The organism is Chitinimonas sp. BJB300, assembly GCF_002735695.1.
Lineage (GTDB): Bacteria > Pseudomonadota > Gammaproteobacteria > Burkholderiales > Chitinimonadaceae > Chitinimonas.
The window spans coordinates 1-57,671 of record NZ_PDZH01000003.1; the positions used below are offsets into that span (position 1 = coordinate 1).

Here is a 57,671-nt window from a genome sequence, read left to right on the forward strand (position 1 = left end):
TGAATGCCTGAGCATCAAGACGCAGAAGAACCCATTCGCACTTTGCCGCAAGTTACTGATCAACGCCTCCCGCGCGGCTTATGATCAGTTACAGCTGCTTCTCGCAGCTACTGCGTAACATCAGTTAAGAAGCCGGGTTTACCCGGCCGTTGTGTTTGTTGTCACGATGCGATACGGGGCTTAGAACCTATTTGCGATCTGTCCCGAGCAACTGTCAGCAAGGTGAAGCGCAGCACAGAAACCGGAATGTACTTTGGTACATGAGGCTGCGAACTTCTTGTTGCGTAGCACCCTAGCAGTTCGGCGTCCCCCTTGCGGGGGCTATTGAGCAGCACATGAGCCCTGATCACAGTTGCGCAGAAAGATCTGTAAACAGGTTCTTAGCGCGTACGGTTTGCGTTGTTGATGGCATCGCTGGTGGCTGTGGTGGCGGCTCTGAGGCTGGCATCAGCGAACTCGGCGACTTGGCGACTGGCTTTGTTGAGGCTGTCAAACGCAGCTTGGCCGGCTGCGACGCTGGATTTGAGAACAGAGCTGATGATGTCCGAACTGGCGGGGCTGACTTTCTCGAACTGGTCGAAACTGCTCAGGAAGGATTGCTGATACTGGCTAACGTGGGTTTCGGTTTGTTTTGCGAATTCTGTCTGGGTTTGCGAAGCCAATTCGTAGAGATTGCGCGATAAACTCATGAAGGCCTCGGTAGTTTGCTCGGCCAATTCAGCGCGTAAGGCTAAGGCGCTTTGCATGTCATCTATGCTTGAGAGGCGGGCCGCGTTTTTTGCAGTATTCTCCAAGGCTTGTTTGGCGGCATCCAATTGCAGGCGTACGGCTTTTTCTGTGCTGTCGAGACTGATGCGTGCCAAGCGTAAGTTGTTTTCCAGCTGCTGTTGAGTCATTGCCACGTGGGGAGCTTGGGCCATGCTGTTCTCCTAGTTCTGGGTGGGTGAGTGCTCGGTGCGGTGCCTTGGAGTATAGTTATGCTGCTACGCACAACAAGGCCATTCTAAGAAGCCGGTTTTATAGCGTCAAGCGAATAATGTTGCGATGCACAATGGGTGTGCGGTTGCTGTGATTTATAGCTAAGTAATTGATTAAAAATAGAATACGGAGACAAACTTGGCCAATACCGAAAAGCGTGTCATTAAGAAGTACCCTAATCGTCGCTTGTATGACACCGCGACCAGTTGTTACATCACGCTGGAAGACGTCAAGCAACTGGTGCTCGAGAATGTCGAAATAACGATTGAAGATGCGAAGACGCATGAGGATCTGACCCGCAGCGTATTGTTACAGATCATTCTCGAAGAAGAGAGTGGCGGCGCACCCATGTTCAGTTATGACGTACTTACCCAGATCATCCGCTTTTATGGTCACGCCATGCAGGGCTTGATGGGGAATTATCTGGAAAAGAATATGCAGCTCTTTCAGCAGATGCAGGAAAGACTACAAGAGCAGGCCAAGACGGTCGGCGACAACCCCATGGGCACCAATGCCAACATGTGGGGCGAGTTTATGAAGTTCCAGGCCCCGGCCATGCAGAATATGATGACCAGCTATTTGGAACAGAGCACTAATATGTATGTGGAAATGCAGCAGCAACTGCAGGACCGTGCCAAAAATCTCTGGACGGGTTTTGGTTTTCCACCAGCGGGCAGTGACAAGAAGTGACGCATTGTCGAGGTTGAACTAAAATCCAGACGAGGGCGTGTCGCAAGACGCGCCCGTTTTGTTTCAGCGGCCGGATTGCCGGCCGCTGCCCTTTCTTCGCGTTGAGGCTTATGTGACCCTGACCGAACTCAAATACATTGTCGCCATCGCGCGTGAACGTCACTTTGGCCGGGCGGCGACGGCTTGCTTTGTCAGTCAGCCAACCTTGTCGGTTGCAGTCAAGAAACTTGAGGATGAATTGGGTGTGACCCTGTTCGAGCGATCGTCCGGTGATGTGACGGTTACCCCGATTGGTGAACGCATCGTGTCTGAATCGCAGCGGGTGCTGGAGCAGGTGCAGACTATCAAAGCCTTGGCTGAACAGGGGAAGGACCCGCTCTCCGGTACGTTGCGCCTTGGCGCCATCTATACCATCAGCCCCTATGTACTACCGTACCTGATACCGCGTTTGCGTGTGGCGGCACCGCAGATGCAGCTGCTGCTTGAAGAGAACTACACGGCGCGGTTGGCAGAGATGCTTAAGCAAGGGGATATCGATGTAGCGCTGCTGTCCGAGCCTTTCCGTGAAAACGGCATCGCAACCCAGGCGGTTTACGACGAGCCTTTTGTTGTCGCGACGCCGAAGGGGCATGCCTGGGAAAAGCTCAAGGCGGTCGATGCAGCCCAGTTGGAAGATGAAAATGTCCTGCTGCTTTCCCCCGGCAACTGTTTTCGCGACCAGGTGTTGCAGACCTGTCCGGAGTTGAATCGTGAGTCGCTACCTATCGGCAGCTTGCAGCGTACCCTGCAAGGATCGTCGCTGACGACGATTCGGCATATGGTGGCGGGTGGCATCGGCGTAACCGTGCTGCCGGCCACGTCGGTTACCTTGGCGGATCAACAACTACTCGCCATCCGGCCCTTCCGTGGCGAAGCGCCTACGCGGCGTATTGTGCTGGCGTGGCGGCGTAATTTTCCACGCCGTGAAGCTATTGAAGCGATTAGGCAGGCGATTCTGGGCAGCAGCTTGCCCGAAGTGACTATGTTGCCGGCGGCCTCAATAGAGTAAGTTTGTCATGCCCCAGAACTTGTTCACTGTCTGAATTAACAGTCTTTCTTCGTGAGCAGGTTCCAATATCCAGGCGGCCGACTAGGCCGCATTTTTACGTCGCAACAGGAAACGACCGCTTATGACTGCCCCGATCACCATTCTCGGCACCGGTTTGGCCGGTTACAACCTTGCGCGTGAGCTACGTAAGCAAGACCCCGATGCGCCATTGCGTATTATCAGCGCCGATAGTGGGGATTTCTACTCCAAGCCCATGCTATCGACAGGTTTTGCCAGTAAGAAGACGGCAAACCAGTTGGTGATGAAACCCGCCGAAAAAATGGCGGAGGAGCTGAAGGCAGAATTGCTGACGGCAACCCGTGTGTTGACGATTGATGTAAGCCAGCGCTGCCTTTACACCGATAAGGGAGAGTTTGCCTACGACAAGCTGGTATTGGCTTTGGGGGCGGATACCTTCAAACCCATGTTGGCGGGGGATGCGGCTGATACGGTGCTGAGCGTCAATGATATTGCCGACTATGCGCAGTTTCGCCATCAGGTGGAAGGCCGGCAGCGTATCGTATTGCTTGGTGCGGGTTTGATAGGCTGTGAGTTTGCCCACGATCTGGTTGTCAGCGGCAGGCAGGTTACGGTGATTGATCTGGCCGGGTGGCCTTTGTCGCGTCTGTTGCCCGAGCAGGCAGGGCGTTATCTTCAGGAAAAGCTTGCCGGATTAGGGGTGCAATTCCAGTTGGGCGCGATGGCAACAGCGTTGGACCGGCATGGCGAAGGGTTGCTGTTGACATTGGCGGATGGTGCCCAACTAGCGGCGGATTTGGTGATGTCGGCGATTGGACTTCAGCCGCGTATAGCCTTAGCCAAGCAGGCAGGGCTGGCCGTGGGGCGAGGGATCCTGGTGGACCGCTATTTGCAAAGCAGCGCCCCCCATATCTACGCGTTGGGGGATTGTGCGGAGGTCGATGGTCAACTGCTGCCGTATGTGCTCCCCATCATGCAGGCGGCACGGGCGTTGGCGGCCAGCTTGACGGGTAAGCAAACCGCAGTGGTTTATCCGGCAATGCCCGTTGTGGTGAAGACCCCGATTTGTCCAACGGTCATCTCCCCTCCCGCGCACGGTGCGCTGGGAGATTGGCAGTTCGAGAGGCGCGACAATGGGTTGCGTGCCTTATTCACGACGCCGGATGATCGCCTGCTGGGCTTTGCATTGTTAGGGGACGCTACTGCAGAGCGGCAGGCGTTGGTGACGCATCTGCCAGCGGTGTTGGTCTAAGAGTCTGTCTAAAGTCTGCTGTGCGTTGGCAATATGGCGTTGAAAACTTCCTCGGAATGCGCATTTACCCTGCGTAAACGCCGTTTCCTCAATTGTTTCTGCCTTGTTTTCTGCTAATGCGCAAGATTGTGAACAGGTTATTAAGCGAATGACGACTAGCAACAAAATGCAGCTTTGCTTTCATACCAGTTTGGCAGAAGTCGATGCTGCCGCTTGGAATGCCTTGGCGGGTGGGCAACCCTTTGTCCAGCATGCATTCCTGCGGGCATTGGAGGAATGTGGTTGCGTGGGGGGTGATACCGGTTGGCAGCCTATGCATGCTGCCCTGATGCGTAATGGTGACTTACTCGCTGCCATGCCGCTATACCTCAAACAGCACTCCTGGGGCGAGTATGTGTTTGATTGGGCTTGGGCGGACGCGAGCGAGCGGGCGGGCTGGGCGTATTTCCCCAAGCTCTTGAACGCGATTCCCTTTACCCCGGTGCCGGGGAACCGTTTGTTGGCGATAGACGATTCGGCACGGGAGGTGTTGTTGGCGGGCGTATTGGGTTGGGCCAGCCAGCAGTCACTATCTGGTCTGCACTGTCTTTTCCCTACTGCGCAGGAGCAAGAGATCTTGGCGCAGGCCGGACTATTGCAACGGCGTGGGGTGCAGTTTCACTGGATAAATCGCGGCTATCGCGATTACGCCGGTTTTTTGGCCAGCCTGAACCATGATAAGCGCAAGAAACTCAAGCAAGAGCGCAAGCGTGTGGCGCAGGCGGGTTTACGCATTATTCGTAAGCATGGCGATCAAATCGATGCTGTGGACTGGGCGTTTTTTTATCGCTGTTATGCGCATACCTACCGGGCTCATCGATCCAGTCCCTACCTCAACTTGGCGTTCTTTCAGCGTTTGGGTGAATTGCTGGGGCAGCATTGCATGCTGGTGATTGCGCTGCGTGAGGGAGAGCCTGTCGCAGCAGCGTTGAATCTTTTCGACAGCGAGCGTTTATACGGCCGCTATTGGGGCGCGCTCGACTACATTCCCAATCTGCATTTCGAACTGTGTTACCACCAGGGAATCGAGTTCGCCATTGAACAAAGCCTGCAGATATTTGAAGGCGGCGCACAGGGTGAACATAAACTGGCACGGGGTTTCGAGGCGGTAGAGACGGCTTCCTGGCACTGGTTGGCGCAACCACAACTCGCGCAAGCGGTGTCCCACTTTCTGCAAGCAGAAGGGCAGGGTATGGCGCACTATCTCTGCGAATTGGATGAGCGCGCGCCATTTCGGCAAGGTTGAATGAGGCCGAGGGGCTAGGGTAGCCTGTTTCGGTGAGGGGCTGTGGTTCGAAATCCAACCAAATACGACAGTCGTACTGTGTACTACCGCATGGATGCTTGAGCCAGCCAGCCTTGCCACGTAGCATGGAAGCAATCAAACGCTTGTTTTACCTGCCATGACCCTCCTGCCATCGGGCGAGATTTTACAAAGTTCGCTTTTCCTCCCTATTAATGCGAACGATACCTTGCATCTGCGACGTATCTGCCTGGCAGAACCAGGCCTGCCGGTTTTGATGGTGCATGGCGCAGTCGCCAATGCGCGGACCTTTTATAGCGAACGAGGCCGTGGCTTGGCGCCATGGCTGGCAGCCAGGGGCTTCGATGTTTACGTGCTGGACCTACGTGGACGGGGTCTTTCTACGCCGCCAATTGATGGCAATAGCCAGCATGGGCAAACCGACAGCATTTGTACTGATATCCCGGCTGCCCTGACGGAAATCACCCGGCTGCGTGGCGAAGCTGTACCTATCCGACTAGTGGCGCATTCGTGGGGTGGAGTGCTGTTATCCGCAGAGCTGGCTCGGCAGCCAGGGTGGGCCAGTCGTATTGCAGCCAGCGTCTATCTGGGGAGTAAACGCAGTATCCGCGTATGGAACTTCGCCCGGATTTATGAGATCGAACTTTTCTGGCAGAGAGCGAGTAGCCTGTGGTTATGGCGGTATGGTTATCTGCCGGCAGCACGGATAGGCTTGGGGGCAGATAGCGAAACCCGCCAAAGCTTGCTGCAAAGCCGCCGCTGGATACGTGAGCGCGCTTGGCGCGACAGCCAGGACGGTTTCGATTATCAATCGGCATTGGCGGGAGGTGGCATACCACCCACACTATACTTGGTGGGTGGCAATGACCCGGTACGCGGGCATGAGCGGGATGTACGGCGTTTTGTACAGGAGTCCGGGCCGCACCCGCATGAGATAAGGTTAATGGCACGCCAATCCGGTTTCAGCCGGGATTATGGGCATCTTGATATGCTGACGCATGTCCAGTCCGAGTCGGAGGTGTATCCATTGGTGCTTGCGTGGCTGATACAACAGCGTAGTTGAATGGGTTATCCACAGATGGATTTCAGTTGTGTTGAGGTGTCGCCTATTGCAATTATTTTCGGAAAACCTATTTATATCAGCGATGTAGTCGGCACTTTTGAAGTCATTTTTCTAGAGCTTGATGCGTGGTCCGCTGAAAAGTTAACATAGGATTATATTCCGTTGCGATAACAAGCTTTCCTGGCGCGTTTACAATGGCATGCTTCAAGATGGTCAAATCTGGCAAAGCAACACTGCTTTACAGTTTCTAAAGTAAAAACATCGCTGGTTAGCGTAAATTGAGCGCTCCAGCTGAAAGTATTGCCGATGAGTGCAGCTGAAACCCAATTTGCCCAGAACAACCTGCCCCAGACTTCCGGGCAGGTGGCCGACACTACGCGCCAGAGTGCGATGAAAACTCAACACGAATCACTCGCCATGTTGTCCTCATGCCGCGACCTTGCGGCTGATCTGTTGTCCAAATCGTTGTCGACCATTCTTGATCGGATTGAAGAGTCCCTGTTCGAACTGGCGGATAAATCGCTGGATAGGGACAGCTACAACCTCTATATGCAGGCGCGTGGCGAAGCACAGGACAAGCGGCTGGAGATAGAGCGGGAATTTCGCCGACGCTTTGTCGAGGGTTTTGACCTGACTGTCCGGGCGGATAAGGCAAATCGGGCCGAGGCCTTCGGTGATTTCGATGCGGACTCTCTTTCCTTGGTTGGGCATCACGACTACGAAGAGGATATGGCTGTCACGAGTATTGCCAGCAAACTGAAGAACAAGCTGGGTGATGACCTGACGGCGCTGAATTTCCGCATCGGCCATCTGATGGCGTTGCCGGAAGGCGACCGCGATGATAATCCGATGAGTCCGCAAGCCATTGTGGAAGCCTTCCGTAGCGCCTGCCAAAAAATCGAAAGTGATATGAATGTACGACTGCTGGTGCTCAAGCAGTTCGAACAGCTGGCCTCGGAGAATGTGCCGAATGTTTACCAGAACCTCAACCGCTTCCTGATCGACCGGGATATTGTTCCTGTATTGCCTAAGGCTGGGTTCCGTCGGTCTCCCTCTCAGCCACGCCGCGGCGCGTCGGCAGGGGGTGCAGATGGCGATATGCCGGCGGGTGGTTATGCTGCCCAGATGGGGTTTGGCGCAGGTGGCTTTGCTCAAGCCAGCGGCGGTATGCCTGCTTATACCGTTGGCAATGAAAGTGAACTGATTGGTTCGCTGCAACAGCTTTTGGCGTTTAATCAAGCCATGCAGGCCGGTATCAGTGGGCCGCAGGCAGGTAACGCCCCGGCGCCGGCGACCATGGCCTTGCCGCCGATGATGACGACCAGCGTGGGCCAGAGTTTTCTTGATGCCCTTAATCTGCTCCAGATTGGCAAGACAGAAGGTGCATTGGCCGACAAAGGAGAGCTGGATGAGGAAGCGTTGATTGCCGGTACCGCGAATGTATTACATCAGCTCAAGACCACCAGCCTTGCCAATTCACTGGGCCATGTTGATGCAATGACGATTGATATCGTGGCCATGCTGTTTGACAATCTGTTTGATGATCGAAATATCCCCCCACCGCTGAAGTCCCTGATTGGCCGTTTGCAGATTCCGGTACTGAAAGTGGCGATGCTGGACACCAAGTTCTTTGCCAGCAAACAGCACCCTACCCGGCTCTTTCTGGATGCATTGGCCCATGCGGCATTGGGCTGGGATGAATCCGATGGTACAGAAGACAAGCTGTATCGAAAGATTGCTGAGTTGGTGGAGCGCATTGTGTTGGAGTTCGACGAAAATATTTCTCTTTTCGACACCTCGCTGACCGACCTGGAAGCCTTCCTGGCGAGCGAAGAGCAAATCGCCCAAGCGGAGGCTGAAGCTGCCGCTGCCGAGTTGATGGCAGCCGAGCAAGCTGACTTGGCAGGACGCCGTACAGAGCAAGTGCTTAGCCAACGATTGGCTAATGCGGGTGACCTGCCCCCGTTGATTCATGAATTTTTAGATACGCAATGGCGTCAGGTGCTGCAGCATGCGGCCTTACAACGAGAAGTTAAACCCGATGCCTGGATGGATGCTGCCCAGGCAATGGAAGACCTGATTTGGAGCGTGACGCCCAAGATTGGTGTTGAAGAACGTATACGCTTGGTGAATCTACTACCCAACCTGTTGCAGCGCTTGGAACGGCATGCGGAAGAGGCGGGCGTAGACAGGGCTTTGCGCCAAGCCTTCTTTGCCGAATTGGTGAACTGCCATGCGGGTGCGATCAAGAGTGGCTTGAAGCAGGCATCGGACATGGCAGCCGCTGCGGCAGCTGCTGCAGCGGCAAGCGAAATGCCGATAACTGCACCGCCGCCCCCTGTGGCATCGCAACCCGTACAGGTAAGCGAAGCGGATCTGACAGATCTGCCTTCACGGGATATCGGCCCGCAGGTAACGGGCTTTGAAGTCGAGGATGCATCTTGGGATACCGGGTTGGATAAGTATGGTGATTACGATGACGTTGTTGCCAATCAGTTACGTCGAGGGGCATGGGTGGAGTTTCGTCAGGAGGATGGGACGCTTAATCGGGCCAAGCTGGCCTGGGTAAGTCCAATGAAAAGCCGCTATCTCTTTACCAATCGGCAAGGCCAGAACAGTGTTGAGTTCACTTTGTTGGAATTGGTAGACCTATTCAAGCGTGGTGACGCCAGCATCATTGAAAGTGTACCGTCGGTTGAACGCGCGGTGAGCGACATGATAGGCATGCTGCAAACACAAGCGGTATGAGTGTACTTGATTGGCCTGCCCATAATCTGTGGCGACCAATATGAAGCGCAATATCAAGACAGATATATATAGATAGTTTGAGGTTGCGCGCTGCTTGCGAAAGCCCTGGAATGCGCATAAGTTTGGATACAGAATGCGCAGTAAGGCAGTGAGCAGGTCCTCCGTGTTCTGCGCCCGCCGTCAACGCGGGCGCTTTCATCTCTACCCGAGAAAACCATGTCGACTTCTTACGTCCCAACGTTACCCGCCCGGCATGAGATGGTCACGATTCGTGGTATTGATACGCACATTTGTCGTTGGGGCCGTCCTGGCGGCCGGCCGGTTCTATTGCTGCATGGGTGGATGGATTGTGCGGCGACGTTTCAGTTCATGATTGATGCGGCACCTGCCGGATTACTTGATTTCGAACTGATTGCTCTGGATTGGCGAGGGTTTGGGGAGAGTGCCTGGGCCGTAGAGAGCTATTACTTTCCAGACTATCTGGCGGATCTGGATGCGCTAGCCGACTGGCTGGCGCCGCAACAACCGGTGATTTTAGTGGGTCATAGCATGGGCGGCATCGTGGCGAGTCTCTACGCTGGTATTCGGCCCGAGCGGGTCAGCCATCTTGTTTCATTGGAAGGTTTTGGCTTACCTGCGACAAGACCAGAACAAGCCCCCGAACGCTATCGACGATGGCTGAACGAAGTGGGGTCTGAAGCGGTTTCAACGTCTTTTGTAGATTTTGCATCCGTGGCAGCGCGTTCGATCAAGTTCAACGCCAAACTGACGCCAGACAAAGCGGCTTGGTTTGCTACGATGCTGGCTGAGTCGGTAGAAGGAGGGGTGCGTTATCGGGCCGACCCACGGCATAAATGGGTCAATCCTGTGCTGTATCGCTTGGACGAGGCGCAAGCTTGTTGGCGTCAGGTGAAGGCACGTACGCTATGGCTTGCCGGCAATGAAACCAAACTGCTGGCATGGCTGGGGGAAAGCAAACATGGCTTGCAGGCACGCCAGCGGTGTTTCACCGACTTCAGCTATATCGAGCTGGCAGATTGCGGTCACAACCTGCATCATGATGCCCCGGCAGAGGTGGCGCGTCAGCTGACCGACTTTTTACTTGCGGGGTAAATCTCTGGTGAGTCTACAGATACTGGGCCGGCAGGTAGACGGGGGCACCTTGCTGGACCATATGATTGCTGGGTAAACATACGCCATCAGCGCGATGGCGTTTGATTGAGCGGCTTTTAGCAAGGTTGTTGGAAGCGCGTTTGGAAAGCAGACTTTCCAATCTGCGCATCAGTGTCATCGTTAGTGTGGAAATAGTCTGCATGGCAACGCTCCTTTACGGTCCTACATCTTCAATAGCTATTTGCATTGTGAGATGTAGTTTTGTGCGTTGCAACAACAAAAAATCAAATACTTACAGAAGAATAAGTACTCTATTGCCTTGCTTGGGCAAGGCCATCACCAAAAGCCTTGTTAATACTGAACGGCGCGGTGTTCTTTAAATATTGCGCTGCATCAGTAGTAGCCTGCTTTGAGTAATTGCTCCCTAGTCAAAGTAAGCCAGCACGCCATCCAAACCGGTCGTATCCAATGTGTAAGCTGCTTCTGCCCGGACTTTGGGCTTTGCATGGCAGGCAATGCCGTAGCCTGCGGCAGCCAGCATTTTGAGGTCGTTTGCCCCGTCGCCTAATGCAATCACCTGCTCGGTGCGTAATCCTAGTTCAGCTTGATACTTTCGTAGTTCATCTGCTTTGGTTTGTGCATCGACGATGTTGCCGACAATTCGGCCCGTCAGCTTTTCATCTATGACTTCCAGCACATTGGCAATGGCTCGACTGAGCCCAAGCCGGGCTTGCAGTCGTTCGGTAAAGAAAGTGAAGCCACCTGAAATCAGCAGGGTCTTGATACCGTTTGCCTGGGCTGTCTTGAGTAAGGTTTCCGCCCCCGGCATCAGCTGCAGGCGTTCGGTATAAACCTGTTCCAGTGCGTGCTCGGGCAATCCAGCCAGTAGCGCGACACGCTCTGTCAGGCTCTGGCTGAAATCCAACTCACCACGCATTGAACGCTCGGTAATGGCGGCCACTTGCGCTTTGATGCCTAGCATATCGGCAATCTCGTCTATGCATTCGATGGTGATCAGCGTCGAATCCATGTCCATGACGATAAGGCCGATATCTGCCAGTTTTGCCGTTGTTGGCACAAAGGCGTAGTCGTAACCCGCCTGGCTACAGAATGCGGCAATGGTTGGCTGGCTTGTGTGTTCCGCTGGGCTGAGTTTGAAGGCTTGGTGGGCGAGTTGCCCAGCACGCACCGCGGTTATCTGGTTTGCTCCGGCCAATTGCGCCAGGCGCTTCAGGTTTTGGGTGGCAATCTCCGGCGCTTGAATGATGAGCTTGTACATGAAGGGTACTCGGGAGTAGAGGAATTACTCAGCCAGCCGGCCGTCGGTGAGGGTCAGTACACGGCCGGTGCGGGCTGCCAGTTCTGGATCGTGTGTGACGATAATCAGCGCGGTGCCCAGGTTGTTGTTCAGCTCCAGCATCAGGTCAAAAACAGTATGGGCGGTATGTCGGTCGAGATTGCCGGTGGGCTCGTCAGCCAATAGACAGGCAGGATTGGTGACCAGCGCGCGGGCAACCGCTGCCCGTTGGCGTTCGCCACCCGATAGCTCGCTTGGTTTATGTTTGAGCCTATGCGCCAACCCCACCTTTTCCAACATGGCTTCAGCGCGTGCATGCGCCTCGTTGCGCGCCAGGCGGCGGATCAGCAATGGCATTGCCACGTTTTCCAGGGCGCTGAATTCAGGCAGCAGATGATGAAATTGGTAAACGAACCCCAGCAACTGATTGCGCAACTGCCCGCGTGCCGCTTCTTTAAGCAAGAACGGGTCTTGCCCATTAATGCGAAGACTCCCCTGTGAGGGCGTATCCAAAGCGCCGAGCAGATGCAGCAGCGTACTTTTCCCTGATCCGGAACTACCAATGATGGCCAGTTTTTCGGCCTTGTTCACCTGTAAATCGACCCCGTCAAGTACCGGTACGTCGAGGTCTGGATAGCGCTTGCTCAGGCCCTGGGCCAGGAGAATAGGATCACTCATAGCGTAGCGCCTCCGCAGGGTTGGTCTTGGCGGCACGCCAGCTGGGGTAGAGCGTCGCTAGGAAGGCCAGTACCAGTGCGATGAGGCCAATCGCCGCTACATCGGTGGGCAAAACTTCACTTGGTAGCGACGAAATCAGGTAAACCTGGGGAGACAGCACCTGTGTTCCCAGCAGGCCTTCAAAGAAACTCACTACCGTGCCGACATTGATCGCCAATACCACGCCACCTATTACGCCGGCGACGGTGCCGACTATGCCAACCGTTGCCCCCTGAATGACAAAGATTTTGAGAATGCTGGATGGTGCGGCCCCCAGTGTGCGCAGAATGGCGATATCGGCTTGCTTGTCCGTCACCGCCATGACTAAGCCGGAGACCAGATTGAAGGTTGCCACGGCAATAATCAGGGTCAGAATCAAGAACATCATGCGTTTTTCGATTTGAACAGCACGGAAGTACTGGGAGTTTTCCATGGTCCAGTCGCTGAACCATAGGGGGCGTTGATTGTTTTGCGCCAAACGTTGTGCGACTTGCGGCGCATCCAGCGGATCGCTGATCTTCAGGCGAACGCCGCTGACATCATCACCCATCCGAAATAGCTTTTGCGCATCCGCCAAAGCGACCAACGCCAAACCGGCATCGTATTGATACATATCAATACGAAATAGCCCGACGACGGTAAACGTCTTGAATCGTGGCACCAAGCCTGCCGGTGTCATGTTGCCTTGGGGGGTGATCATATTGACCTTTTCACCCACTGCTACGCCCAGCGCCCGCGCCAGATCCTGGCCCAATATGATGCCGAACTCTCCCGGTTTGAGGGCATCGAGCCGGCCCGCAACCATATGCCGGCCTAGTCCAGCGACCTGGTCTTCTTGGTCTGGCAACACACCCCGCAGCATGGCGCCTTGTACATTACCGTCGAAGGAGATGAGTCCCTGCGCCTGTACGTAGGGTGCACTGGCTAGCACGACTGGGTCGCGACGACTTAGCTCGCTGGCCACAGCCTGCCAATCGGCCAGTCGGTTTCCAGGGCCGCTAGCCTGCACATGGGAAGCCACTTCCAAGATGCGGCCACGAATTTCGCGCTGGAACCCGTTCATGACGGAGAGCACGACAATCAGAGCTGCGACCCCGAGGGCGATGCCTATCATGGATGCGGCTGAAATAAAGGAGATAAAGCCGTTTCGGCGTTTGGCACGGGTATAGCGCAGGCCAATCAACCATTCGAAGGAATTCATATATAGAAAGATAAATAGGTAGACAGAACAGGATCATCTGCTTCGAAACGCATCGGAGAAGCAGGTTTCTACCTGGAGAGAAAAAAAGAATGAAACCGGAGTGTGCCACATCATGACCGTGAATCAGAAAGTTATGCCAATGGCGATGGACGGAAGGCGTGGAAATATGATAATTGCATGATATAGAATGTTTACTCTGTTTACATTGGCGATCAAAAATATGCTGAATTACTTAAAACAAATGTTGGGTATTCATCGAGAATCGCGGTTGGAGAAAGCCGTAGCAACTTTGGAAAGTGCAGCAACATTGCCGCCTATACAGGCAATACAGTCCTTGACCGATTGGCTGAGCCACGAGCAGCGTCGTGCAACCGAGCATCGTGATGGTCTAGTAGTTTTGCGTGGTGTGGATGCCATGCTGCGCAAAATTGCAGAAGAGGGTTTGGCGGGCATGCTTGATTCGCAGGCCAACCACACCCGGATGACATTGCTTTCACAAAACCTGGTGCCTTTTTGCAGCGCAATTTTGGCGCTATACACTGCCGCTTTACGGCGCGAAATGGTAGAACAGTCCCGTAAACCGTCCAATACCTCGTTGATACAAACTGTCGTGGGCAACTGGATGTACTGGATAGGCCGTGACCACGTGGTGCGGTTTATACGTGAGCCCAAAACCGATCGGCTGCCTTGGCACGAGATCCGCCCTGCCGCTGAATTTGCACTGGATTTGAGCGGCAAATTAGGCACGCGCATTACTCAAAAGAACGAAGGTGAAGGTGGCAGGTTGCAGAAGGAGTTGGCCCATCTGGTTTTATTGTCGCGGACGCTCACACCAGATCTGCAAGGACGACAGCTGTTGATAGCCGACCGGTTGGCCAAGGTGCTTGCAGGATTTATCAGTGTCAGCAACGAGCATTCATCAGCCACGCCATTTGGTCAGGCAGACAATACAGACAGCGCTCCTACGGTGCTTACCCGGGTGCCCACTCAAATCAAGCGTGAAGGCAAGGGACTGTACTGTGGTCTGGAGCGGACTTTGATGGAATTGGTGGCAATGGAGCAGCTTATTGCCGGCCTGGGCAAGGTTCCGCAGAAGATCAACCCGGACGGTAAGCTCGAGGTGGGTGAAACACTGGGTGTCATCAAGCATCTGAAAAACCGTTGGAGCGGGCAGGACGTGAAGCGTATGGCCGAGCGTAAGCCGGCTAGTGGTTCGCTGACGATCAGCCACGATTATGTCGCCGTTCGCCGCTTGATTGCCGCTGCCCAGCAGCAGAAGACCAATGTCAAAACAAATGAGCCAACGGTAGAGCGTGCGCTAGTTCAGGATGTAAGTGCGACAGGGCTGGGCCTCAAGCTGGTGCAGCATACCGGTTGGTTGAAGATGGGTATGATCCTTGGGATCAAAACCGACAAGGATGTTAATTGGCGTGTCGGTATTGTTCGCCGGGCGCTTACCCGTGCTCAAGGTGAGATGACCGCTGGCGTGCAACTGCTTGGCGGTAATCCGGAGTCGATTCGCCTGACGCGCCGCGCGCAGGTGTCGCAATGGGAAAAGGTGACAGAGCATCAGTCATGGGACAATATCCTGGGCCTGTATCTACGACCTGACTCATTGAATGCCGATCAGCATGTGCTGGTCCTTGCCAAACCGGAACTGGAAGTGGGAAAAACCTATGCTGCACCTTCGACACGTGATGGTGACCTCACTTTCCGGATATTGTCTCAACATGAAATCGGTGCGGATTGCGTTTTCTATCACGCTGAATGCACCGTCGTGGCGCCTGTACACGCCGCGCCATCTGAAAGTGGCAGCATAGCTATTCACTCTGAATGATCACCTTATTGATTCCATCACTTCGCTTGGCAAACCAGACGGACCAGCCGCTTTTTGACCCGACTGCCGAGTTGGCATTACCAGGACTGACAAGCCTGCTTGGGCGGGGTCATCACAGCAAGAATGAGCAGATCGGGGCTGAACAGTGGCTGCGGCAACAGTTTCAGGCTGTTGGCGTCAGTGCTGCTGCATTGACGTTGATGTTGGATTTCCCTACTGCGCAGGAAGGGTATTGGCTGCGGGCTGATCCGGTGCACCTTCGGGCAGATCGTGATCGGGCGCTTTTGTTTGATGCCAGTGCATTGGCGCTACAGCAGCAAGAAGCCGACCAGTTGGTGGCCAGTCTGAATCATCTTTATGCGGACGATGGTTTCAGGTTCATGGCGGCTACCCCCAGTCGTTGGTATGTACGTCTGCCCAGGGCGATGGATTGCATGACGACGCCCTTGGCTGAGGTGCTTGGGCGTGATATCCGCCCCTGTTTGCCCAGTGGCCCGATGGCGCTGAACTGGCACCGTTTCCTCAACGAAGTGCAGATGCTGCTCTACAACCAAGCGGTAAATGATGAGCGCGAAGCGCGAGGTAGCTTAGCTGCCAATTCGGTCTGGCTATGGGGTGAAGGGCGCGCACCGGAAGGGTTGGTCAAGCCCACGCATCAGTTGTACGCGAATGACGCACTGGCACGTGGCATGGCGTTGGCATCGGGCGTGGCGCACGCCGATCTGCCGCAACAATATAGTGTGGATTTGGTATCGGATAGCTTTATCGTACTGGATAGTCTGGTGGCCGCCGCTGTCCAGGGTGATATCTATACTTGGCGTGACAAGCTGATGCAGCTGGAGATACAGTGGTTTCAGCCTATCTTGCAGGCATGGCGTCAAGGCCAGCTGGGCTCAATCAGGTTGGTTCTATTTGGTGATCAAGGCACCATAACGGTCGTGTTGAATCCCGCGGACCGTTGGAAATTTTGGCGTACGCCTTTGGCGCTGGCACAAGTCTAGCTATGGCTGGATAGGGGCAGGCCTAACCGCTGAGCCGCAGTTCAATACCGCCTAGGCTGTAAAACCGGCACAATAGCGTCCCAACGCTTATTATTTTCGGCCAGCTTGTTGCTGGCCGTTGCTATTTCCCCCATGCATATACTGACCCGTCCCGTCCCCTCTACTGCAGAACAGACACTGCTGGCTGCCGGTATACACCCCATCGAAGCGCGTATCTTTGCTGCGCGTGGTATCGAAAATCCGCAGGAGTTGGAAGCGGAATTCAAGCATCTGCTACCGGTTGATGCCCTCAAGGGTGCCCCGGAAGCCGCCAAGCGCCTTGCTGATGCCATTGCCCGGCAAGAACATATCCTCATCGTGGCTGATTACGATGCCGATGGCGCCACAGCCTGTGCGGTTGGCCTACGTGGTTTGAGTTTGTTTGGCGCCCGGGTTGAGTTTCTGGTGCCAAACCGTTTTGAATATGGCTATGGCCTGACGCCGGAGATCGTCGACCTGGCTGCGCATAAGCAACCCCAGCTGATTGTGACGGTAGACAACGGTATCGCCAGTGTGGCGGGTGTGGCGCGGGCGCATGAGCTGGGCATAGAGGTACTGGTTACTGACCACCATTTGCCCGGCGATAGCCTGCCTGATGCCTTGATCGTGAACCCGAATCAACCGGGCTGCCCCTTTCCCAGCAAAAACCTGGCGGGCGTGGGTGTGATGTTTTATGTGCTGTTGGCGCTGCGGGCCGAATTACGGACACGTCAGGCTTTTGCCGATAAGCCTGAGCCCAACCTGGCGGATCTGCTCGACCTGGTGGCGCTGGGCACGGTGGCGGACGTTGTACGGCTCGATAACAATAACCGTATTCTGGTGGAGCAGGGCCTTAAGCGCATGCGTGCTGGGCGGGCCTGTGCCGGGATACTGGCGATTTTCCAGGCCGCTGGGCGCGAAATACGGCGTGCTAGCGCTTTCGACCTCGGTTTTATGGTTGGGCCGCGACTGAATGCAGCTGGCAGGCTGGATGACATGAGCCTTGGCATTGCATGCCTAGTGGCTGACAGCAGCGATGCCGCTTTGGCGATGGCGCGTGAACTGGATCAGCTGAACCGGGAGCGCCGTGGCATCGAAGCCGAAATGCAGAATGTGGCGGAAGCCAAGCTCGATGCCATTGCGGTAGATGATCGATACAGCCTCACGGTGTTCGACCCTGACTTTCACCAGGGCGTGGTGGGCCTTGTAGCCAGTCGGCTAAAGGACAGGCACCACCGCCCTACGATTGTTTTTGCAGCGGGTATGGCGGGCGAGATCAAGGGGTCGGGCCGGTCAATTCCCGGTTTGCATCTGCGCGACGCACTGGATTTGGTGGCCAAGCGGGAAAGTGGTTTGATCGCAAAGTTTGGTGGCCATGCCATGGCTGCGGGCCTGACCCTGGCAGACCCCGATGGCATTGAACGCTTTCGCGCCAGCTTTGAAGCCGCCTGCCGTCTGTTGCTCAGTGAAACCGAACTCACTCGCACGGTTGAAGTTGATGGCGAACTTGGCCAGGGTACGTTATGCCTGGACTTGGCTGAACGGCTTGACCGACGTGTTTGGGGGCAGGGCTTCCCCGCACCGCGTTTTATTGGCCGCTTTCGGGTATGCAGCCAACGGGTGGTTGGGGAAAAGCATTTGAAACTTCAGCTGGAAGGGCCGGATGGCGAACGTTTTGAAGCCATGCGCTTCCAGCACGCCGAACCGCTGCCGGAGAAGATCGAAGCGGTCTATCAATTGTCCGTCAATGAATGGCAAGGGCGACGCAGCCTGCAACTACTGGTCGAGCAGACCTTCGGTCAATCGACCACATAATTCAATACCAATCAGGAATCACCATGTCCAATACCCGCGTCTTGCACGGCTTTCATGCCGTTACCGCCCGGCTTACTCGTTTACCCGACAGCGTGTTGGAACTGTATGTCACGCGTGAGCGGAATGACCCACGCATGGCGGAGTTGCTCAAGCTGGCCCAGCAGACCGGCACGCGGTTGATCCCCGCTGATGCATCGCGCCTGGATGGCTTAACCGGCCACCGGCGTCACCAGGGTGTCGCGGCGGTTATCGATGCTAACAAGACGTTTGTGGCGCTGGAAGACGTGCTGGAAGATATTACCGAACCGCCACTGATCTTGATTCTGGATGGCATCACCGACCCGCATAATCTGGGTGCCTGTCTGCGTGTGGCTGATGCCATGGGAGTGCATGCCGTGGTTGCGCCCAAGGATAAGTCGGTGGGCATCAATGCGACGGTGTCCAAGGTCGCGTGTGGGGCCGCCGAGATAGTGCCTTATATCGTGGTGACGAATCTGGCGCGGACATTGCGCGAGATCAAGGATGCAGGCATCTGGGTGGCCGGCACCGACATGGATACCCAAACCGATCTGTACCACTTTGACCAGACTGGCCCGCTGGCATGGGTGATGGGTGCGGAGGGCGAGGGGATGCGGCGGCTGACGCGCGAACACTGTGATGTATTGGTCAGCATCCCGATGTTTGGTACCGTTGAGAGCTTGAATGTATCGGTGGCCAGTGGCATGTGCTTGTCTGAAAGCCGCCGCCAGCGTGTCGTGAAGGGCGAAGCCAAGCGCTAGAAAACTCAATGCAACCGAACCGGCGCTGATTCGGGATAGGCAGGAAAGCTTCCTGCCTTAATGCTGTACCAGCGCGGTCGAGGTTGGCTGGCCGACGAAACTGGCTTGCGCCTGATTGATATAGGGTGCTGCCAGTTGCCAGGTGCGTTCGGTTGCACCACCAAAGCGAGCCAGCAGCCCGCTTACCTTGGACTGGCGGTTTTGCTGCGGGTTTTGGTCGATTGAAGCCTGCCAGCTGCACGCCAGATCGTCCGCCTGGGTATGCAGGGTGATATCTCCGGCCTCACTCAGGACCTTGAAAACCGGGTAGCTGGGATAAGTCGCATCCCAATTGGGCAGGGCCGTTACTTCCAGGCCGGCGGAAAGAGGCTCGAGCAGATTGTGGTCCTTCCCGATGTGGCTACAGGCACCAAACCGGAATGCATCGCGCAATTCGCCAATGGTGTCGAGCACGAGGCAATCAGCATGGCTGTCTTTGCCGCTTGCCAACATTTCGGTGCGTAACTGGTACCCCAGACCATGTTGTGCGCATTGTTGGGCAATATGGTGCATAACGACAGGATTTTCGGGATGGCGTGGGGCGAGCAGCAGCCGTACGGCAGGCGCCTGCCGGTGGATTTTTGCAAAGGCGGCAAATATCAGTGCCTGTTCGTCAGCATCAGTGACGGAGCCGGCGACAATGGTTGGGCGTTTGGTTTGCTGTAGCCAGCTTGCAAGACGGCGTTGGTCGGTTGTGCCGTTATCGGGTGCGATGGCGAGTGCGTCGAATTTCATATTGCCGCAGACATGGACTGAGAGCGGCTGGGCCCCGTGTTCCAGCGCAAATATCGACCCGGCGTCGTCCTGCATGCAGATCAAATCAAACGCGCGTAGCCAGGCTTTGCCTAACAATCTGCGTTCGAGTGCATCCGCGCGGCAGCTTGGCTGATAGCGATAGGGCCAACCATTGACCAGCAGTCGTGGTGCGCCAGCCTGCTGGGCAGCATGGACCCAGGCATAGGGCAGGCGACAAGGCGCATCGGAAGGCTGTAGGGGAATCTCCGATACCAGAAACAACAGGGGCGGGTAGGAAGCCGCCAGTTGATAGGCTTCGCGCGGATCGTCGGATATTTCCGCTACCAGGGCGGTTGGGTAGCGCTTGAGATAGGGTTCGCGGTATATCTTGCGATCAGTCAGGATAACCCAGTGTTGTGGTGGAATAACCAGCGCCAGCCGGGCCAGAAAACCGGCAATAGCATTCATTTCGCCAATGGTGGAGAGAAACAGCCAGAGTGACGGCTTGGGAGAGGTAGTGCCCAACAACTGTCGGGTCGGTTTTCCCAGCCGGGTTAATCCATCGAGTGCACTGAAAATATGCCAGCGGAGGGAGTGTCTGAATCCATCTTGCATAATTGATTCATTTCCTTTTGGACGACAGCAAAACCAATAGATAGACTAATAACGGGTGTGCCTATAACCCCCCGGGTAGCGGGCCGGTTTATTTCGATACTATGGACTACTGAGACGGTATGTAAGGCTGTCGGTATATCTTTTTCATGATATGAAGCATCGCAATGGTGCTCGCTAGGACGAGCGGTGAAGAAATTTGGCAGGCTGCATTAACTGATCTTCTTTATTTGCAAATAAATTGAATTTAATAATATTCAAATTAATAGGATTTTGGTGATTAATGAGTCGGTCGATCATTCACTCTGTATATTTAGTCGCTAGGATAGTCGACAATGCTGGCGACGCGATAGACTGTATCTAAGGGATTTAAGTCTGGAGAAATGGTGTGAAGAGGTTTTGTGGCCGGTTGCTGCTGGGTATCAGCCTATTGCTGGGTAATAGCCTTGTCCAGGCGGACGAGATCGAATGCGGTTCCTTGTCCAATGGTTTTGGTCCGTATGATTTTCGTCACCAGTTTGGCGAGCCCAAGCGCCTTGTTGAAAGTGCGCACTTCCCACCGTATGTGGAATCTTTGCTACGTGGCCGGACTGCAGATGCGGTGGGGGGAGATATCGACTACACCTTGCGCGCCTTTCCCAACCATCATCGTGCGCTCTTGTCGATGATGAATCTGGCAACGCGGGAACACACCCGCAAGCCGCCTGGTTCGCGGTTTACGATTGAGTGCTGGCTTGACCGAGCCGAGCGCTTTGCACCCGATGACGGCATGGTCAAGGTGCTGTGGGCAACCTGGATGATCAAGCAGGGGAATAAAAAGGAGGCGGAAGAAAAACTAAAGGCGGGTGTAGCGCTGGCACCGGAATCGAATGCGAATTTCGACTATAGCGTCGGTTTGGCTTATTTTGACTTGCGGCGTTATGACTTGTCATTGGCAGCAGCTCATCGCGCCTATCAGGCGGGTTTTCCACTGCCGGGTTTGAAGCAGAAGTTAAAGAAGGCTGGGCAATGGCGGGATGCACCACCGCTGCCGCCCCCCTCCCCGGAACCTGATGCGGCAAGCGGTAGTTCGGCAGCGGTAACTACGCCGGAGCGGCTGGCTCAATAAGGTGACATGAAGAATGGAGAGGAATCTCAGAGGAGGAAATAATTCCCCTCCTCTGAATCATCGGCGGCTAGCTATTTATTGCTAGCCATGTTGAAAATGACGGTGGTTTTTTAATCCCTTCACGCAATAGATGGCTGTTGTCCTGCTGGTCGCGTGGCTGATAGAAGTAGAAGCTATCCTCCCCACTTTCCAAGTTCTTATGCATCATCTGGATGCCAATGCCGCTCATTAGAATGCTGGATTCTAAGAGCACTTTGCGTGCGTCATCAATATTGTCGCATTTGAAGAATGTATCCACGCGTTTACTGATTTCCAGAAGTGTATTGGCAAAGTCACGATTTTCACCATATTGCCGGAAGTCAGATGTTGACGCATGAATCTCCTTGTTGTTGGCCAGGGCCAATTCTATAAGTGGGTTGCGAATATCCCATAAAATCCCGTCATATCCGGTGAACCCGTTTCCTTCAACCAGCTGCTTCAGTTGCTGAATATTGTTTGCTTGGTATTCGGCATTAGGCTTAAGTGAAAAGTCGGCGTTGACATTCTCCTTACCGAACAGATCAGACGTTTTTATACCGGGTGCGATTCTTATATCGTTCAACCCGCGTTCTTCCGCGGCGTCTTTCAGACTAATCAGTGCTTGATGGTGGAAAGAACAAAACACGATGTTATTGAGGCAGACACCTGAGTTTTGGGAAAATGTTTCAGAAAGTAGGTCGATAGTTTCCGCGATAGCAGAGGCATCTTTTAGCTCAATATTGAGGACTACCTGGGTTTTATTATTTTTGGCTAGAACTTCATTGGCATTGCCCACCATTTCCAGCACTTCGGAGAGTGTGGGCATCGTTTCACCATTGGGGCCAATAGAAATATTTTTCAGTTCATCGACCGTTCTTTTACCCACCAAATAGGAATTTTTTGTTTCACCAGCGGGTAGATTCCCACCTTTTTTATCTGCACCAAACTCATTTCGCCATATTTCGTCGTCATGAGTGACGACAATTATTCCGTCTGCAGACTTGAATATATCAATTTCAATTGCGTCCGCACCTTGGAGAATGGCATGTTTTATTGATTGCAAACTGTTTTCGGGTAGATAATCTTTGGGAAATGTTTGCCCAAAAACACTAGTGGGCCCCATGCCACGGTGTGCTGTAAGCAAGAGATGATGACCTGTGCGTTCCTTTAGCAATTCGCTGTGATATTTCCCTATCATCATTTGGTCAATATCATTTTCGCTAAAATGCGTAAGGTCGCCTGTGTTGTCCTTTTTTGGACTTTGGCTACTTTCAATATTTTGGTTACGACTAATATTGTTTGTGGCGAAATTAATGCTGTCCAGGCCCATTTGCTCACCTCTTTACGTAAGAAAAATTAATTTCGAAGTGAAATCATCTTCCGCTGGAGGTGCTGCAATTGATTTCATTTTTAGGCAAAAATTTATGTTTTTCGACAAGCACTTAAATAAGCATAGTATTATGATTAAATATATATGTTATTGGTATAATATAATTATCTTTGTTGTAAGCCTCTAAGTTAGGACGGCGAAGTTAAAATTCTTTTTCCAGGCGGTATATCAGGCGAGTTGCTTGATCGTGGTATAGCAAGCTAGCGGCCTTGCATTCGGTCATAGGGGGCGCTTCTGCAGCATCAATCGTGCTGGTAAACCCTTGTATCTGGCTTTTTCGACCCCATTTGTGCCGGGTTGGTCCGATTTGTGGACGGGCCATATGGGTATGTATAAAAAATCCAAGCGGTTGCCATCGCGCTACCGCCCTGTAGATGGATTCTCATGGTTTCACTAAAAGACAGTGTCGGCATACCACTCAAGGATTTGCCGGCAGGTTCGGAGTTTTTTACTTTCGATGGTTTTGGCGATGATGAACATATCGCCGTTGCGTTTGCGCCATGGCGGCAGCAGGACGTACCGTTGGTGCGCGTCCATTCGGAATGTTTGACCGGTGAGGTATTTGGCTCAGAGTTGTGCGACTGCGGCCCGCAGTTACACGAAGCGCTCAAGATGTTCAGCCGCGAAGGTGGCATCTTGTTGTATCTGCGCCAGGAAGGCCGAGGTATTGGCTTGTATGCCAAGTTGGCGGCTTATCGCCTTCAGCAGCAAGGCATGGATACCTTTGAAGCAAACCGTTGCCTGAATCTACCGGAAGACGGCCGTAGTTTCGAACCGGCGGCTCAGATGCTCAAAGCGATGGGCGTCGGTAAAGTGCGCCTATTGAGCAACAACCCGGATAAGTCGGCACAGCTGCAAAGCTATGGCATCGAGGTCGTGGAAACGCTCTCTACAGGGGTGTTTGGCACCAAGAGCAACCGTAACTATCTGGCGGCCAAAGTGCGAAAGCGCCAGCACAAAATCAAGCTGGACGACCTCTGACCCTGGCATGGTCATAGCGAGACTGGCAGTAATAAAAACCGGGTTGATGCCCGGTTTTTGTTATATCGCTTGCACTTAGTTCAGCTTGTATTGCGGTGCTTTGGCGCGTAGCCATTGTTCCAACATCATCAGAATCCACACCATTTCGCCGTAATAGCCGGGGTGCTCGGCCAGTTTTTCATCGAGCAGGCTGGCGATGAAGTCAGGGCGGACGACGCCGCGACTCGCCAAGCTTTGTAGCGATTCGGTAGCCAGGGTGCGCAAACCGGCATGCTGGGTGGCCCATACCCCAAAGGGTAAGCCGAACCCCTGTTTCTTCTTGGTGATGATTTCATCGGGCAGGAACCCACGCAGTGCTTCCTTGAAGAACCAACGTAGTTTGAGCCCTTTGAGCTTGTATTCCGCTGGCAGCTTGAGCGAAAACGCCAGCAAACGCTCGTCCAGCATGGGAAAGCCCACGGCGATGCCTGCCAGCTGGGTAGTGCCGCATACCTTGGGTAGGTCGTTTTCCGCCAATGTGTAACGCCAGTCGAAGGCCAGCACCTGGTCGATAGGGATATCACTTCTGGTTTGCGCCCAAATTTCACGTTGTTGCTGGGCTGGCCCCGTGATATCGACCTGGGCGATAAAGCCCGGGGTCAGCACTTTATCGATGCCCAGGCGCAGGAGCAGGTTGTACATCTGCAAACGATCGGGCATGGGTACCTTGGCTTGCTCCACATAGCTGGCTGCCTTGCGCAGAAAGGGGACCCTCCCCAATGACTCCAGTTCCAGGAAGGGTTCCATCACGCCAGTACGCAGCTGAGGCGGCAAGTGCTGATACCAGCCAAAAACTCGCTGCTTGGCGTAACGGCTGTTGCCGCCGAACAGCTCGTCGCCACCATCGCCCGCCAGCATCTTTTCGCGCCCATCGGCCTTCGCCATCTTGGCGCAGTAATACGCGGGCAAGGCGGAGGAATTACCAAACGGTTGGTCATAGTGGGCCGCGACTTCGGCAATACTGCGAACCAAATCGTCCGGCGTGACGTAGTACTCGTGGTGTTTGGTCTTGAAATGCTTGGCGGCAATACGGGCGAAGGCCATTTCATCGTAGCCGGCAGCATCAAAGCCGATGGAGTAGCTGTTGGCGGGCTGGTTACCCACTGCGCTCAGCATGCCAGCTACGGTGGAGCTGTCCGTACCGCCACTGAGGAAGCAACCGACTTTGTCCGGCTCAATTTGCCCCACCTGCGTGGTGACCGAATCTTTCAAAATCTGCCGGAAGTCATTACGCAGTGAATCGAAAGAAGTGTGATGGTCTTCGTCAAAGGTGGCCAGCCAATAGGGGGCGACTTTCAATTCGCCCCCTTCAAATAACGCATAGTGAGCGGGCGGCAGACGCATCACGCCTTTGAAAATAGTGCGTGGCGACGGAATAACGTGGAAGAACAGATAATCGAAAATCGCCTGTGGGTCGATTTGCGCTTCACGTGTGCTATCAGCGTTGACCAGCTCGTCGGCACGATGGGCGAAGAGCAGGCGGTTACCTTCCTGCCGGTAGCACAAGGTACGGGTGGCGAAGCGGTCTACTGCGAGAAAAACCCGATATTGGGCATCACGGATCGCCACGGCAAACTCACCGCTTACCCCCGCTGCGCACTGTACACCATCCCGCTGGAAAGCCGCCAGCCAGGCGGCTGCCACGCCTTCGGTCTTGGCCAGCTTGTCAAAATTCGCATCGGAAAAACGAGGGTTGCCTTTGCATAACACGCTGCTGCTGGCCTGGCTGCTGGTAGGGTTCGATGCGCTGAGTATCATGGTCAAATCATCCGCCGTATTTTTGGTTCAAAGGCTTTATCAATGCAGGCTGGTAGGGGATCGCTAAGCGCCAGCCTTCGGGTTGATGCGGTGTTCGTGTCTATGTCCAGGGTTTGAGGGTCTTCGAGACATGCTCGAGAGTGTTGGCCCAACGCTGCGCAGCAATTCGCAGGCCTATGGCGGAGAAATGACAGCCGCCCGAACGCATCTCACCTTGAAGGTCATCTGTATCTGGCCCTGGCAGGAAGCCGGCCTGGTGCTGGGTAAGATCGGCAAGGGCGGCCCGTACTTGGCTGCCATCGGCGCCGGGGCAGTAGGTGGATTGCGCCGCCACAATCGGTGCGCTGACCTTGGCGGCCTGTAGTGCAGCCTGTAGTTTCAATAGTGCTTGCCGGTAATCTGCCTGGCTGGTTTTTGCCTTGGCGTCGGCCTCACCTTGTTGCCATAGCACCAGGGATGGCGTGAGTCCGGTGGCGGCGAGCTGGCCCAACTGTTGTTGCCAATGTTGTTGCAGCGGGCCATTGCCCACCCAGTCGGCGATAGGTGTGCTTTCAATGGCGATGAGGGCATACACCAGTGGGCGTCCACCCAGCTGATGGCCAAGGTACTGGCTGACATGGGGCCAGAGGCTGGCGCCACGCCCTGTACCGCCGGGTAGCGGTGCCGTCGAGCTGTAGCAGCGACCGTCTTTGACGATGTTGAGCGGGATATAGCTGGCATCGCCCAGCTCGGCATGATTGGCAGCGTTCGATTGCCCAAGCACCAGCAGCACGACAGGTTGCTGCTTGGCCAGGTCGGCGCAGACGAGTTCGGACTTTGCCGGCGCGGGTTGGATTTGCGTCAGTTTTTGCGCCAGTGAATCTGCCGCTTCAACCGGTTGCCGCGGCAACAGCCACAACAGCCCGGCCAGCAGGAGGCAAATGCCAATGATGGGGTAGGCGCGCGTTGGCATCAGGCCTCCCGCGACACGGCAACCGGCGCACGTGTCTGTTGATAGCGCTTATAGCGTTCGCGCAGGAAATGCATGGCAGGTTTTTCCACGAGTCGGCTCAGCAAGTGGGCCAATGTCAAAGCAATGATCAAGGCGATCAGGATGGTGAGGTTGGCGTTCAGGCCAGCCTGCTGCAAATGCAACATCACCGCCCAGCCAATATTCTCGTGCAACAGATAAAGCGTATAAGAGATGGCACCCAACCAGACCAGCCACGGGTGGGTCAATAATGGCAAACGGCCCGTGGCGACTGCGAATAACACCCCACTTAATGCACAGGCCAGCAGGGCAAGCATGGGCGATTCGACAACCCCCAGCAAAACGATAGCCGTCAATAGCATGGCAATATCGGGCTTCGGTGGGCCGCGCCGGCTTGTAAGGCGGTAAATCATGATACCGGCCCCAAACCAGGGGATGAACTTGAGAATCAGCAAGCGGAAGGCAAGCCAAGGGAGGTCGATCTGGAATAGCTTCTCAAAACCGAAATAACCCAGACGCAGGGCAAACAATACCCCCAGCAGCATATGGATGCGGCCCAGCCAACCTAGGCGGAAGGCCAGCAACGCCCAGGCATAGAAGAGCAGCTCGACTTCCAGGGTCCAATACACGCCATCGACATGCGGCACCTTGAAGAGGTTATGGAACATGCTGAGGTTCCAGGCAGCGCTTTCCAGCCCTACCGTCTTGCCCGGCAGGCCCAACCAGCTGGTGATGATAAAAGTCAGCGGTACCGCCACCCAATAGGCTGGGTAGAGGCGACTAAAGCGCGAAACGACGAAGTCCAGTGATTGCCGGGTCTTGTCCAGTGTCATGAAGATGACAAAGCCACTGATCATGAAGAACAGATTGACGCCGTAGTGCCCCCAGGGCAGCGAGAACAACGGCACTGTAGTGTGACCGTAGAGCTCCTGATAGCGCGTCGTATAGTGAAATAGCACCACCAGCACGGCTGCAATGCCGCGCAGGGAGTCGATTTCAGTCATACGGCGTGTGGTGGGCTGCGACATAGGGCGGCTTTACACCAGCACTTCAGCCGGTGCTTCATGGCCCAGGAAAGCTTGTGGGCTGGCGGATAAACCATAAGCGCCTGATTGGAAGATCACGACCAGGTCGCCTACGTCGGCTTTGGCGAGCGCCATTTTGTCGGCCAGTAAATCAAGCGGTGTGCAGAGCGGGCCCACTACCGATATCCCGGGTTCCACTGCACCGTCCATTCGGTTGCCGATGGTGGCGGGGTAGTTTTTGCGGATCACCTGCCCGAAGTTACCCGAAGCTGCCAGATGGTGGTGCAAGCCCCCGTTGGTGACAAGGTAGACCTGCCCGCGCGATACCTTGCGATCAATCACTTCTGCGACATACACGCCGGCTTCGCCCACCAGATAGCGTCCCAGTTCGATGACGAGTTCCGCTGCGGGGAAGTCCTGCCTGGCACGCTTTGACAAGTCCGCCAGGTTGGCACCAATGCTGGGCAGATCCAGCCGCTGCTCGCCTGGAAAATAAGGAATGCCGAAGCCGCCGCCCAGATTGAGAAAGCGCACGGGCGATGGGGCATATTCAGCCAAGCGCAGGGCCAGGGTATAGCTTTGGCTTTGCGCGTCGACAATGGCTTCGGGCTTGAGGCTTTGTGAGCCGGAGAAAAGATGAAAGCCTTCAAACGCCAAGCCAGCCTTGCCGATTTGGGCGAGTAATTCCGGCACCTGTTCGGCATCGACGCCAAATTGCTTGGGGCCGCCGCCCATCTTCATGCCTGAGTGCTTCAGTTCGAAGTCCGGATTCACCCGCACTGCCACACGTGCCGTATAGCCGCTGGTTTGGCTGATCTCCGCCAGGATAGCCACTTCACGAAAGGATTCGATATTGATCAAAATGCTGGCTGCGACGGCTTGCGCCAGTTCGGCGCGACTTTTACCTGGCCCGGCAAAGCTGATATCAGCTGGATTCGCCCCGCTATCCAGCGCCACACGCAACTCGCCACCCGAGGCCACGTCGATGCCATCCACCAAGCCGGCCATATGGCACACCACTGCCGGCATGGGGTTGGCCTTCATGGCGTAGTGCAGCTTGATGGAATTGGGTAAGGCTGCCCGTAACTGCGCTACCCGCTGGCTGAGCAGGCTGCGGTCATAAGCATAGAAAGGGGTACGCCCGACCCTGGCGGCCAAGCGGCTCAGCGGCATACCGCCAATCAGCAGCTCGCCATTGGCGATGCGGAACTGATCCATGGTGGCATGGAGGGGGGGCTGGCGTTCAGCAGCTTGCATGGCTGGGGTCCTGATGGTTCATGATGTGGTGCTTTGCTGTTCGAGCCATTCGGTCGAGAGTGTCTTGCGGTCGATCTTGCCGTTAGGGTTGCGTGGCAGTGGGCCTTCACGCACCACTACGCCGGCCGGCACCATGTAGGCTGGCATGCGGCTGCGGCATTCGGCCAGCAATGTGGTGGTGTCGAGGCTATGGTCTGCGTTGGGGGTGGCGATCACTTGAATCGCCTGTCCGAGGCTGGGGTGGTCGACACCAAATGCCACGCATTCCCCCACGAGCTTGGTGGCGTATAGGATTTCCTCGACCTCCGTGGGGCTGACTCGATAGCCCGATGTCTTGATCATTTCATCGCGCCGACCAATGAAATACAGAAAGCCGTCTTCATCCTGGCGTACGGTATCGCCTGAAAACACGGCGAGTTCTTGCAGTACTAAGCCCGCTTCACGGCCGGGAAGCGGCTTATAACGTTCGGCGGTCTTGTCCGGGTCGTTCCAATATCCCATGCCGACCAATGCACCACGGTGTACCAACTCACCGGGTTCGTGGGCGGCGCATGGTGTGCCGTCCTCACGCAAGACCAGGATTTCAGCATTGGGAATTGCTTTGCCGATGGAGTCTGGCCGCCGGTCCACCTCCTCGGGGGGGAGATAGGTCGAGCGAAAAGCCTCGGTAAGGCCATACATCAGATAAGGCTTGCTGCGGGGCAGGCGGCTGCGCAGGGCATCCAGGGTTTCGCGTGGCATGCGGCCACCGGTGTTGGCGAAGTAACGCAAGTGCTGGCCAATGGCGGCAGGCCATTCAAGCTGCGTCAACTGGATATATAGCGGCGGTACGGCGGTCAAGCCGGTGACTTTTTCCTGCTCCAGCGCCTTGAGTACATCCTTGGGCAGCAAGTAGTTGAGCAGCACGACACGCGCGCCGGTATGGAAGGCGGTGGTCAACTGGCTGAAGCCGGCGTCAAACGACAAAGGCAACGCAGCCAGCAGGGTGTCGTCCGGCTTGTTTTCCAGATAGCTAGCCACACTCTTGGCGCCAGCCACCATATTTCGGTGCGATAGAACCACCCCCTTGGGTTTGCCGGTGCTGCCTGAGGTGTAGAGGATGGCAGCCATATCGACATCGATCAGCCTATGCCCGGCATGAGGTGGGGCCGCCAATAGGTCGCCCCATTGTTGTGTATTGAGTGTGCCGGGTGCGGGGCAAGCCTCGTTGCCCAGTACGACCAAATGGCGCAGGTCGTGGCAGTCAGGTAATACTCCGGTTAATAAGGGCAGGCGTTCCGGCGAGGTGATCAACAAACGCACATTGCAGTCGCGCAGGATGTAACCGACCTGATCGGACTTCAGCAAGGGGTTGAGCGGTACGAACACACAGCCCGCGGCGGTTGCGCCAAAACTTGCGATCACGGTTTCAAAGCGCTTTTCCAGATAAATCGCTACCCGCTCGCCCCGCTGCATGCCCAGTTGGCGCAAACCATGGGCGAAGCGCTGGACGCTATCCGCCAGCTCGGCATAGGTGAGGCTGGCGTTTTGGTAGGTCAGCGCCTTGGCGTCGGGCGCGGTGGCGGCCGAGGCGAAGATCAATTCGTGCAGAAGAATGGTATGGGTCATCGCTTGGTTTTCTTGGCTTTGCTCTAAAGGGGCGCAGCGTCAGCGCTAGCTGGTCTGGGCGCCCCGGGCGCGAAAACGCGCCATCAGCTGGACAATTTCGTCATACACCGGGTGCTTCAGCAGCTTGATGGCAGCCAGCCAGCAGATGGCACCAACGGGAACGACCAGCAGCAAATTAACGAGAGGGGGCAAATCAAAGTGCTGGCAAACATGCAGGGTGGCAAATTGGCCGAGCACCGAGACAACCGCCACCATTGCACTGCGCAGGCTGGGCGCAAACAGCAGGTGGGCCGGCTTATTGAGTACAACCGCCAAGTGGCGGCCATACATGAGCAGCATGACCATGTTGCTGAGCCCCCAAATGGCGGCTACTGCCTGGAGGCTGACAAACGAGGCCGCCAGGATGCCGACCAGATGCACCGGGCTATACCACAGTGAAATCTGCAATCGCCGCTTCACGTTGCCCGTTGCTGCCAGCAGGTTGGGGGCGAGTACAACCAGGTAAGCCGGTATCAGCGAGATGGCCAGCACACTGGCGATGGGGGCCGCAGCATCCCACTGATGGCCAAACAGCACCTGGATGACATCGCCCGACATCAACGAAATAAAGCCCAGGAAAGGAAAACCGATGCTGGTGAAAATGGCGGTGCCGCGTGAAAACGTGCCATCAAGCGGAATACCGGCGCGGTGATCTGTCGCAAAGCTAGGGCTGGCGACGCGTAGGATGGCTGAGGTGATATTGGTAAAAAATAATTCAATCAAGCCGAAAGCTCGGCTGAATATCCCGACCGACCCGAAATCAAATTGCTTGGCGATGATGAATTCATGCGCATTGCGGGTGGTGGATTCAATCATTCGCGAGGTGACGAACATCAGACCATAATTCAACACCGCCTTGGCGGAACCCAAATTAGGCATCAATAGGGATTCCTTGGGCCTTAAACACGTCACCAGGATGGTCTGTACCACAATGCTGGCGATGGGGGCCCAGGCCAGGCTCATATAACCATGTCCATAATAGGCCAGGGTGACAGCCGTACTGGCATGGACAAGGCTGCATATCGTCTGGATGACGAATATCTTCTTGAAAGCCATTTCCCGGTTAAGCAAGGCAAAAGCAGGTGAGGCAAAGGGCAGGATAATGAAATTCAGGCTCATCACTGCCAATACCTGGGCAACTCCGGCTTCGGCATAGAACTCGGCCATGGCGTGGCGAAACAGCAGGATGAACACGGCGATGGACCAGGCGGTGAGGATAGCCATGCCGAAGGCAGCCTGGAGTTTGTCCTTGGTTAAATCTTTTTCCTGAATCAAATATTCGCTAATGCCAAAGTCACGCAGAATGCTGGCCAATATGGTGAAAGCGGCGCATAGCGAAAACACGCCGACTTGGGCGGGCGTTAAAAGACGAGCCAGCAGCATGGTGCTGACCAGCGTGATGACCAGGCTGGCATAACGTTCGGCAAATGACCAAACCAATGCCTTGCGCACCGAGAGCGATTTGGTGGTGGGTTCGCTCAAGTGAAGGTGCCCTGGCTGGATTGAATAAGCATGTTTCCCCATTTTATTTTCTAATTATCCAAACACGATGTGATTCGATTACTCGGTGACCACCTCGGGTTTTTCTTCTTTTACCTTTGCCGCTTCTCTCTCCTGACGCATACGATTGATGCGGTTGTGCAGGGCCATCAGAAAAGACCAGCGATAGGCCGTGGCGTGGTAGATGACCCGCTTGGCTTCTGCCCAGCGGGTGTGCCATTCCATGACTTTTCCGTAGAACTCAATACGCTTGAATTGGCCTTCCGTGAACAGGGCTTGGAATTGATCCTGCCGCATCAAGGTGGAAGGCGAGATGGACTTGTAACTCTCGTCGTAAGCGGTTTTTAGAATGACGACGGTTTTGCCATTGTCGATGCACAAATCCATGGAAACGACTTTATCGTCAAAGCGGTAACGGTAAATACGCCCCCGGCCTAACGCGCAAAAGTTTTCCAACATCTGGCGATAAAACCGGCCCTGGGCATTATCGGGGTGCACGGCGGTGCCATTGGCGGCTTTCCAGCCTGCACTTTCCAGCGTGCCATAGTCACGCATTGCATCGGCCACGCCTTGTGGGTCGCGAATGCAGTCCATTTGCACATGAATGCCGTCGGTTTGCAGCTTGTTGCGTTGTTTGCGCGCATTCTGTTTCAGATTCTTGCCACGCGCTTCCCAATAGGTATCGAAGTCACTTTCAATATCAATCCACGCCGTGTCGATATAGTCTTGCGTGCGAATAAGTTGGCTTGCCTCTGGGCGTTGTTGCAGCAAAGGGTCCAGTTGGGACAAGCCGATACCGAGGCTGAGGCCGGGCAGGGCAGGGATCAGTGAACTGGTTGTGTCGCCCAGCGTCTGGCTTGCTTTGACAACCCACGCGCCAAGCGGCAGCTGCGAAGGTTGAAAGGTTTCCCACAAGCCCAGCTTGCCGGGTTGAAGAATAGCGGCTGCCTGGGCTTGCCCGTTTTCTCGACCTACCGCGACAACTTCCAGGTGATTGCCAAATTCCTTGAGCAAAGGCAGCAAAAAAGCGCTTTCCAGAAAGGGGATATCCGCGCTGGCGTGTAAAAGCGCATCCCATTCACCAGCCAGTGTTTGAAATTGTTCTACGGGATAAATTTGCCAAATCATGACTCGCCCTTGGGTAGATGGCTGCACATTGACCGTTACGATGGATGCTGCGGTTGTAATGCATCGAGTAAACCCGCCAGTTGGCGTGTCCGTTCATCACGCGCGGCAAGCCTTATGCAGTTGGCGTCGGCGATGGGGGCGGTATTCGATTGAATGGCCTGGACGAATGGCAGAAAGGTACGGGCAATGGCATCTGCGTCATCCAGGTCGGCAATATGGGGTAGGCCAGCCTGATGCATCACGCTTGCGGTGTCCCCGGCGGGGTCTGTGAAGGCGATGATGGGTTTGCCGGCGCGCAGATATTCGTAAAACTTGGCAGGGATTTGGTCGTTGCATTCTGCTGATTGCAGTAAAAACAAGCCGTCGGCCGCCAGCATTTCGCCAATTGCCGCCGCGTAGTCCAGGGCGGGAAGCACTTCAACAACCGTTCCCAATTGGTGCTCGTCGACCAACTTGGCCAGAAACGCATCGTGGACCGGTGCCCGAAAGCGAAGGCGGAATTGGTTGGGGTTCAACTGCCCCTGTTTGATCAGCATAGCCACCGCAGAAAGCAAAGCAGCCGGGTTGCGCCATGCCGGGTAGACAATGCCGCTATGCAATAACGTGATTTTCCCCGGGTTTAATGTGGGGGAGGAATGGTTTGGCTGGGTACTGGGAAATGCGGTTTCGTCGTAACCATTTTCCACCACCTTGATGCGCGCTGCGGCAAAGGGATAGCGCTCTTTATAAAGGCGTGCTGCGCCCTCGGTGGCGAATACAGCCAAGCTGGCGCGCGCAAATACCCGCTGCTCGGTTTTCAGGTAGCTCTGCCATGTTTTGGCGTTTTCTGGGTAGCCTGCATGCGCCATGGGGTCACGAAAGTCTGCTACCCAGGGAATACCGGTGATGCGCGCCAGCCAATAGCCGATCAGATGCGCGCTGGGGATAGGGTAGGTGCTCCAGAGCAAATCCGGCTTGCGTGCGCGGATCATGCGCAGGCCTGCCGGAATCGCCCCGACAAGCCAGGAGGTCCAACGGTCTGGCCGTGCCAACCAGCCCGGGTAGCGACGAAAAAATGCGAGGTGGCGGCTGGCATCGAGTGCGAACGCGCGCTGGACCTGCAACCCTGCCGGTACCTTGTCGAGCAGATCATTGCTGGTGGCTTCGTAAGCGCGGATGTCAGCGCTGAGCACAGAAGGGGTCCAACCAAAATTTGGCAAGGCGCGGGCAAAATGCAAGGTACGCAAAATGCCGCTGCTGCCTTGCAGGGGCGGGAAGTGGTAGGCAATCATCAGGATGTGCCTTTGGGGGGGGGTGGTGTGCCGCTGTGTGACATCAGCCGGGGCATCAATGATAGGCACGGCGAATCTCTCGCACCAGGATGCCCATATCTTCGGGGCTTAAATCCTGGTGACAAGGCAGTTGCAATATGTGGTGCGACCATAGGCCGCCTTGGTCGCCCGCGATGATAGGCACATTGGGCCAGGGGCGGTCCCAGCGGGAGAGGGGAATGCCCATTTCACGTAGGGCGAGGTAGCCTGGGTCGGGATCAGCCACCCACAGTGGGAAGACATAAGGCGCACAGTTTTCCGGCAAGGATTTCACTAGTGGCCGGACGTTCGGGTGGTCGGCAAACGCCTTGAGAAACAACGCAAAGTGCTTGCGCCGTTGCTCGACAATACGGGCGCGCGGCGAGTGTTTAGCCAACCATCTACAGGGGAGGGTAAGCGCTTGGTGCGAGAGCGGCACATCGATTGAAAACCCCTCCAGGTTATCTACACCAGCCGATGTGGTTTCGTTGGTGCTGCGGATATTGCGCAGCTTTTTCCGGGGGGTGTTGACCAGGCTGAATGTGCCGGCAAGGGCAGTATTCAAGCCATAAAAGCGTTTGAATATGGTGCCCAGATGAACGATATCGATAGCAGCCTTTATTTGTCGCAATACACCGGTACGGGTTTGGGCCGGCATATTGGTGCTGGGGATATTGATGGTGAGACACCCCCCTTCGGTGACGGGGAGGAACTTTGAGAGGCTGGCGATCGCCAAGTCACCCCAACTTCCAATCGGCCGCCCTTCGGTACTGCCAAATAATGCGTGGGCGCAGTCCTCGATCAGGATGATTTGATGAGTGTCGCACCAATGGCGCAAATCCCCCATGGGTTGTGGCAGCCCAAAAAAATGCGCCGCCAGAATGACCCGTATATTTAATAAGTCTTGCTGAGCCAACCAATCAAAATCAATACCACCTACCGCATTGATGGGGTAGAACACGGGCTTTGCACCTAAGGCCACAATCGGGGCGACCATCGTGGGGCAATGGTAGGTAGGCACCAGTACCTTGTCCCCAGCCTTGATACCCAGCATTTCCAACGCGAGCAGAATCGAGGCCCGGCCACTGGTGGTGAACTTAATTGCAGCGTGTTCCAGTATGCACGGGATAGTCGAATGCCGGGCACCCTCCAGCGTGTTCCATCCGAGCACCGGAAGGCGCGGAATAGGAGGGCGGACCTTTTGATTTTCAATTGAAGCCGACATGGCGGGCATTGGTGCTCTGCATGACTGAATTAAGGGGCAGCGTATTCACGGTTGATTAGGTGGAAGTCAGCTCATGCCGTGAAAATCAGTATCGAATCCGCCGGGTTTCTGTTGGAAGAGGGGGAGGGATTCATCATCGCCATGATGATTGCCTCTCGGATGATTTATTTCGCATCGCTAATCACTTTGCCTGAGTAAGGCGCAAAATCGGTGGCTGTGGGTTGTACGGCCGGCAAGGGATTGGTTATTTCATCTATTGCTACGGCAGGGTTGGCTGTGCTGTGGCGGGCTGAAGGGAATTTCTCATCCAGCCAGTCGGCAGTGATGTTTTCTACTTCGGCACGCCATAAGGCGGATGAAAAGGTATGGTCTGCGGCGGGAATATCGCGGCGGGTGATGTTGGGGCGCGTCAGTAAACCTTGCCAATCCAAGGCACTGTTGGCGTGTTCGAGAAATTCCTTGGCGGTAAGGTCCTGGCCGCTGAGCGTCAACAATATTTCACCCTTAAAGCTGTCCCATCCCATCCTCATTCTTTGCTGAAAGCTAACTGGGCCAGCAACCCCATGACCTGACGCAAACAGCTGAGTCAGCTTTTGCAGGAATTCGCGCACACTGGGCATGATGGCGACCCCACCACGACTGAGCTTCAGCCAGAACGCCCGTTGCAGCAATCGCTGCAGGTAGTAATGCTTTACTTGGGCACGCGCCAGCGTTTCGGTTGACCGTACCCAAGGGTTCAGCAGGCATAGGCCAGCGATACGAGCGTCTTTTGTGCGCTGCCAATACAGCAGTGCGGCCGAAGCAGCATCGCAAAGCCCCCACAGCACAAATTGGCGGACAACAGGGTTACCGGCTTGGAATGCTGCAAGGGCTGCGGCGATATCGTCGTCTACCTCTTCGAAGGACCGTATGCTGCCGCTGCTATCTCCCATGCCACGGTAATCAAAGCGAAGCGTGGGGTAACCGCGATTGGCGAGTTGCCTTGCCAGCAGGGTGAATTGGCGATGGCTACCTGCCCGGTATTGCGGGCCGCCAACCAGAATCAGCACACCTATTTCCGTACTGGCGGTGGAAGGGCTGGCAAGTACGCCGACCAATTGTTCATCGTGGCAGGCAAAGGTCAGCGCAGATTCGATAGGGCTCATTGCATGCCCCCGGCTTGCTGGAGTGTGGTGGTACAAGCTGTCAGCAAGGCTGGGCAGTCGCTGATCTCGGTGGTTTGCCAAAATGCGGGCCCACCTACTGATGCGGCTTGAACCACATGCCCTTCGTTGCGCCAGTGTTCGATGCTTGATTGGGCGTTAGGAGGAAGCGGCGAATCCGCCTTGCTGGCGACCTGCAGCCAGACAAGCTCGCCTTTATATATGGGTGGCATCAACTCAGCTTGTTCCAAGCCATTTACCAGCGCCGGGGACAACTGATAGCCCGCGATTTCCACCGCATTACCCGCAGCGACTTGTTCCCTTAGGCGTGCCGCGCTGCCCTTTTCTTCCTTCCCAAGCATTTCACCGGCCGTTTGTAAGCGGAAGAACTGTTGCAAGAACTGCTTGCCGGATAAAACAGGTTGCCAGAACAACAGCTTGACGGGTTCGTCGATGTGGCGCGCCGCCTCGCAGATCAGCAAGCAGCCGGTGCGCAACCCCCAAAGCCAGACATTGCTGGTCTGGTGCGCCTTTAACCATCGAACTGCCATCAGTACATCTTCCACCCAGGAAGCCCAGCTCGCGTCCCCAAAGTCACCGCTGCTATCACCACAACCATGCAAATCCATTTGCAATACCAGGTATCCGGCTGCGGCGAGGTCTCTTGCCTGCAGGGCAACCATCCGGCGCGATTTATTCATTTCTTCTGCAAATGCATGAACAAACAACACCGTCCCCCGGCAAGCCTGCGATGGTGCTGGCCGGGCCAATGTGCAGAATCGAGGACCTGCATCAGTAGGAAGATAAAATGCTTCGAGCGGCATGGTGGGTAATGAGGTCAATGAGCCAGCTTGCTTTGAACAAAACCTACGAGGTTGCCTACTGTTGCAAAGATGCTGCCGTCGATTTCATCATCAGCTACGGCTAATCCAAGGTTTTCTTCAAGCATTGTCAATAACGCTACAACCGCCATGGAATCGAGTTCAGGCAAAGCGCCCAACAAGGGGGTGTCATTGCTAAATGAGGCGCTACGGCCTTTTAGACTTAAAACATCATCCAGTATTTGCAGGACTTCCTGTCGTATATCCATCTCATTCCAATTGCAAGTTAAGACAAATTTGCTAGAGGCTACCAAAAATAGTGCTATTTGCGATAGGGTGCCTCGCCATTAATAAGTTTATTGGTAATTCATGATTTTGTTGGTTTTGGGTATGTGGGTTAGATTCCGCACCATGGATATTTACGTTAAAAATTTGAGAATAATAATATTCATATGTGATTCGATATTTAATGCTGTTGGCATTATTGTGCTGTTTTTTTTAATCAAAAAAGGCACATCAACGATTCATGATAATGGCATTAATTCAATTGTCATTTGTAGGTAATACAAGATACCGAAAGATTTGTGTATTCCGTCACAGTTTGAAAAGAATGGCTGTGTTAGCCTTTGTTTCGGCTGGAGGGAAGACGGTGTTTTGTAATATCGTTGAAAATATTTGTCTGAGCCGGTGTATTTGGAAAAAATGAAAAGCGTATTTACGACGTGGTTCTTGCAAGGGGGCGATCGTGATTAAAGTGTTCAGTCATTGGTTCCATTGGAAAACAGTTCTCCAGATAGCGTTTGATTTATTGGTTCCTGTTGTCTGCGTCGCAATGGCGGTACTTTGGATCGGACAAGAGCATGGCGGCAGCCTTGATACGGCTGTTTTATTTGCCATGATCTTCGCCATGATGATGATTACACTGAATGCTTTGTTGGGTTTTTACCGACGCGTCCATAGTCGAACAGTTGCCCAATCACAAGCCCGGGCGATATTGTCGCTTTGCCTTGCAGTGCCCTTGGCTTATTTGGTGTTTAAAGGGTTGGCTTCGCGGGATGTTAATCGGGAGTTGATGCTGTTATCGGGGCTTACTGCCTTATTCGGTACGCTCGCTTATCGCTTATATGCAGCGCATAACACTGGTGCCGCTGTATTAACCCACCGTGTATTGATCTTTGGCGCAGGCGCCGAGGCAGATACCGTTGGTGCGGTACTGAAAAAGTCCGACCCCGATATTCAAATTATGGGTTTTTATCCGAGCCCGACAGATACCGAGACAGTGGTGCCGGGGGCATCGCTGCTTTCTCGCGAAAGGCTTTTGTTCGACACGGCAAGCGCATTGAAAGTAAACGAAATTATCGTCGCGGTTAAAGAGCGCCGGGGCGGTGTCTTACCGCTGCGGGAATTACTCGACTGCAAGCTTTCCGGTGTTCGGGTGCTGGATTTGGCGAGTTATTTCGAAAGGGCATTGGGTCAGATCCGGCTCGACTCGCTGCGGGCGGGGTGGTTGATTTTCGGCGACGGTTTTCGGCAAGGCCGGGTACGTACTGTCGTCAAACGGGTTTTCGATCTCGTCGCTTCGTCGATTTTGCTGATTTTGGCGCTCCCTGTGATGTTGCTGACCGCGATTCTTATTGCATTTGAAGATGGCGGAAAGATTCTCTACAAGCAAGAGCGTGTCGGCTTGAATGGCCGCTTATTCAATGTGATCAAGTTTCGCAGCATGCGTCACGACGCCGAGCGTGATGGTACGCCACGGTGGGCAACGCAAAATGATGCACGTGTAACCCGCGTGGGGCGTGTAATCCGTAAGTTGCGTATTGATGAGTTGCCACAGCTCTATAGTGTATTGGTGGGAGAAATGAGCCTGGTAGGTCCCCGTCCGGAACGCCCTTATTTTGTGGACCAGCTGACTCGGGAAATTCCCTTCTATGCTGTGCGGCATAGTGTCAAACCCGGTGTGACGGGTTGGGCGCAGGTCAATTATCACTACGGCGCTTCGATTGATGACTCATTGCAAAAGCTTCAGTACGACCTTTACTACGTAAAGAATCACACCTTGTTCCTGGATATGGTGGTCTTGTTCGAGACCGTGGGCGTAGTGTTGACGGGGAAGGGTGCGAATTGACCAAGTGGGTTGAGGTGACTGTTGTCAGACTCTGTGACTAGTCTTAATAGGTGGTGCTCAACAAGGCGCATGGAAGACCCAAAACCAGCCTGTACGCAAGTACAGGCTGGTTTTGAAGTTGTACATCACCTTGTTAAGTGCTGCTTGTTGGCGCCTGTTCAAAGCCTTACCGCAAATGGGCTTGGGAAAGCCCCCTCGCAACGGGGATGGAATAGGCACTTACACTTCGTGAACCGATTCAAATCGTGTAGGCAGAGGTTTCTGAGCGCCTGATGAATGCACATACTGCAACGGTTGCAGCCTGGAGCTACGGGCTGGCGGGGTTTGTCTATACGGTATTCTGGCTGTACCTGTTCAATAGCGCGCGCAATGGTTTGCGGAGTGGGTTTGTGCTCTGCGCGGCAGGCTTGTCTGCATTGTGGGCATGGGGCGGGGTGCTGTTCGGGCTTTGGGGTACGCTGCTCTTCCTGCTGAGCACTCATTTACTTGATCTACTGCGGATTGGGGCGTGGTGCGGTTTCTTGTTGGTCTTGCTCAAGACCGAACCGGCTAACGACGACCGTTTGCCGCGTCGTTTGCACTATTTGGCAGGGGTAACCGTCACGCTTGTTTTGATGGGCCTTGCCGTACAGCTGCTTGCCGTCTTTGGGGGGGAAGCCTATAGCGCCTTATCCGCCCACTTGGCGTTGGTTGACTCCCTTGCCTTGAGCGTATTGACGCTTGTCCTTGTCGAGCAACTATTCCGAAATGTTGCTGCGGACGCGCGATGGAGCATAAAGCCGCTTTGTCTGGGCGTAAGCGGGGTATCTTTCTTTGATCTGTATCTCTATTCCGATGCCTTGCTGTTTTCGCATCTGGATGCTGATGCATACAGTATCCGTGGCTTTGTGCATGCCTTGGCCGCGCCCTTGATCGCCATGTCCACCATTCGCAGTCGAGACTGGAAAGCCCGGATCGTCTTGTCGAAGCGGGCTGCGCTGCAATCAGCAACGCTGATAGGCGTTGGCGTCTATCTGCTGTTGGTGGCCGGGGCGGGCTATTACGTTCGTTACTTCGGTGGTGAGTGGGGGCGTGCGCTACAGCTGGCGGTACTCTTTGTGGCGATGTTGATACTCGGCATCCTTACCCTGTCCGAATCAATCCGCGCCAAGCTGCGTGTACAGATCGGCAAGCACTTCTTCAGTTATCGCTACGACTATCGGGAACAGTGGCTGCGCTTTACGCAGACGCTTTCATCTTTGGGGGTGTCGTCGGAGTTAGGCCAGCAGGTAGTCCGCGGTTTGGCTGACATGGTGGAGAGCCCGGCCGGGGCCCTGTGGTTGAAAGATGAGGGGGCCGGCTATTTCACGCAGGCCGCCACTTGGAATTTGACGGCCTCTACTGCTACAGAGGAACTGGACAGTTCGCTGTGCAAATTCCTCAGTGAAAGCGGCTGGGTTATCAACCTTGAGGAATATCGCTCCCTCCCTGGTCGTTACGACAAGCTATTGTTACCAGCCTGGCTTATTGAAGTCCCCAATGCCTGGCTGGTGATTCCTGTCGGCACACAGACGGAATTGATCGGCTTCGTGGTTTTGGCTACCGCACGCACCACCATGGATGTGAATTGGGAAGTAAACGACTTACTGAAAACAGCTGGGCGGCAGGCGGGGGCATTCCTGGGACAGATGCAGGCGACTGAAGCACTCCTGGAGGCCAGGAAATTCGATGCATTCAATCGTATGTCGGCCTTTGTAGTGCATGACTTGAAAAACATCGTGACGCAATTGGCGCTGATGCTGAAGAACGCAGAACGACACAAGGACAACCCCGAGTTTCAGCAGGATATGTTGATGACGGTGGAGAACGCCGTTGAGCGTATGCGGCAATTGATGATGCAGTTGCTGGAGGGGGCGACGCCGATCAACAGCCCACGCGGTGTTGAGCTTGGCGAGGTAATCCGCCGTATCCAGGCCGCCAAGGCGGCGCAACTGCGCAAGGTGGATATCGAATTGTTGGAAAGGGTTGTGGCGCGGGTGCATGAAGACAGGATAGAGCGGGTTATCGGGCATATCGTCCAGAACGCTTTGGATGCCACGCCAGAAACAGGCAGGGTCTGGGTGCGCCTCTTGCGGCAGGGGCCGCATGCCCGGGTTGAGATTGGGGATACCGGCCATGGCATGAGCGCCGAATTTCTACGGGAGCGTTTCTTCAAGCCGTTTCAGACTACAAAGCCGGCAGGTATGGGCATAGGTGCCTATGAAAGTTTTCAGTATGTGCAAGAGTTGGACGGCAAGGTACTGGTTGACAGTGTAGTAGATAAGGGGACACAGATCAGTCTGCTATTACCCCTGTTCGAGTCTACCCAGTACACAGATAACAGCCTGACACCATCGGAGGCAAAATGAGCGCAGATAAATTGCGGCCGTTATTGATTGTTGAGGACGACCCCGCGTTACAAAAGCAATTACGCTGGGCGTTTGATGGTTATGAAACGCTCACCGCAAGCGATAGAGAGAGTGCGCTGGTGCAGGTAAGGCGTCACCAGCCCGCCGTGGTTACCATGGACTTGGGTTTGCCGCCGGATGAAAGCTCGGTATCGGAGGGCTTCAAGCTGCTGGAACAGATACTGGAGGCTGCACCCGACACCAAGGTGATTGTATTGACGGGGCAGAACGACCGCGCGAATGCATTGCGTGCCGTGGGCCTGGGAGCGTACGACTTTTTTTCCAAGCCATTTGAAGTCGACATGCTGGGGTTGACCATCAACCGGGCTTTTCACCTTTATGACCTGCAGCAGGAAAACAGCCGCTTGCAGCAAATGCAGCAGCCGGATGTCTTGTCCGGGTTGGTCACGCGTGACCCTGAGTTATTGAAAGTGTGCCGCACCATTGAAAAGGTGGCAGTGAGCGATGCAACCGTGTTGTTGCTGGGTGAAAGCGGTACAGGCAAGGAACTACTTGCGCGCGCAGTGCATGACTCCTCCAGCCGACGGGGCGAGCGCTTCGTTGCCATCAACTGCGCTGCGATTCCCGACAACCTGTTGGAAAGTGAGCTGTTTGGCTACGAAAAAGGCGCCTTTACCGGTGCGGCGAAAACCACACCCGGCAAGATCGAATCGGCGAACCATGGCACCTTGATGCTGGATGAGATAGGCGACCTGCCTCACTCTCTTCAGGCGAAGCTTTTACGCTTTTTGCAAGAGCGGGTAATCGAACGATTGGGTGGCCGATCTGAGATCCCTATCGATATCCGTATTGTTTGCGCCACACATCAGGACCTTCGTAACCTGATCAAAGAGGGGAGGTTCCGGGAGGACCTGTACTATCGCTTGGCGGAGATTGTCGTCAATGTACCGCCATTGCGCGCCCGGCAGGGAGATGCAGCATTGTTGGCACATGCCTTTGTCCGTCGTTTCTCTGCCGAGCAAAAACGCGGCGCCATGGTTTTGCGGGAGGACGCGGTAAGGGCGATTGAAGCGCATACATGGCCCGGCAATGTGCGTGAACTGGAGAATTGCGTTAAACGCGCGGTGATCATGGCGGATGGGAATCAGATTACCCGTGAGGATATCGGCCTTGAAACACCTGATGTTGGTGAAGCTGCGGCATTGGATTTACGCCAGTCTCGCGATGATGCAGAAAAGCGCGTGGTGATTGCGGCATTGGGGCGTGTAGACGGCAATGTGGTAAAAGCCGCTGAATTGCTGGGTGTAAGCCGCCCCACGCTCTACGATTTGATGCACCGATTTGGCTTGAAGTAACCCAGATTCAGATTTGAACCATTCATGACTTTGAGACCCCCAACTGTGACTATCCGGCATCCCGTTTGTAGACCGCTTGCTTCAGCCTTGTTACTGAGTTTGCTTTTGCTGGGGTGCAGCAAGGAAAACTCAGAAGTCATGCTGACCTCGGCCAAGACCTATTTGGCCCAGAACGACAACAAAGCCGCACTTATCCAGCTGAAAAATGCTTTGCAGATCGACCCGAATATCCCAGAGGCGCGCTTTCTGCTAGGTAAAGCCTTGCTGGAAAGCGATGACCCGAGGGCGGCGGAAGTGGAATTGCGCAAAGCCAAGGAACTGAATTACTCGGCAGAACAGACCATGCCGATGCTAGCGCGTGCCTTGTTGGCCCAAGGTTCGGCCAAAAAGCTGACGGATGAGATGGCAAATGTGCAGCTTGCCAATGCAGAGAGTAAAGCTGAGCTTCATACCACGGTAGGCCGAGCATACCTTGCCCAGGAAAAATCGGACCTCGCAGCGGCTGCCTTCAAAGCTGCGCTCGACGCAAAGCCTGACTACCAGCTCGCCATCGTCGGGCAAGCCCAGATGACGGCCACCAGCGGCGACCTGCCAGGGGCACTGAGCATGTTGGAAGGGGTCTTGTCCAAATCGCCTAAGTTGTATGAAGCGTGGCTGGTCAAAGGCGATGTCTTGCAAGCCCAGAAACAGGGCGATGCTGCCACGGCTGCTTACCGTCGTGCGCTTGAGGCGAAGTCAGACTATCTGCCTGCCCATGTTGCGCTGGTGACACGACTATTGGATGACAATAAGCTCGATGAGGTCAGCAAGCAGATGGAGCAGCTGCGCAAGATCGCGCCCAAGCACCCGCAGACCAAGCTGCTTGAGGCCAGGTTGGCGTTGCAGCAGCGCAAATTCCCAGTGGCGAAGGAGGCAATTGATCAGTTCCTCGGCATGGTGCCGGACAATCTCGTCGGACTACAGTTGGCGGGGGCGATTGAATATGAACTCAAATCCTATACCCGTGCGGAATCGCATCTGCTGAAGGTCTTGTCGCGCATGCCTGATTCCTATTCAGCGCGCCGGGCGTTGGTGATGAGCTATCTGCACAGTGGGCAGTACGATAAAGCGCTGACCACCCTTGAGCCGCTGCTGAATAAGATTGATGCCGACTCAAACATGTTGGCGTTGGCTGGCGAGGTCTACGTACGGGCAGGCGAGGTGGACAAGGCGGCCGCCTATTTCACCAAGGCATCAGCGTTGGACCCAAAAAGCAGCCGGAAGCGTACTGCATTGGCGATGTCGCATATGGCCAAGGGTGACAGCAAACTCGCGATAGCCGAGCTGGAAAAAGCCGTTGAGGTTGATAACACGATCAATGCTGACTTGGCGTTGATTACGGCACATTTGCGTCGCCAGGAGTTTGATTTGGCCTTGGCCGCGATTGCCAAATTGGAAGCGAAACAGCCTAAAGCGGCACTGGCAAATAATCTGCGCGGTTCTGCCTTGATGGGTAAGCAGGATATAGCTGGTGCACGCAAGAGTTTTGAAGTGGCGTTGACCAAAGAGCCAAATGACTTTGCCGCGAACAGCAATCTGGCGGGGCTGGACTTGCGCGATAAAAAGCCGGCCGAAGGCAAGAAGCGTTTCGAGGCGATGATTTCGCGCGACCCGAAGAACTTCCAAGCCATATTGGCGCTGGCCGAGCTGCAAGCCAAGACAGGTAGCAAGCGGAGCGAGGTGATGGCCACAATCAATAAAGCGGTGACCGCGGCGCCTGACGAGGTTCGTCCTCGCGTGGTGTTGATCTCAAGCTACCTTAGCAATCGCGATACAAAGAGTGCAGTCGTGGCTGCGCAGGATGCCTTGGCAAAGTTGTCGGACAAGCCAGAAATTCTTGATATTGCTGGCCGTGCACAAAGTGCGGCAGGTGATTTGAACCAAGCGTTAGCGACATTCAATAAACTGGCGCAACTGCTGCCAAGTTCGCCTCAGCCCTATTTGCGGATTGCCCAGGTTCAACTGGAGGCGAACAACAAGGATGCCGCCCAAGCCAGCCTTAGGCGTGCACTGGGTGTGAAGCCGGATCTGCTGGAAGCACAACACGGGATTGTGATGCTCGACCTTGAGGCAGGACGAACCAAGGAGGCATTGGCTGGCGCACGTGAACTACAAAAGCAACGTCCCAAAGAAGCCGTGGGCTATGTCTTGGAAGGCAATGTACATACCGTAGCCAAAGCTTGGTCGGAGGCGGAGCAGATTTACCGCTTGGGCATCAAGCAAACCGAAGCGCCTTTGCTGGCCATTCGGTTGCACGATTTGTTGCTCAAGACCAATCAGGCAGGAGCAGATGCATTTTCCGCCGCTTGGCTTGGCGAGCACCCTAAAGATAGCGCGTTCCCGCTTTATCTTGCCGAAGCGGCGGGGCGGCGCAAGGATTTTCGCACTGCGGCAATGCATTATCGCAAGCTGCTGACCATGAACCCGGGCGACCCTGTCCTACTTAACAACCTTGCTTGGACCGCCGCGCAGTTTGACGACCCGCAAGCGCTGGGTTATGCCGAGCAGGCCTTTAAGCTGGCACCGGACCAACCGGCCATGATGGATACCCTGGGGGTGTTGCTGGTGGACAAGGGCGAATCCGCGCGTGGGCTGGAACTGCTGAGGAAAGCAGTGGCTTTGGCGCCGGAAGCCCCTCAGGTGCGGTTGAATCTTGCCAAGGCTTTGATCAAGGCCGGGCAGAAGGATCAAGCGCGCAAGGAGTTGGAAGGCCTGACCAAATTGGGCGACAAGCTGCCTGCCCAGGCGGAAGTCGGCCAGTTGCTCAAGACCTTGTAAACCGGGCTGGTGTATCGGGAACCCGTTTTTGTCGGTGGGAATGGACCGTCTGACAAGAGCAAGTGTTCAAGACAGGAAACGGGTGCTAAGTAATCCATTTTCATGCAGGGAGCATGTCATGACTACAGTTGCTGTCGTCGGTCTGGGGTACGTTGGGTTGCCATTGGCGGTGGAATTTGGCAAGAAAATGCCTACGATTGGCTTTGATCTTGCAAGCCGGAAGATTGAGCAGTACCAGCAGTATAACGATCCAACCGGTGAGGTTAGCAGTGATGATCTGCGTGCGGCGGTGCATTTGAAGGTGGGTAGCGACCCTGCTGCATTGGCGCAAGCTGACTTCATCATCGTGGCGGTGCCTACACCGGTTGATAATGCACATCAACCGGATTTCGGCCCATTGGTTGGTGCGTCTGAAGCCGTAGGCAAGCATCTGAAACGTGGTGCAACTGTCGTGTTCGAGTCGACGGTCTACCCCGGCGCCACTGAAGAAGTCTGTATCCCCATCATCGAAAAGCACTCAGGGTTTACCTGGAAGACTGACTTTTTCGTGGGTTATTCGCCAGAGCGGATCAATCCGGGAGACAAAGAACGGACCTTGACCAAGATTATCAAAGTGGTTTCGGGTGACACACCCAAAACCCTGGACTTGGTGGCGGATACCTACGCTGTGGTCGTGACGGCTGGGGTATATCGTGCGTCCAGCATCAAGGTGGCGGAAGCCGCCAAGGTGATCGAAAACACGCAACGCGACCTCAATATTGCCTTGATGAACGAACTGGCCATTATTTTCGACAAGGTGGGCATCGACACGTTGGAAGTACTGAAAGCGGCGGGTAGCAAGTGGAACTTCCTGCCATTCCGTCCTGGTCTGGTAGGAGGGCATTGCATCGGTGTTGACCCTTACTATTTGACACACAAGGCCGAGATGCTCGGTTACCACCCTGAAGTGATTAACGCAGGGCGGCGGATCAACGATGGCATGGGTAAATTCATTGCCGAACAGACCATCAAGCACCTCATCCGTAATGGATGGCAGGTGAAGGATGCCCCCATTGTGGTGTTGGGGCTGACTTTCAAGGAAGACTGCCCTGACTTGCGCAACTCCAAGGTGATCGATGTCATTCGTGAATTGCAGTCATACGGTGCAAATGTGTTGGTGCACGACCCTGTGGCGGATGCGGATGAAGCGATTCATGAGTATGGCGTCGAGTTGACGGCATGGGAACAGTTGCCGCCAGCTGCTGCATTGGTGGCCGCCGTGGCGCACCGTGAGTTCAAACAGCGGCCTTTGTCCGATTATGTGGGCAAGTTGCAAGCCAAAGGCGTATTGGCGGATGTAAAGAGCCAATTTGATGCGCAGCAGCTGGGCGCCCAGGGCGTAACGGTATGGCGGCTATGAGTGTGCTTTCTTCTAAGGTGCTCGACCAATTGGGGCAGCAATTGTCTGCCCAACCCAGCCGTTGGCTGGTAACCGGCTGCGCGGGGTTTATCGGCTCTCATCTGGTCGAAACATTACTCCGCTTCAATCAGGAAGTCGTGGGGCTGGACAATTTTGCTACCGGGCACCACCGCAACCTCGTAGAGGTACAAGCGTTGGTATCACCGGCCCAATGGGCGCGTTTTCGTCTGCTGGAGGCTGATATTTGTGATGCAGCCGCCTGCCAGACAGCCTGTCAGGGGGTGGATTATGTTTTGCATCAAGCCGCCTTGGGCTCGGTGCCGCGTTCATTGGCGAACCCTATCGCGACGAATGCCGCCAATATCGATGGGTTCTTGAACATGTTGGTAGCTGCGAGGGATGCCAAGGTAAAGCGCTTCGTTTATGCGGCTTCCAGCTCGACCTATGGCGACCATCCCGGTTTACCCAAGGTGGAAGACACAATAGGGCGGCCGTTGTCGCCTTATGCTGTGACCAAACTGGTGAATGAGCTATACGCCGAGGTGTTCGGTCGTTGTTATGGTTTTGCCTCAGTCGGTTTGCGCTATTTCAATGTGTTTGGCGCACGGCAAGACCCCGAAGGTGCGTATGCCGCGGTTATTCCCCGCTGGACGCGTGCGCTGCTGCTGGGGGACACGGTGACTATCAATGGTGATGGCGAGACCAGCCGTGACTTTTGCTATGTGGGCAATGCCGTGCAAGCCAACTTACTGGCTGCGTTGACGCCGAATGTGGCTGCAATCAACCAAGTCTACAACGTGGCGGTTAACGACCGGACGACGTTGACGGATCTGTTTGCAATATTGAAGGCGGAGCTTCAGCAGACGCATCCTGCAATTGCAACGGCAACACCGGCTTACGGCGATTTCCGTGCTGGCGATGTACGGCATTCGCAGGCCGATATTAGTAAAGCAGGTACTTTGCTGGGCTATCAGCCGAGTCATGATCTGCAGTCGGGCATCCGGGTCGCCATGCCTTGGTACGTGGGGCGTTTCAGTCAAGGCTGACGCCAAGACCTCATCTCTCTTTCGAAGCTACAGTGGCGTAAACCACACCAGAACCTATTGGTGTGCTTGTTTATGCCCTGGTCGTCCTGAAATCTGTTCACAATCACGGTCCAGGTGGACGACATGGCTATGTCAGCAGCGTCTATTGGCCTATGGATTGCTATGACGAAAGCAAGAGATGACGAGCGGAACACAGAGTAAAACCTTGCTGCATAGGCTGTGCTTTGCACTACTGGTTTTACTCATATGGCCTTGCCTGGGCCGGGCGGCGGAGTTGCTGCCGGATGTGATTGTCCGCATCAAGCCTTCAATTGTGGTTGTCGGCAGCTACCAAGCCACGCGGAGCCCGCCGTTCATGATGCATGGCACAGGTTTTGTGGTGGGGAATGGTTCCTTGATCGCCACGAATGCCCATGTAGTGCCTGAAGTGCTTGATGCCATTAATGGCGAGCGCATCGTCGTCCAACTCGCCAGTGGTACAGGTGCAGGCAGCTTGCGACAAGTTAAGTTACGCCAGCGTGATGCAGCCTATGACATCGCCTTGTTGGAGTTGGAAGGCCCTTCCTTACCTGCATTGACCTTGGCGCAAGACAGCGCTGCCATACGAGAGGGGCAATCGGTGGGGTTTATGGGTTTTCCGATAGGCGCTGTATTGGGCCTATCACCCGTAACGCATCGGGGCATAATCTCGGCTATCACCCCGGTCGCCTTGCCTGGTGGAAATGCGCGACAATTAAATGAGGCAGCAATCCGCCGCTTGAAGTCGGGGGCGTTTGAAGTGTATCAATTAGATGCTACCGCTTATCCAGGCAACAGTGGCGGCCCACTTTTTGACCCGGAAAGTGGTAATGTAATCGGCATCCTGAATATGGTTTTCGTTAAGGCGAGCAAAGAGGCAGTGCTAAGCCAGCCTTCCGGTATCAGTTTCGCGATTCCGATACGCTATCTGAATGGGCTATTGAAGGATTTGTCTTGATCGGATGAAGTGCAGGTGTCGGTATTCTTTACAATTGCCGAGATTCGATATTCGCTTGCTGAGTGATTCTTTGATTAAGTGTATGAAAAACAAAGTGGTTGCTGTGTTTGGTCTGTATCTTGCTTGAATAGCGTCGCAGACTGCGCTTTGTTAATGGGCAAAGATCTGTTTGGCGTGCATAAGCGAGATTTACCGGGGCGTACGTATCCGCCAACAATAGAGGTTCGAGGTGTTTATGAAAAATACGCAGCACGATAAACCTCAGCTTGATGGACTCAGCGATGTGTCCCCTGCGCAAGAGGAAGAGGATAGGATTCGCGCCGCTGCCCGCCGTCGGCTTATCAAGGGTGCAGCAGTTACCCCTGTGTTGATGTCTTTGGCGAGCCGGCCGGTGATGGGTGCGGCACGGCAGTGTTCAGCGTCAGGTTTCATGTCGGGCAATGTATCGCTACAACCGGGAGTAAGTCCAAGCTGCGGCGGATTGAGTCCGGGCTATTGGAAAAATCATACTACCTGGCCGACACCCTATACACCCACCACGCAATTCCATAGTGTTTTTAGCAGTAAGGCTAAGTACAACTACGGTACAAAGTCGATGCAGACGGTTTTGAACGACAATCCGGGAAGCTTTGCATTCCACGCGATCGCTTGCCTTTTGAACGGAATGAGTGGGTTTGCGGATTACTCGCTTAAGGCCGCTGATGTCATCAAAATATGGAATGATATTTCCACTGTGGGCTATTACCTGACTTCCACCGGGCAAAAAATGTATGAGGCCGATGCGAAGAAATTCTTCGAAAATACCTATCACTAGCCTTTAAGCGCTAATGCCTTTGAATGTAGCGATGCACCAAGCATTGTGGTTTACCCATTCGAGTTTCCCTTTGGAAATCAGATCGTTTGATGAAGATTGCTTGGTGTTTCATCCGGGGGCGGGTGATACCTTTGTATTGGATGCCTTTTCAGGCTTTCTTCTCTCCTTACTTTCTCCGGCAGCACAAGATGGCGTTCAGCTGACCTCCCTGGTGGCGGCAGGGTTGGGCGTTGCCATTGACCAATCGTTGCACGATCAGGTGGATGGATGCTTGTCGGACCTATACGGCCTTGGATTGATTGAGTGCGATACGCAGTGAGGGGACCAGCGTACGGCTTGCTATGGGGCAAGTATCAATGTCTGACACAGGTTGTCATCGGGGCTGGTTTACGGCATGAATGTGCGTAACCTCACGCCGGTAGAACTGGAGCGTAAGCTTGCGGATGGCGGCATTTATATCAAGACAGGCCCCTTTGTCTGTCATATCCAATCCACGCTTCCCCACGTTGTTCATGGTATTGCCACTGCCTATGCGGACTATTCGTTGGTAGAGCAGGACTATGCGGACTTTCACGTAAATTTGGCCTCACCCTGGCTCCGGCGCTGGTTTTACCCGCAGGTACAGTTTCGCTCGGATTTGAAAATCCCTTTCTTGCCGCTGCCTGTTGAACAAGCCTATGCATTGTTCGAGTGGGGCATGAATTGGTGTGTCAGCCAGCACGCAAACCAATACTTGATTTTGCATGCGGCGGTACTGGAGAAAAACGGAAGAGCATTGATTCTGCCGGGGCACAGCGGGGCGGGGAAAAGCACGCTTTGCGCCGGTTTGGTCTATGGGGGAGGGTGGCGACTGCTATCGGATGAGCTGACGTTGATTCGACCAGGGGATGGGTTGATTCAACCTCTACCACGGCCGGTAAGCTTGAAGAACCGCTCAATTGAGGTTATCCAGGCCTTGGTGCCTGAACTTGTCTTTACACCCGTTGTGCGGGATACGCAAAAGGGGTCGGTTGCCCATGCCAAGCCACCGGAGGAAAGTATCCAGCAGCAAGCCTGCTGTGTGCCAGCGGCCTGGGTTGTCTTCCCGAACTACTGTGCAGATAAGCCTATCAATGCAGAACCGATTGCGCCTGCGCAGGTAGTGTTGAAGCTGGCGGAGCAGGCATTTAACTATAGTTTGCATGGCAAACAGGGCTTTGATGCTTTGGCTGATTTGGTTGGGCGCGCCACTGCCTATCATTTTGAATACAGCCAACTCGTAGAGGCCATAGGCTTTTTTGATGAGTTGGCCAATGCCGAGCCGGTGCAGATCCCGCCGCTTACCGAGCGCCTCCCATGAGTGCTTTCACCGACCTTTGCCGTATCTTAATCGACCCTACCGGCGCAGGCGGCTTGACGCTGAGCGAATGGGATACCGTATTGCGGTTGTCGGATACGGCATTGCTGACGGGTAGTCTGGCTGCGCGGTTGCAAGCTGCCCAGCTTAGCCAAGCATTGCCCGCGCCTGTGCAGGCAAGGCTGACGGCCGCCACACTACAGTGCACAGCCAATCGCCGGGCCGCAGCGTGGGAAGTGAAGCGCCTGGAACGCGCATTCAAACCATTGGGTGTGCCGGTCGTGCTGCTTAAGGGGGCTGCCTACGCTTTGGCCGATCTACCCTCCAGCCAGGGACGGGTGTTTGGCGACGTGGATATTCTGGTGCCCAAAGCACGACTGGATGAGGTGGAGGCATGCCTGTATTGGCAGGGCTGGATCAACACTCACCATGATGCCTACGACAATCGGTACTACCGGGAATGGATGCACGAACTACCCCCGCTGATGCACCAGAAGCGCCAAAGCGTGCTTGATGTACACCATACTATCCTGCCGCCGACAGCGCGTTTTCACCCTGACCCTACCAAGCTACATGCAGACGCCGTTGCGGTACCGGCGCAGACGGCAGTCTTGATGCTGGCGCCTTGCGATATGGTTATCCATAGCGCTTGCCATCTTTTTCATGAGAGCGAGTGGGAAAGCAGCCTACGGGATCTGTTCGATCTTGATCGCCTGTTAAGGCATTTCGGACAGGAGCCGGCGTTTTTTGATCGTTTGATTGCTCGAGCGCATGAGCTTGAACTCCAGCGGCCGCTTTACTACGGGGTGCGTTACAGCATAAGCATCTGGCACACCCCCGTGCCTTTGGCCACCTTGGCTGCGTTGGCGGTGGCTGGCCCGGCGACGCCTACACGGATACTGATGGACGCGCTGATTCTGCGCGCTTTAAGGCCCCGCCATCCGTTGGCCAAGCGTTTTGGCGATCGTTTGGCGCGTTTTTGCCTGTATGTCAGAGGGCACTGGCTGCGCATGCCTGTACGACTGTTGATACCGCATCTGCTGCGCAAAGCCACCAAACCTTATTTCCCTAAACAGGAAACGCTGCCACAAAGGCCAATGGCCGCACGTTAGGCGGCCATACGCTTGATGGGGTTGCGATGGTTTCGCTGCCTGCCTGTTGTGGATGGCATGCAGCGAAACAGTGCGCGCTATGGCGTTTCCGGCTTGGCTTCGGGTTTTGCTTCCGCTGCGGGTTCGGGTTTGGCTTCCTGCTTGGGCTCGGATTTGGATTCTTGTTTGGGTTCGGACTTAGGCTCGTTGCGTTGGGCCGGTTTTGGCATACGGCTGAGCACGGCTTCCATGAAGTCGACGTCCATATCGTGTTGCGCTTTGGCTGGACTCTTGTCCGGGTCTATGCGTGTTTCGCGCTGTTTGGCGCCACCGGCTTTGGCGGGACTTGGCTTGGCCGCGGTGTTTGAGGCAGCTTTCGCTGCGGGTGGCATTGCGGCGGCTTTCGGGGGGGGCGCGGGTTGAGGTTTGCTGTTGTCGGCTTCCAAAATGGTCAACGGGTCGACAGCGGTTGCGGGTGCCATTTCCTTATGGGGTGGTTCCATCTGCTCGACTACGGCGGGCTTATCCATTTCCAGCTTGATGGCGGGCGCTGATAGCGGCACTTCGACGGGTACGGCTATAGGGGCAGCGGGCGTATTGACGACGGCGGTTGGCGTATGCGTGATGACAGGTGATTCGGCATCGTGCGTGGTAAAGGTCACGAGCAGAATGCCGCCGACCACGATGGCCAAAACCATTATGGCGACAACCCATGGCCAGATGCGGCGGGGTGGGGCCTCCGCTGTTGGTGTTGTTTTCGCACGCTTTTGCCCGCCTTGAACGGTGGCGGCATCCAGAATGCTGAATGAAGACGTACTGTCGGGCTTATAAAGCGAGGGGCGGGATGGTTGTTCGCCTGGCTGTTTTGGGGGTGATTTCATTGGTGTCTAGTCCAAAGGTGTCGCTATTTGCCGCCGCTCATAGGTACATGAATTGACCGGTCTCGTTAATGCACTGCAGTTTCAGCGTCGAATCATGCAAGAATAATGAGACAAAAATAACGCGTGAATGCAGTAATGGTCAAATTAGCATGTATGAAAACTATTTAGTCATATTCGCCGCCAGTGTTTTATTGGCGCTGGTACTGCTTGCCGGACTGCTGCTGCTTTCGGCTGGACTGCGGGCGCGTTTTGCAAGGGTGTTTTCCGATGTCAGGCTTAAGCTTCAGCAGCGACGTGCGGCGAGTATGACAAGCCTAGGTGATTTGCAAAGCACGGTAGGCGAGGGCGGCCGCAGCTGGATACAAAAGCAGTTTGATGCCCTGGCAAGAAACAAGTGGCTATTGCTTGCAACCCTTTGTGTGTTGGCGACTCCTTTAATATTAGTCGCAATATTAAGTAATCAAATCAGCACAGAAGGCTACGAGGACATACCGGCAGAAGAAAATGCGGTGATCGCACAACTATTGCGAGGCGAGCAATTGGTGCCGCCCCCGCCATTACCGCCTGAAGCCTTTTTGACTCAGGAAGTGGAAATGGTGCGACCGATGCTGGTTTCGGCCAGTCGAGACTGGATGCTGCTGGACGGAGAGTTCCGGCAGCGCCTATTGGTGGCTTTCCGCGTCATGGAGGAAAAGCACGGTTACAAAATGGCTTTGTTGGAAGGTTATCGCAGCCCTAGCCGGCAGAACACCTTGGCGGCCTTGGGACCGCAGGTCTCCAATGCCCGTGCTTTTCAGAGCTATCACCAATTCGGGTTGGCGGCAGATTGTGCTTTTCTGCGTAATGGCAAATTGGTTATTTCAGAGCGCGACCCTTGGGCCATGCGTGGGTATGAGCTATATGGCGAAGTCGCGGAATCGCTTGGGCTCGTATGGGGCGGACGTTGGAAGATGATGGACTTCGGCCATATAGAGTTGCGCCGCAAAGGTGCCTTGGGCAAGCCGCCTGCCACAGCTGATGGTGCTGAACCGGCGAAGTAAGCGATGCTTTATGTATGCTTGAGTGGCGTTATGAACGTGCGGCAGAAAAGGTGAATAAATTCGCGAATAATGTTTTCAACATGCCGATGCATGACAGTGAAATAAGCGTTTTACTTAAACATTGATTGATACGGGATTTGGGATAGCATGCACGTCTCAGACCACGCTATGGCCGCAATCGACGCAAGTTAGAGCATAAGGGATTGGCCTGTGCTTTGAACCTGTCTAAAAGTCTCGCGAGCTAAAGCAAGATACGGCGAAAACAACCGAGGAAGCAGAATTTACGTGTGGTAATTGAGCATTCCGAGAGTGTGTTCAACGCCATATTGCTGACGCGTAGCGGACTTTAGACAGGTTCTTAAGGGTAGGTGCTTTTTAAATGGAGGAATATTGATGGGTAGGCCCTATATATTATTGGGGGATTCAACCAGCCATGGCGGCACGGTGCTGGAAGGGTCGCCAACAACGACGGTCAATGGTAAACCGGTTGCCCGTGTGGGCGACAAGGTTTCCTGTCCCAAGCCCGGCCACGGTACCTGCGTGATTGTGAGTGGGGACTTTACGCATCTGATAGATGGCAAGCCATTGGCGCGCCATGGAGATACAACCGCATGTGGGGCATCCCTGATTGCTACCCAGTCTCAAGTACTCGACCATGTTTGAGCCGGTCGGCATCCACTACTTTCCTTCCTATTCCAGATTAATTCATGGCTAAGTTTTTGCGGGCTTCGTTGTTGCTGATATTGGTGTGTGTATGCACATGGGTAGCAGTGATTCTTTATTGGAACGGAATCCACTTGGTACCCAGTACCGAAGACGTCGCGATCTATCTGCTTATCCTGCCGTTGACCATCTTTCTGGCGGTGTTGGGTGCAAACTGGTTATGGCAGCGTCGAAAAGCACGTTTGGCCGCCCCACCGGTTGTGGCTGGTGCAACGGCGGCCAGTGCGACATCAGCGCCGGCTCCTGCGACGCTGCATACATTGAAAGTCATCGCGGCGGAGGTGGTGACACCATTGGGGGAAGAACTGGGCGCCATCGCCGAAGCGCTTCAGGCTGCGCCCATCCCCCCATTGGATACGGCACTCTACGACGCGAACGGTTTCCCGCTGGCAACGCGGCGCTGTGCGGATATCGACCTGACCTTGTTACCCCCCGCGTGGCAGCAGGATGAGGAAAACCAAGCCCCCAACGTAGCCAAACAGCGCGCATTGGCGTTGTTGGCGGGTGTAGTGGGTCGATTGGGTGGCGTGCTGACCCAGCTTGCCGCGGCGCAGACGCTGCATATCCGCCCCCGGCAGCCACAACGCGCCGCGGAGTTGAATCCAGCCTGGCTGGGCGATGCCGCGCCCGAATCCACCGATAAGGCGCAGTCACACCAACGTGTACCGACGTTATTGCGTGTACAACTGCTGCTTGAGCCGGGTTTGGATGAAGCAGGCAATGCAACAGTGCTTGCATGGTTGCATGAACAATTGGCTCCCTACGGTCTGACGGACGCGCAATTGCAAATGGAAATCCGCGCCATGTCCGCCAATAGTTTGGCCAAGCACCTGAATGCCATTGTCGATGAGTTGGCAGCCTTCTCGCAGCCTGTCGTTGTGCTGCTGCTGGCGGCCGATTCCAGCGTCTGCCAGCAGTCATTGAACGAAGGCTTGCTGGGCGACGACGTGGCAGACCGTGCCGGTATGCACTTCCCTGGCGAAGCGGCAGCGGCTTTGTTGCTTGCCAATGCGGCATTTGATATGGCTGACTGCCCGACGCTGGCGCAATTGGGTATGGCCGATCTTGCGGAATGCGAGCCTATCGCCCGCACGCGTCCGCACGCTGCCAAGGCATTGCTCAATTTGTTTGCCCTGCAGACCCATCGACGTACCTTGCCGGTGGATATCGGCTGGCTTTGTACCGGCCTGGCATTGGGGCCGGAGGCGACGGAGGCTGCCTCGTTGCTGGCAGTAGCGCCCACGCCCTTACAAATGAATGAAGTGCTGCATTTGCGTAGTGTTACAGGTGATGCCGGTATTGGCGGGCGGTTAACGGGCTACGCATTGGCCAGCCAGATGGTTGCACAACAGAGTGTACCCACCCTATTGGTATTGAATGATGGCTGGCTTGAGCGAGGCCTTTGTCTGCTGGAGACGGCGCCCGAGCAGCCGGCACCACCGGCAGCTGACACCTAAAGTGATTGGAAATGGCGCATTCATGTTGTCGTATATGCGCTAACTTTGATTAGTGTAAATAGATTTATTTAATCCTTAACTCGGATGATTTTTTAATGAATGGGCTTGCAAGGTTTTTCCGGGATTTACGCGTGATCTCGTTATTGGCGGTGTTATTGGCCGGCGGGGTGCTGTTTATCCTGTTTGCCATCTTTGAGTGGGGCTTTGTATTCCCAGTCATTGTGCTGACCCTCGGTATCGCAGCCTGGGCCGTGTATTGGCTGCTGCGGCGTCACCGTGCCGCGCAAGCTGGCGAACAGCTGAACGTCATGCTCGCGGCGCAAGGTGCTGGGTCGGCCGATGCTTCGCAGGATGCCAGCAAGAGCGAGGTAGACCGTTTGCGTGGACGGCTTGAAGACGCCATCAAGACCATCTGCAATTCCAAACTGGGCGAAACCTCCGGTCGTGCAGCGTTGTACGAGTTGCCTTGGTACATGATCATTGGCAACCCCGCTGCGGGCAAAAGTTCTGCCATCAAGAGTTCAGGCCTGCACTTCCCGTTTGCCGAGCAAGGTGGCGCAGCCATCCAGGGCGTAGGGGGTACGCGTAACTGTGATTGGTTCTTCACCACCGAAGGTATTCTGCTCGACACCGCAGGCCGCTATTCGGTACAGAATGAA

The 57,671-nt window shown here is 54.9% G+C and carries 48 protein-coding genes (1 of these 48 running past the window's edge); 28 read left to right on the plus strand and 20 right to left on the minus strand.

The features are described 5' to 3' along the window. Window positions 1-380 precede the first annotated feature (380 nt). Window positions 381-920 (minus strand): phasin family protein, encoded by a 540-nt coding sequence (locus CSQ89_RS00795; RefSeq protein WP_099404291.1) that lies wholly within the window; start codon window positions 918-920, stop codon window positions 381-383. 196 nt (window positions 921-1,116) lie between these two features. On the opposite strand from CSQ89_RS00795, the gene phaR reads away from it, so the two are divergent. From phaR to CSQ89_RS00830, 7 genes are all read left to right on the plus strand, one after another. Beyond that, the gene (gene phaR / locus CSQ89_RS00800) at window positions 1,117-1,668 is read left to right on the plus strand and encodes a polyhydroxyalkanoate synthesis repressor PhaR (protein WP_099404292.1); all 552 of its coding nucleotides are present in this window, start codon (window positions 1,117-1,119) and stop codon (window positions 1,666-1,668) included. A gap of 112 nt (window positions 1,669-1,780) precedes the next feature. Beyond that, a complete protein-coding gene (locus CSQ89_RS00805; RefSeq protein ID WP_099404348.1) occupies window positions 1,781-2,716 on the plus strand; it encodes a hydrogen peroxide-inducible genes activator in 936 nt (311 codons plus the stop codon). A 121-nt stretch (window positions 2,717-2,837) separates the two neighbouring features. Next, window positions 2,838-3,986 carry an NAD(P)/FAD-dependent oxidoreductase gene (locus CSQ89_RS00810; RefSeq protein WP_099404293.1) on the plus strand — a complete coding sequence of 383 codons (1,149 nt, stop codon included), beginning with the start codon at window positions 2,838-2,840 and terminating at the stop codon, window positions 3,984-3,986. 148 nt (window positions 3,987-4,134) lie between these two features. Next, the gene (locus CSQ89_RS00815) at window positions 4,135-5,271 is read left to right on the plus strand and encodes a GNAT family N-acetyltransferase (RefSeq protein WP_199065107.1); all 1,137 of its coding nucleotides are present in this window, start codon (window positions 4,135-4,137) and stop codon (window positions 5,269-5,271) included. A 157-nt stretch (window positions 5,272-5,428) separates the two neighbouring features. Further along, entirely contained in the window at window positions 5,429-6,352 is a 924-nt protein-coding gene (locus CSQ89_RS00820) for an alpha/beta fold hydrolase (RefSeq protein WP_099404294.1), read from the plus strand. A 306-nt stretch (window positions 6,353-6,658) separates the two neighbouring features. Further along, entirely contained in the window at window positions 6,659-9,100 is a 2,442-nt protein-coding gene (locus tag CSQ89_RS00825) for a DUF1631 domain-containing protein (RefSeq protein WP_099404295.1), read from the plus strand. A gap of 216 nt (window positions 9,101-9,316) precedes the next feature. Continuing rightward, window positions 9,317-10,213 (plus strand): alpha/beta fold hydrolase, encoded by an 897-nt coding sequence (locus tag CSQ89_RS00830; RefSeq protein ID WP_099404296.1) that lies wholly within the window; start codon window positions 9,317-9,319, stop codon window positions 10,211-10,213. Window positions 10,214-10,226: 13 nt separating this feature from the next. Here the strand turns inward: CSQ89_RS00830 and CSQ89_RS21925 are convergent, their stop codons facing one another. The 4 genes from CSQ89_RS21925 to CSQ89_RS00845 all read right to left on the minus strand — a co-directional run bounded on the left by CSQ89_RS21925 (window position 10,227) and on the right by CSQ89_RS00845 (window position 13,428). Further along, entirely contained in the window at window positions 10,227-10,415 is a 189-nt protein-coding gene (locus tag CSQ89_RS21925) for a hypothetical protein (protein ID WP_139023011.1), read from the minus strand. A gap of 222 nt (window positions 10,416-10,637) precedes the next feature. Next, the gene (gene serB / locus CSQ89_RS00835; protein WP_099404297.1) at window positions 10,638-11,492 is read right to left on the minus strand and encodes a phosphoserine phosphatase SerB; all 855 of its coding nucleotides are present in this window, start codon (window positions 11,490-11,492) and stop codon (window positions 10,638-10,640) included. Between the two features lie 24 nt (window positions 11,493-11,516). Next, window positions 11,517-12,188 carry a lipoprotein-releasing ABC transporter ATP-binding protein LolD gene (gene lolD, locus CSQ89_RS00840; RefSeq protein ID WP_099404298.1) on the minus strand — a complete coding sequence of 224 codons (672 nt, stop codon included), beginning with the start codon at window positions 12,186-12,188 and terminating at the stop codon, window positions 11,517-11,519. Continuing rightward, window positions 12,181-13,428, minus strand: a complete 1,248-nt coding sequence (locus CSQ89_RS00845; RefSeq protein WP_099404299.1) for a lipoprotein-releasing ABC transporter permease subunit — start codon at window positions 13,426-13,428, stop codon at window positions 12,181-12,183. The genes lolD and CSQ89_RS00845 overlap by 8 nt, the downstream gene beginning before the upstream one ends. A gap of 220 nt (window positions 13,429-13,648) precedes the next feature. Between CSQ89_RS00845 and CSQ89_RS00850 the strand changes: the two genes are divergently transcribed. The 4 genes from CSQ89_RS00850 (at window position 13,649) to rlmB (ending at window position 18,878) form a co-directional block, all read left to right on the plus strand. Further along, window positions 13,649-15,265, plus strand: coding sequence for a hypothetical protein (locus CSQ89_RS00850; RefSeq protein ID WP_139023010.1), 1,617 nt, complete (start codon window positions 13,649-13,651; stop codon window positions 15,263-15,265). Then, a complete protein-coding gene (locus CSQ89_RS00855; RefSeq protein WP_099404301.1) occupies window positions 15,262-16,266 on the plus strand; it encodes a hypothetical protein in 1,005 nt (334 codons plus the stop codon). The genes CSQ89_RS00850 and CSQ89_RS00855 overlap by 4 nt, the downstream gene beginning before the upstream one ends. A 132-nt stretch (window positions 16,267-16,398) precedes the next feature. After that, complete coding sequence (gene recJ / locus CSQ89_RS00860; RefSeq protein WP_099404302.1) at window positions 16,399-18,099, plus strand: single-stranded-DNA-specific exonuclease RecJ; 1,701 nt, start codon at window positions 16,399-16,401, stop codon at window positions 18,097-18,099. 23 nt (window positions 18,100-18,122) lie between these two features. Beyond that, window positions 18,123-18,878: a 23S rRNA (guanosine(2251)-2'-O)-methyltransferase RlmB gene (gene rlmB / locus CSQ89_RS00865; protein WP_099404303.1), complete on the plus strand. Its 756-nt coding sequence runs from the start codon at window positions 18,123-18,125 to the stop codon at window positions 18,876-18,878. A 57-nt stretch (window positions 18,879-18,935) separates the two neighbouring features. On the opposite strand, the gene CSQ89_RS00870 is transcribed toward rlmB, so the two are convergent. Beyond that, window positions 18,936-20,267 carry a 3-deoxy-D-manno-octulosonic acid transferase gene (locus CSQ89_RS00870; RefSeq protein ID WP_099404304.1) on the minus strand — a complete coding sequence of 444 codons (1,332 nt, stop codon included), beginning with the start codon at window positions 20,265-20,267 and terminating at the stop codon, window positions 18,936-18,938. Window positions 20,268-20,652: 385 nt separating this feature from the next. Here CSQ89_RS00870 and CSQ89_RS00875 point away from each other — a divergent pair, with 385 nt between their 5' ends. Continuing rightward, complete coding sequence (locus CSQ89_RS00875) at window positions 20,653-21,372, plus strand: hypothetical protein (protein WP_099404305.1); 720 nt, start codon at window positions 20,653-20,655, stop codon at window positions 21,370-21,372. 67 nt (window positions 21,373-21,439) lie between these two features. On the opposite strand, the gene CSQ89_RS00880 is transcribed toward CSQ89_RS00875, so the two are convergent. Next, complete coding sequence (locus CSQ89_RS00880; RefSeq protein ID WP_099404306.1) at window positions 21,440-22,720, minus strand: glycerophosphodiester phosphodiesterase; 1,281 nt, start codon at window positions 22,718-22,720, stop codon at window positions 21,440-21,442. Window positions 22,721-23,164: 444 nt separating this feature from the next. On the opposite strand from CSQ89_RS00880, the gene CSQ89_RS00890 reads away from it, so the two are divergent. Beyond that, window positions 23,165-23,761: a GTP cyclohydrolase II gene (locus tag CSQ89_RS00890; protein ID WP_139023009.1), complete on the plus strand. Its 597-nt coding sequence runs from the start codon at window positions 23,165-23,167 to the stop codon at window positions 23,759-23,761. Window positions 23,762-23,836: 75 nt separating this feature from the next. Here CSQ89_RS00890 and CSQ89_RS00895 read toward each other — a convergent pair whose 3' ends face one another. The 12 genes from CSQ89_RS00895 to CSQ89_RS00950 form a co-directional block, all read right to left on the minus strand. Next, window positions 23,837-25,558 carry an asparagine synthetase B family protein gene (locus CSQ89_RS00895; RefSeq protein ID WP_099404309.1) on the minus strand — a complete coding sequence of 574 codons (1,722 nt, stop codon included), beginning with the start codon at window positions 25,556-25,558 and terminating at the stop codon, window positions 23,837-23,839. Window positions 25,559-25,658: 100 nt separating this feature from the next. Then, the gene (locus CSQ89_RS00900) at window positions 25,659-26,510 is read right to left on the minus strand and encodes a sialate O-acetylesterase (RefSeq protein ID WP_099404310.1); all 852 of its coding nucleotides are present in this window, start codon (window positions 26,508-26,510) and stop codon (window positions 25,659-25,661) included. After that, complete coding sequence (locus CSQ89_RS00905) at window positions 26,510-27,556, minus strand: acyltransferase family protein (RefSeq protein ID WP_099404311.1); 1,047 nt, start codon at window positions 27,554-27,556, stop codon at window positions 26,510-26,512. Before CSQ89_RS00905 ends, CSQ89_RS00900 begins: the two co-directional genes overlap by 1 nt. Before the next feature lie 9 nt (window positions 27,557-27,565). Next, a complete protein-coding gene (locus CSQ89_RS00910) occupies window positions 27,566-28,810 on the minus strand; it encodes a pyridoxal-dependent decarboxylase, exosortase A system-associated (RefSeq protein ID WP_099404312.1) in 1,245 nt (414 codons plus the stop codon). An 18-nt stretch (window positions 28,811-28,828) separates the two neighbouring features. Beyond that, window positions 28,829-30,418 (minus strand): acyl-CoA ligase (AMP-forming), exosortase A system-associated, encoded by a 1,590-nt coding sequence (locus CSQ89_RS00915; RefSeq protein WP_099404313.1) that lies wholly within the window; start codon window positions 30,416-30,418, stop codon window positions 28,829-28,831. A gap of 45 nt (window positions 30,419-30,463) precedes the next feature. Continuing rightward, the gene (locus CSQ89_RS00920) at window positions 30,464-31,939 is read right to left on the minus strand and encodes a lipopolysaccharide biosynthesis protein (protein ID WP_158228846.1); all 1,476 of its coding nucleotides are present in this window, start codon (window positions 31,937-31,939) and stop codon (window positions 30,464-30,466) included. Window positions 31,940-32,017: 78 nt separating this feature from the next. Then, window positions 32,018-33,085 (minus strand): GNAT family N-acetyltransferase, encoded by a 1,068-nt coding sequence (locus tag CSQ89_RS00925; RefSeq protein WP_099404315.1) that lies wholly within the window; start codon window positions 33,083-33,085, stop codon window positions 32,018-32,020. Window positions 33,086-33,120: 35 nt separating this feature from the next. Further along, on the minus strand, window positions 33,121-34,425 hold the full coding sequence (locus CSQ89_RS00930) for a glycosyltransferase (protein ID WP_233202928.1): 1,305 nt from the start codon (window positions 34,423-34,425) through the stop codon (window positions 33,121-33,123). Next, a complete protein-coding gene (locus tag CSQ89_RS00935) occupies window positions 34,412-35,608 on the minus strand; it encodes a DegT/DnrJ/EryC1/StrS family aminotransferase (protein ID WP_099404317.1) in 1,197 nt (398 codons plus the stop codon). The genes CSQ89_RS00930 and CSQ89_RS00935 overlap by 14 nt, the downstream gene beginning before the upstream one ends. Window positions 35,609-35,763: 155 nt before the next feature. After that, a complete protein-coding gene (locus tag CSQ89_RS00940; RefSeq protein ID WP_099404318.1) occupies window positions 35,764-36,744 on the minus strand; it encodes a hydrolase 1, exosortase A system-associated in 981 nt (326 codons plus the stop codon). Beyond that, complete coding sequence (locus CSQ89_RS00945; protein ID WP_099404319.1) at window positions 36,741-37,565, minus strand: hydrolase 2, exosortase A system-associated; 825 nt, start codon at window positions 37,563-37,565, stop codon at window positions 36,741-36,743. The genes CSQ89_RS00940 and CSQ89_RS00945 overlap by 4 nt, the downstream gene beginning before the upstream one ends. 14 nt (window positions 37,566-37,579) lie before the next feature. Beyond that, window positions 37,580-37,831 carry an acyl carrier protein gene (locus tag CSQ89_RS00950; protein ID WP_099404320.1) on the minus strand — a complete coding sequence of 84 codons (252 nt, stop codon included), beginning with the start codon at window positions 37,829-37,831 and terminating at the stop codon, window positions 37,580-37,582. Between the two features lie 476 nt (window positions 37,832-38,307). On the opposite strand from CSQ89_RS00950, the gene CSQ89_RS00955 reads away from it, so the two are divergent. The 11 genes from CSQ89_RS00955 (at window position 38,308) to CSQ89_RS01005 (ending at window position 52,932) form a co-directional block, all read left to right on the plus strand. Beyond that, window positions 38,308-39,690, plus strand: coding sequence for a TIGR03013 family XrtA/PEP-CTERM system glycosyltransferase (locus CSQ89_RS00955; RefSeq protein WP_099404321.1), 1,383 nt, complete (start codon window positions 38,308-38,310; stop codon window positions 39,688-39,690). A gap of 272 nt (window positions 39,691-39,962) precedes the next feature. Further along, window positions 39,963-42,077 (plus strand): XrtA/PEP-CTERM system histidine kinase PrsK, encoded by a 2,115-nt coding sequence (prsK, locus tag CSQ89_RS00960; protein WP_099404322.1) that lies wholly within the window; start codon window positions 39,963-39,965, stop codon window positions 42,075-42,077. Continuing rightward, window positions 42,074-43,432: a PEP-CTERM-box response regulator transcription factor gene (gene prsR, locus CSQ89_RS00965; RefSeq protein WP_099404323.1), complete on the plus strand. Its 1,359-nt coding sequence runs from the start codon at window positions 42,074-42,076 to the stop codon at window positions 43,430-43,432. The genes prsK and prsR overlap by 4 nt, the downstream gene beginning before the upstream one ends. A 24-nt stretch (window positions 43,433-43,456) precedes the next feature. After that, window positions 43,457-46,249, plus strand: coding sequence for an XrtA/PEP-CTERM system TPR-repeat protein PrsT (prsT, locus tag CSQ89_RS00970; protein WP_099404324.1), 2,793 nt, complete (start codon window positions 43,457-43,459; stop codon window positions 46,247-46,249). A gap of 118 nt (window positions 46,250-46,367) precedes the next feature. Beyond that, the gene (locus CSQ89_RS00975; protein ID WP_099404325.1) at window positions 46,368-47,648 is read left to right on the plus strand and encodes a nucleotide sugar dehydrogenase; all 1,281 of its coding nucleotides are present in this window, start codon (window positions 46,368-46,370) and stop codon (window positions 47,646-47,648) included. Then, window positions 47,645-48,694: an SDR family oxidoreductase gene (locus CSQ89_RS00980; protein WP_099404350.1), complete on the plus strand. Its 1,050-nt coding sequence runs from the start codon at window positions 47,645-47,647 to the stop codon at window positions 48,692-48,694. The genes CSQ89_RS00975 and CSQ89_RS00980 overlap by 4 nt, the downstream gene beginning before the upstream one ends. Window positions 48,695-48,872: 178 nt before the next feature. After that, on the plus strand, window positions 48,873-49,670 hold the full coding sequence (locus CSQ89_RS00985; protein WP_099404326.1) for a S1C family serine protease: 798 nt from the start codon (window positions 48,873-48,875) through the stop codon (window positions 49,668-49,670). A 235-nt stretch (window positions 49,671-49,905) separates the two neighbouring features. Beyond that, entirely contained in the window at window positions 49,906-50,484 is a 579-nt protein-coding gene (locus tag CSQ89_RS00990) for a hypothetical protein (protein WP_099404327.1), read from the plus strand. A 31-nt stretch (window positions 50,485-50,515) separates the two neighbouring features. Further along, window positions 50,516-50,803: an HPr-rel-A system PqqD family peptide chaperone gene (locus tag CSQ89_RS00995; protein WP_158228847.1), complete on the plus strand. Its 288-nt coding sequence runs from the start codon at window positions 50,516-50,518 to the stop codon at window positions 50,801-50,803. Window positions 50,804-50,878: 75 nt separating this feature from the next. Beyond that, window positions 50,879-51,823 (plus strand): HprK-related kinase A, encoded by a 945-nt coding sequence (locus CSQ89_RS01000; protein ID WP_099404329.1) that lies wholly within the window; start codon window positions 50,879-50,881, stop codon window positions 51,821-51,823. Further along, window positions 51,820-52,932: a nucleotidyltransferase domain-containing protein gene (locus tag CSQ89_RS01005; RefSeq protein ID WP_099404330.1), complete on the plus strand. Its 1,113-nt coding sequence runs from the start codon at window positions 51,820-51,822 to the stop codon at window positions 52,930-52,932. The genes CSQ89_RS01000 and CSQ89_RS01005 overlap by 4 nt, the downstream gene beginning before the upstream one ends. A 77-nt stretch (window positions 52,933-53,009) precedes the next feature. Here CSQ89_RS01005 and CSQ89_RS22340 read toward each other — a convergent pair whose 3' ends face one another. After that, entirely contained in the window at window positions 53,010-53,792 is a 783-nt protein-coding gene (locus tag CSQ89_RS22340) for a hypothetical protein (protein ID WP_158228848.1), read from the minus strand. 149 nt (window positions 53,793-53,941) lie between these two features. Here CSQ89_RS22340 and CSQ89_RS01015 point away from each other — a divergent pair, with 149 nt between their 5' ends. From CSQ89_RS01015 to tssM, 4 genes are all read left to right on the plus strand, one after another. Then, window positions 53,942-54,832, plus strand: coding sequence for a M15 family metallopeptidase (locus tag CSQ89_RS01015; protein WP_099404332.1), 891 nt, complete (start codon window positions 53,942-53,944; stop codon window positions 54,830-54,832). 393 nt (window positions 54,833-55,225) lie between these two features. Further along, window positions 55,226-55,495, plus strand: a complete 270-nt coding sequence (locus tag CSQ89_RS01020; RefSeq protein ID WP_099404333.1) for a PAAR domain-containing protein — start codon at window positions 55,226-55,228, stop codon at window positions 55,493-55,495. Window positions 55,496-55,539: 44 nt separating this feature from the next. After that, window positions 55,540-57,012, plus strand: coding sequence for a hypothetical protein (locus CSQ89_RS01025; RefSeq protein WP_099404334.1), 1,473 nt, complete (start codon window positions 55,540-55,542; stop codon window positions 57,010-57,012). A gap of 95 nt (window positions 57,013-57,107) precedes the next feature. Next, on the plus strand, window positions 57,108-57,671 hold the 5' end (the start) of the coding sequence (gene tssM, locus CSQ89_RS01030) for a type VI secretion system membrane subunit TssM (protein ID WP_099404335.1). 3,210 nt of this gene lie beyond the right edge of the window; the window shows 564 of its 3,774 coding nt (coding positions 1-564); its start codon is at window positions 57,108-57,110; its stop codon lies beyond the right edge, outside the window.

What these genes read in the sequence shown, in the direction of transcription:
- CSQ89_RS00935 (WP_099404317.1), bottom strand. Translation starts at nt 35,608, where the DNA reads ATGCCCGCCATGTCGGCTTCAATTGAAAATCAAAAGGTCCGCCCTCCT.
- CSQ89_RS00815 (WP_199065107.1), top strand. Translation starts at nt 4,135, where the DNA reads ATGACGACTAGCAACAAAATGCAGCTTTGCTTTCATACCAGTTTGGCA.
- serB (WP_099404297.1), bottom strand. Translation starts at nt 11,492, where the DNA reads ATGTACAAGCTCATCATTCAAGCGCCGGAGATTGCCACCCAAAACCTG.
- CSQ89_RS00880 (WP_099404306.1), bottom strand. Translation starts at nt 22,720, where the DNA reads ATGGGCCTGGACAGCATTAATTTCGCCACAAACAATATTAGTCGTAAC.
- CSQ89_RS00795 (WP_099404291.1), bottom strand. Translation starts at nt 920, where the DNA reads ATGGCCCAAGCTCCCCACGTGGCAATGACTCAACAGCAGCTGGAAAAC.
- CSQ89_RS00950 (WP_099404320.1), bottom strand. Translation starts at nt 37,831, where the DNA reads ATGGATATACGACAGGAAGTCCTGCAAATACTGGATGATGTTTTAAGT.
- CSQ89_RS01020 (WP_099404333.1), top strand. Translation starts at nt 55,226, where the DNA reads ATGGGTAGGCCCTATATATTATTGGGGGATTCAACCAGCCATGGCGGC.
- CSQ89_RS00830 (WP_099404296.1), top strand. Translation starts at nt 9,317, where the DNA reads ATGTCGACTTCTTACGTCCCAACGTTACCCGCCCGGCATGAGATGGTC.
- CSQ89_RS01005 (WP_099404330.1), top strand. Translation starts at nt 51,820, where the DNA reads ATGAGTGCTTTCACCGACCTTTGCCGTATCTTAATCGACCCTACCGGC.
- CSQ89_RS00895 (WP_099404309.1), bottom strand. Translation starts at nt 25,558, where the DNA reads ATGATACTCAGCGCATCGAACCCTACCAGCAGCCAGGCCAGCAGCAGC.
- CSQ89_RS00945 (WP_099404319.1), bottom strand. Translation starts at nt 37,565, where the DNA reads ATGCCGCTCGAAGCATTTTATCTTCCTACTGATGCAGGTCCTCGATTC.
- CSQ89_RS00980 (WP_099404350.1), top strand. Translation starts at nt 47,645, where the DNA reads ATGAGTGTGCTTTCTTCTAAGGTGCTCGACCAATTGGGGCAGCAATTG.
- CSQ89_RS22340 (WP_158228848.1), bottom strand. Translation starts at nt 53,792, where the DNA reads ATGAAATCACCCCCAAAACAGCCAGGCGAACAACCATCCCGCCCCTCG.
- CSQ89_RS00900 (WP_099404310.1), bottom strand. Translation starts at nt 26,510, where the DNA reads ATGCCAACGCGCGCCTACCCCATCATTGGCATTTGCCTCCTGCTGGCC.
- CSQ89_RS00915 (WP_099404313.1), bottom strand. Translation starts at nt 30,418, where the DNA reads ATGACCCATACCATTCTTCTGCACGAATTGATCTTCGCCTCGGCCGCC.
- CSQ89_RS21925 (WP_139023011.1), bottom strand. Translation starts at nt 10,415, where the DNA reads ATGCAGACTATTTCCACACTAACGATGACACTGATGCGCAGATTGGAA.
- recJ (WP_099404302.1), top strand. Translation starts at nt 16,399, where the DNA reads ATGCATATACTGACCCGTCCCGTCCCCTCTACTGCAGAACAGACACTG.
- CSQ89_RS01015 (WP_099404332.1), top strand. Translation starts at nt 53,942, where the DNA reads ATGTATGAAAACTATTTAGTCATATTCGCCGCCAGTGTTTTATTGGCG.
- CSQ89_RS00870 (WP_099404304.1), bottom strand. Translation starts at nt 20,267, where the DNA reads ATGCAAGATGGATTCAGACACTCCCTCCGCTGGCATATTTTCAGTGCA.
- CSQ89_RS01000 (WP_099404329.1), top strand. Translation starts at nt 50,879, where the DNA reads ATGAATGTGCGTAACCTCACGCCGGTAGAACTGGAGCGTAAGCTTGCG.
- CSQ89_RS00850 (WP_139023010.1), top strand. Translation starts at nt 13,649, where the DNA reads ATGCTGAATTACTTAAAACAAATGTTGGGTATTCATCGAGAATCGCGG.
- CSQ89_RS00825 (WP_099404295.1), top strand. Translation starts at nt 6,659, where the DNA reads ATGAGTGCAGCTGAAACCCAATTTGCCCAGAACAACCTGCCCCAGACT.
- prsR (WP_099404323.1), top strand. Translation starts at nt 42,074, where the DNA reads ATGAGCGCAGATAAATTGCGGCCGTTATTGATTGTTGAGGACGACCCC.
- CSQ89_RS00985 (WP_099404326.1), top strand. Translation starts at nt 48,873, where the DNA reads ATGACGAGCGGAACACAGAGTAAAACCTTGCTGCATAGGCTGTGCTTT.
- CSQ89_RS00905 (WP_099404311.1), bottom strand. Translation starts at nt 27,556, where the DNA reads ATGTCGCAGCCCACCACACGCCGTATGACTGAAATCGACTCCCTGCGC.
- CSQ89_RS00810 (WP_099404293.1), top strand. Translation starts at nt 2,838, where the DNA reads ATGACTGCCCCGATCACCATTCTCGGCACCGGTTTGGCCGGTTACAAC.
- lolD (WP_099404298.1), bottom strand. Translation starts at nt 12,188, where the DNA reads ATGAGTGATCCTATTCTCCTGGCCCAGGGCCTGAGCAAGCGCTATCCA.
- CSQ89_RS00890 (WP_139023009.1), top strand. Translation starts at nt 23,165, where the DNA reads ATGGTTTCACTAAAAGACAGTGTCGGCATACCACTCAAGGATTTGCCG.
- prsK (WP_099404322.1), top strand. Translation starts at nt 39,963, where the DNA reads ATGAATGCACATACTGCAACGGTTGCAGCCTGGAGCTACGGGCTGGCG.
- CSQ89_RS00940 (WP_099404318.1), bottom strand. Translation starts at nt 36,744, where the DNA reads ATGAGCCCTATCGAATCTGCGCTGACCTTTGCCTGCCACGATGAACAA.
- prsT (WP_099404324.1), top strand. Translation starts at nt 43,457, where the DNA reads ATGACTTTGAGACCCCCAACTGTGACTATCCGGCATCCCGTTTGTAGA.
- CSQ89_RS00855 (WP_099404301.1), top strand. Translation starts at nt 15,262, where the DNA reads ATGATCACCTTATTGATTCCATCACTTCGCTTGGCAAACCAGACGGAC.
- rlmB (WP_099404303.1), top strand. Translation starts at nt 18,123, where the DNA reads ATGTCCAATACCCGCGTCTTGCACGGCTTTCATGCCGTTACCGCCCGG.
- CSQ89_RS00910 (WP_099404312.1), bottom strand. Translation starts at nt 28,810, where the DNA reads ATGCAAGCTGCTGAACGCCAGCCCCCCCTCCATGCCACCATGGATCAG.
- CSQ89_RS00995 (WP_158228847.1), top strand. Translation starts at nt 50,516, where the DNA reads ATGCACCAAGCATTGTGGTTTACCCATTCGAGTTTCCCTTTGGAAATC.
- CSQ89_RS01025 (WP_099404334.1), top strand. Translation starts at nt 55,540, where the DNA reads ATGGCTAAGTTTTTGCGGGCTTCGTTGTTGCTGATATTGGTGTGTGTA.
- CSQ89_RS00990 (WP_099404327.1), top strand. Translation starts at nt 49,906, where the DNA reads ATGAAAAATACGCAGCACGATAAACCTCAGCTTGATGGACTCAGCGAT.
- CSQ89_RS00975 (WP_099404325.1), top strand. Translation starts at nt 46,368, where the DNA reads ATGACTACAGTTGCTGTCGTCGGTCTGGGGTACGTTGGGTTGCCATTG.
- CSQ89_RS00845 (WP_099404299.1), bottom strand. Translation starts at nt 13,428, where the DNA reads ATGAATTCCTTCGAATGGTTGATTGGCCTGCGCTATACCCGTGCCAAA.
- CSQ89_RS00820 (WP_099404294.1), top strand. Translation starts at nt 5,429, where the DNA reads ATGACCCTCCTGCCATCGGGCGAGATTTTACAAAGTTCGCTTTTCCTC.
- CSQ89_RS00925 (WP_099404315.1), bottom strand. Translation starts at nt 33,085, where the DNA reads ATGATTTGGCAAATTTATCCCGTAGAACAATTTCAAACACTGGCTGGT.